This window comes from Streptococcus sp. NLN64, assembly GCF_015831295.1.
GTDB lineage: Bacteria > Bacillota > Bacilli > Lactobacillales > Streptococcaceae > Streptococcus.
Genome location: NZ_JADXDQ010000004.1, coordinates 1 through 57,671, shown reverse-complemented (window position 1 = coordinate 57,671; position 57,671 = coordinate 1). Strand labels below are relative to the sequence as shown.

The window sequence follows — 57,671 nt, the reverse complement described above, 5'->3', positions numbered from 1 at the left end:
TGGTATAGGAAACAAAGGGGGAGTAATCGCTTCCTCGACTTTTGTGTGATTGAAAGGAGTTGCTGGTGGAACGTTCTGCCTCTTTATATTTTCGTTATTTTTTGATGTACACTTTTTTTTACCTGTCCTGGGCTCTTTTTTCAGCTATCTTATCGATCTACATGTTGGACTTAGGTTATTCGGCTAGTCAGGTTTCTTTGGTCGTTTCGGTATCCTTCCTGACATCGGTCCTTTCTCAACCTGTCCTGGGCTATCTCAATGACCGTCTGGGGATCAAACCTGTGACGCTAGCTGGTTTAGGATTGGCTTTAGCCGGTGGTATTATTTTTCTCTTATCTAAGCATCTTTGGGGATTGGTTTTAGGGTATAGTCTGGCTATAATGATGATTAATGGAATTAATCCGGTAATGGATCTCCTAGCTGCCCGTTCACCTTATAAGTATGGATCTATTCGCGTCTGGGGAACCATTGGCTATGCGACAGGTACTCAGATGGCGGGGATTCTCTACCAAATGATTCATCCCCAGGCCATCTATGTGACTTTTCTAGGAACCTTAGTCTTGTCCATTATTGGAGTTTTGGGTCTGCCCTTTAGTGAGGAAACAGCCCCTGTTAAGGAAAAGCAAGAAGAATCTTTTATGAACGATATCCTTAAAAATCGCCCCTATCTTCTTGCCTTGATGATCATTGCTCTTTTTTCAGGAGTGGCCAATGTCGGACACACCTACATTCCCGCTATGTTAGAAGCGAGTGGACTTAGTGTCAGTCAAGCTTCAACAGTGGTCTCACTAGCGGTAATCTGCGAAGCCCCCCTTATTTTTTATTCTTATCTTTTCATGGATCGCTATCCTAGCAAGATTTTGATTCTATTTCCCATTTTTTTCATGACCTTGCAATTTGTTTTCTTTGGGCTCGCCGCTCCAATCCCTCTCAAAATCTTTGGAACACTGCTAGCTAAACATGCGGCCAATATGACCTTGATTATGCTGACTCTAAAATTGGTCAACAATCTGGTTGGCCCACGGTTTGTAATGACAGGAATGGCCTTGATACAAACCGCCAAAAGCTTGCTCTCGATTTTGGTTCAGACCTGGGCCGGTTGGTTGATTGATACCTCTGGTTATGAAAGTATGTCCTGGTTCATGGTTGGCCTCCTACTGATCGTCTTGCTCATGGTTCCCTTTCTTCATGTGGATGAATCTAAAAGTGAACATTTATTCTCCTAATTTCGAATAAGAATGTAAGGAGGAAAGAGCATGTTTCAAGCCATAGATAGCAAGGGAAACTTCCATCATTTACTGATTAATCCTCTCCCCAATGGAGAGGAATTTTTTTGTCCTGAATGCCAGCAAAAATTGGTCTTAAAGGGTGGCGGACGCCTGCGGCGGCATTTTGCCCACCCTGCTGGCCAATCCTGTTTTTACCAAGGATTGAACGAGGGGGCTGAACACCTCGAGCTCAAGGCCCTTTTATTTGAATGGGCTCAGAAGACGGAGTCCGTTCAAGTAGAAGTAGGGCATCCACAAGCAGGAATAGTGACTGACCTGCTTTTGTCAGGGAATCTAGGCTTGGAAATTCAGTGTAGCCCACTGAGTCAGGAAGAGTGTATTCGTCGGACGTTGACCTATCGGAAGCAGGGGATTTCTTTGGTCTGGCTTTTGGGGTCGCGACATTTTATAAGGGGGCGATTGACAGGTCTCCAAGCAGATTGTCTGCAGTTTAGTCCCGCTTGTGGCTATTTTTTCTGGAATGTGGACAAGGAGAAGCGAGAGTTGGTCCTGCATTACTTGCTCCACCAGGATTTGCATGGGAGCTGTCAGGGATTGGTGAGGGTTTTTCCATTTTTTCAGGGAAGTTTACGAGAGGTGCTGCGTTGGCCCTATCAGCAACGCTGTCTGTTCTCTTTTAAGGGACGTCTAGACATGTCCTTCCCTAGCTATTTGGCCAAGCAATTACGTTACCGCAATCCTTTTTGGATGAAGAAGCAAGTTGAGGCCTATCAAGTAGGACAGAATCTGCTTACTCTTCCTGTAGAAGCTTGGTATCCACAAGTGATTCCGGTAAAAAGGGGCTGGGAATTGCCAGGGATAACAGAATTGGAGAGGTCCTATGGGGATTTGTTTGCAGCTTTTTATGATCAGTGTCAGCAAAGGCAGAAGCAAGTTGTCTATTCTCCTTTTTATTACCGGCAAGATTGTGATAAAATAGGGACGTTGGAGGATTTTATATGAGTAACGAACGAAAAGATATAAATGAAAAATACACCTGGGATTTGACCAGCGTTTTTGCAGATGATATGGCTTGGCGGGAAGAGTTTGCTGCCTTGGATGCGGATATTTCGGCTGCAGCCAATTATGAAGGTCACCTCTTAGACTCTGCGCAGAGCTTATTGGAGATTACAGAGGTACAGTTGGGACTGATGCGTCGCTTGGAAAAACTTTATGTGTATGCATCCATGAAGCAGGATGAGGATACCCGCCAAGCAGCCTATCAGGAGTTATACTCTCAAATTAATGGCCTCTATGCACGGTATGGTCAGACCTTCGCCTTTTATGAGCCTGAATTTTTGGTTATTACTGAGGAGCAACTCGAACATTTTATGAAAGAAGAGCTGGGGCTCGAACTGTATCGTCATTACTTTGAGCGCTTATTGGTTCAAAAGGAGCATGTTCTTAGCCCTAAGGAAGAAGCGCTTTTGGCTGGGGCTTCTGAAATCTTTGGGGCTGCGAGCGAAACCTTCTCTATCTTGGACAATGCGGACTTAGAACTGCCGTTTATTGAAGGTGAAAATGGGGAAGCGGTGCAGTTAACCCACGGTAACTTTATTCATTTTATGGAATCTGATAATAGACGCGTACGAAAAGATGCCTATGAGGCGATGTACGCCGTCTACGAGCAGTTCCAACACACCTATGCTAAAACCTTGCAAACCACTGTCAAGGTTCATAATTACCAGGCACAAGTTCGGAAATTTGATTCTGCGCGTCAAGCTGCCTTGGCCGCAAACTTTATTCCAGAATCGGTTTATGATACCCTACTTGCGGCCGTGAATCGCCATCTACCATTGCTTCACCGCTATGTAGATTTGAAAGCGCGCATTCTCGGCATTCAAGATCTAAAGATGTATGATCTGTATACCCCGCTGAGCCGCAACACCTTGACTTTCACTTATGAAGAAGCTTTGGAAAAATCGAAAGAGGTATTAGCAGTGCTCGGTGACGACTATCTGGCTAAAGTAGAAGCAGCCTTTTCCGATCGTTGGATTGATGTCTACGAAAATAAGGGGAAACGGTCTGGAGCCTATTCTGGTGGATCCTATGATACCAAAGCTTATATGCTTTTGAACTGGCAAGATAATCTGGATAATCTCTTTACTTTGGTACACGAGACTGGACATTCCATGCATTCTAGTTACAGTCGCGAAAGTCAACCTTATGTTTATGGGGATTATTCAATTTTCTTGGCAGAGATTGCCTCCACCACCAATGAGAATATCTTGACTGAGAAATTACTGGCTTCCGTGGAAGACAAGCAAAGTCGTTTTGCCATTCTGAATCATTACTTGGATGGCTTCCGTGGTACGGTCTTCCGTCAAACGCAGTTTGCGGAGTTTGAACAAAAAATCCACCAAGCAGATCAAGAAGGGCAGGTTCTAACTAGCGACTTCCTTAATAATTTGTATGCGGAATTGAATGCCAAGTATTATGGTCTCGCTGCTGAAGAAAATCCACAGATTCAATATGAGTGGGGACGGATTCCACATTTTTACTACAACTATTATGTCTTCCAATATGCAACTGGTTTTGCGGCGGCGTCTGCATTGGCGGATAAGATTGTACATGGCACCGATGCGGACCGGGAAGCTTACATTCATTACTTGAAGGCCGGCAATTCGGACTATCCTTTGGCTGTTATCGCGAAAGCAGGTGTGGATATGGAAGCGGAAGATTACCTCAATGATGCTTTTGCGGTCTTTGAACGTCGCTTGGATGAGTTGGAAAGCTTGGCCAAAGAATTGGGGATGCTGTAATGGTTGAGACCTATTCCAAACATTCCAATTCCAATATGCGCCGACCGGTGGTTCAAGAGGGAATCGTGGACTTCATGCGGAGTCAGAATCAAGGCTTACCGGATTTCCTTCGGGAATTGCAGGATTTTGCTGAACGCGAGAACATTCCTATTATTCCCAAGGAAACTGTTGCCTTTTTCCGATTATTTTTACAGAGTATCGCTCCTCGTTCCATTCTAGAGGTTGGGACAGCCATTGGTTTTTCTGCTCTCATGATGGCTGAGACTCTGCCGAAAAGTCAAATTACCACCATTGACCGCAACCCTGAGATGATTGGCCTTGCAAAAGAAAATTTTGCCCGCTATGAGGAAGGGAAACGTATTCGCCTCCTAGAAGGAGAAGCTCAGGAGTGGCTACAAAACTTGACGGGTGAGCAGTTTGATTTGATTTTCGTCGATTCTGCTAAGTCCAAATACGTTGTCTTTCTACCTGATCTACTCAATTTGCTACCCAAAGGCGGTATCTTAATCTTTGACGATGTTTTCCAAGGGGGCGATATCACCAAGGATTTAGCAGATATTCGACGTGGCCAACGGGCGATTTATCGAGGTCTCCACAAACTATTTGATGCAGTAGACAGCCATCCTGATTTGACGGTTTCCTATTTGCCTCTTGGGGACGGTCTACTTCTAGTAAAAAAAGAAGCAGAACAGGTGGTTTTTCCACAAGAATCCACCTAATTTAGCTGTTTTTAAGCCAAGTTATGATATACTAAGAAAGTTATTGTATAAAGGAGTGATTCAAGCATGAAAAAAATCAAGATTGGAGTAGTGACGCTTCTATCTGTAGTGGCTCTAGCTGCCTGTGCGCGTGAGACCGATAACAACACAGATGTCATTACCATGAGAGGCAATACCATTACGGTTGCTGAATATTATGATAAGGTGAAGAATGACACCCAAGCTCAACAAGTCCTCTTGACCATGACTATCAATGAGATCCTTGACGAAAAATACGGGGATAAAGTGACAGACGAAGAGGTGACAGAAGAGTATAATAAGAGTCTTCAAGCCTATGGTGACCGTTTTCAACAAGTCTTGGCTCAGGAAGGGATGACGCCTGATACCTACCGTGAGCAGATTCGAACCAATAAATTGGTAGAGTACGCGGTTAATGAAGCGGCAAAAAGTGAGCTAACTGACGAAAACTATCAGGCTGCTTACGAAAAATACACCCCTGAGGTAACGGCCCAAGTGATTCGTATGACGGATGAAAACAAAGCCAAAGAAGTTGCGGAAAAGGCTAAAAATGGAGATGACTTTGCCCAGTTGGCTAAAGATAATTCCAATGACGAGGAAACCAAGGACAAAGGAGGCGAGATGAAATTTGACTCAGCCTCTACTGCCCTACCGAATGAAGTCAAAACGGCTGCCTTTGCTTTGGATAACAATGGTGTTTCAGACGTGATTAAGGTGACTAACAATAGCACCTTAACGACAAGCTACTACGTCATCAAAGTTACCAACAAGACCCAGAAGAAGGACAATTGGAAAGATTACCAGAAACAATTGGAGAGCATCATCTTAGCTGAAAAACGTTCGGATCGTGCCTTTATCCAAAGTGTAGTTGGTAAGGAGATGGAAGAAGCCAATATCAAGGTTAAAGACCCAGCCTTCCAAAATGCCTTCTCTCAATACATGAATGCGACTGGTGAGGCAGCTGCAAGTTCCAGTTCTGAAGATAAGTAGTTGACAAACAGGCTACTTGGAGTATAATGAATGTATCAAGAATAGATAAAACAGGCAACTTTGCAGAGAAGTAGCGGTTGGTGTAAGCTACTAGTTGGGTCTTATCTTGCTACTTGAGAGATTTTTGGAATAAAGCAATGAGGATGACAAGTTCATCGAAGGAAGGTGGTACCGCGTTGAGACGCCCTTCGTCGATTGAGCTTGTCTTTTTCATTGAAAATAGAAGGAGAATATTAATGAGATATATGACCAGTGCTGAAATTCGCAAGATGTGGTTGGATTTTTGGGCTTCAAAAGGTCACGCTATCGAGCCATCAGCGAATCTGGTTCCGGTAAATGACCCAACACTTTTATGGATTAACTCAGGTGTTGCAACCTTGAAAAAATATTTTGATGGATCTGTGATTCCTGATAATCCACGGATCACCAATGCTCAAAAATCGATTCGGACCAATGATATTGAAAATGTAGGGAAAACGGCTCGTCACCACACCATGTTTGAAATGTTAGGAAATTTCTCCATTGGAGACTATTTCCGTGATGAAGCCATTACATGGGCTTGGGAACTCTTGACCAGTCCAGAATGGTTTGCCTTTCCTAAGGACAAACTTTATATGACTTATTATCCAGATGACAAAGATTCCTACAACCGGTGGATTGAAGTAGGGGTTGAGCCAGATCATTTGGTCCCAATTGAGGATAATTTCTGGGAAATTGGTGCAGGGCCTTCTGGTCCAGATACAGAGATTTTCTTCGACCGTGGAGAAGATTTTGATCCAGATAAGGTCGGACTTCGTCTTTTGGCGGAAGATATTGAAAATGACCGTTATATTGAAATTTGGAATATTGTTCTCTCCCAATTTAATGCAGATCCAAGTGTCCCACGGAGTGAGTACAAGGAATTGCCTCACAAGAACATTGATACGGGAGCTGGTCTTGAACGCTTGGTTGCTGTGATGCAAGGAGCTAAAACCAACTTTGAGACAGATTTGTTTATGCCAATCATCAATGAAGTTGAAGCTTTGTCCGGTAAGACGTATGATCCAGATGGCGATAACATGAGTTTCAAGGTGATTGCAGACCATATCCGTTCTCTAGCCTTTGCGATTGGAGATGGAGCCTTGCCTGGAAATGAAGGGCGTGGATATGTCCTCCGTCGCTTACTTCGTCGAGCTGCTCGTCATGGACAAAAACTTGGAATCCATGAACCATTTATGTACCGCTTGGTGCCAACGGTTGGTCAAATCATGGAATCCTATTACCCTGAAGTGCTTGAAAAACAAGATTTTATCCAGAAGATTGTTAAAAATGAAGAGGAATCCTTTGCTCGTACGTTGACAGCGGGTCAAGCCTATGCGGATGAGATTGTCGCTGAGATGGAAAAAGCAGGGGAGACCGTTATTTCTGGGCAAGCTGCCTTTAAACTCTACGACACTTATGGTTTCCCAGTCGAATTAACCGAAGAAATCGCAGAGGAACGTGGTTGGACCGTTGATAAAGAAGGCTTTGATCAGGAGATGAAGGCTCAACAAGAACGGGCACGGGCCTCTGTGGTGAAAGGCACTTCAATGGGAAGTCAAAATGAGACTTTGCAGGCCCTAACAGTTCCAAGTAAATTCTTATACGATGCTCAAGAAGCGGATGCTCGCTTGGTAGCCTTGGTCCAAGAAGATGCTGAAGTGGACAGTGTTGTATCAGGTGAAGCCTATCTGATTTTTGAGCAGACCCCCTTCTATGCTGAGATGGGTGGTCAGGTTGCAGACCATGGTCAGATTTTAGATGAGAATGGACAAGTTCTTGCTCAAGTTGTGGATGTGCAGAAGGCTCCGAATGGTCAACCGCTTCACAAGGTTGAAGTTCTGGCACCGTTGAGCAAGGAGGTCACCTATCATTTGGTTCTGGATAAAGATCGTCGCCGTCGTGTGATGCAAAACCATACGGCAACCCACCTGCTTCATGCAGCTCTTCATGATGTCCTAGGTAAACACGCGACCCAAGCTGGTTCCTTAAATGAAAAAGATTTCCTCCGCTTTGACTTTACTCATTTTGAAGCAGTGAAGCCAGAGGAATTGGCGCAAATCGAAGCAGATGTCAATATTAAAATTAATGAGGCCTTGGCAGTTGAAACGGTTGAGACAGATATTGACACCGCTAAAGAGATGGGAGCTATGGCCCTCTTTGGTGAAAAATATGGCAAAGATGTGCGCGTGGTTTCTATCGGTGATTACTCAGTTGAGCTTTGTGGAGGTACTCACGTTGGCAATACCTCCGAAATTGGTCTTTTCCGAATTCTAAAAGAAGAAGGGATTGGTTCAGGAACTCGTCGTATTGTAGCTGTAACAGGTCGCGAGGCCTATAACTCTTATCGTGAAGAAGCGAAATTACTGCAAGCGTTGGCTCGTCAAGTGAAAGCGCCACAAGTTGGTGATGTCCCAGCTAAAGTTGAGGCCCTTCAAGAACAAGCCCGTCAATTGCAAAAAGAAAATCGGGAATTGAAAGAAAAAGCTGCTGCAGCAGCATCTGGCCAAATTTTCCAAGATGTGGCAGAAGCTCATGGTCTTCGTTATATTGCCAAGCAAGTTGAAGTTGATGATGCAGGAGCACTCCGCACCTTCGCCGATACTTGGAAACAAGGAGACTACTCTGATGTTCTTGTTCTAACTGCTGCAATTGGAGACAAGGTTAATGTCTTGGTTGCTAGCCGTTCAAAAGATGTTCATGCAGGTAACTTGATCAAAGAACTAGCTCCAATCGTAGCTGGTCGTGGTGGTGGTAAACCAGATATGGCCATGGCTGGAGGTAGTGATCAAGCAGCTATTCACAAGCTCTTAGAGGCTGTTTCAGATCATCTATAAGCTTGGGGATCGCTTTCGAGAGTAGATTGAAGCTGGGAGGAACTCCATAAGTATACTCTTTTAGTTTATCTTTTATTACTGTGTTAGCTCGTCTTGCCGTACTTTAGTACTGCCTGCGACTCGCTGCCTTGTACTAAAAGCAAACTAAAAGACTATAATACTTGAAATAGTTTGAAATCTGAAACGAATGAGAGTGGGACAGAACAATTTTCGAAAAAAATTGTTCGTAGTCCCACTTCCGCACAGTTGATTAGGTTATTTTCGGAGATCAAAGAGTCAGGAATTGACTCTTTGAGTATCTGGATAAGAGAACATGAAATGTTCTCTCAATAACAGCGAACAATTGTTATTTGCTTCGCAAATCCTATCTGCTACCTCAAACAACCTTTTAGCTGTTTGAGCAAATCAACCACTGCGTCAAAGTTATTCCACTAACTAAAATAGGAAGGTTGAGACTTTTGTCCCACCCTCCTTCAATCCGATGAAGATCGTTCAACAGGTCGGGGAGGCCTGTTGAATCTTATCGATAAGGCGTGCAAAGCACGCAATCAATAAGTTCGGCGAAGAGGATTCACGCATTCAGATTTTGAAATGGAATGAGTATAAGCCAGCTTGGGGGACTCCTCCCTTCCTTCTCCCTGTTATTTACAGACTTTTCTAGGTGAGGTCGTTATCGATGGTAAAAATTTTAAAATGGTTGGGTCGTATTCTGATCTGGTTCTTTATGATTCAAGTAGTCGGTGCTCTCAATGCATTGCCCATGCTCTTAGGTCTTGAGGGAGTGAATTATCCGACCAGTATGCAGTGGATTCAGGTCTTTGTCTATTTGATTCTCATATTTGCTGTGGTTTTTGGAATCACCCGTTGGGTATTTCGAGTGGATCCGACCGCTCCACAACAAGCAGACTTTGGAAGAGAAGAGTGGAAGTATCTCTTTAAGAATTGGGGCATCTTGCTGATTTCCAATCTTGCATTTCAATTCGTGCGCACTTTAATCGGACTGAATCAACCCGTGGAAAATCAGCAACTAATCGTTGATTCTGTCTCTGCCCTGCAGGATGTTGGGCGTCCTTATTTAACTGCTACAGTAATCTCCTTGGCCTTTATAGGTCCAGTCCTGGAAGAATTTGTGTTCCGAGGTCTTGGTACACGCTATGTCTTTAAGGGGTGGTCTCCAGGGATTAGTGCCATCCTTGTTTCAATGGCCTTTGGCGCGATGCACATTCCGGATTTTTCAAGCTGGGCCGTACTTCTTGACTGGATTTTCTATTCTTGGATGGGTTACCTTTTCCATCGAGCCATGGAGCGGCGTAACAATATTTGGGATGCGGTTTGGTTACACATGCTCAATAATGCTATTGCTTCACTAGCTATTTTGTTCCTTATGTAGTAGAGGAGAGGGACCGACTATCAAAAAACCTTCAAGTCAATCATTGACTTGAAGGTTTTTTAGGGTCTATAATCCATAAAGGTAGTCATTGTCTTCCATGGCTTCAACCTCTCCAAGAAGGTAACCGTTTCCGACTTGGCTGAAGAAGTCATGGTTGGAAGTTCCTGTAGAAATTCCATTCATAATGATAGGGTTGACATCATCCGCTGTATCTGGGAAGAGGGGATCCTGCCCTAAGTTCATAAGGGCTTTATTAGCGTTGTAACGGAGGAAGACTAAAACTTCCTCGGTCCAGCCTACTGTATCGTAAAGAGAGCGTGTATAAGCTTCCTCATTCTCATAGAGGGTGTAGAGGAGGTCATACATCCAGTTTTTGAAGTTCTCTTGCTCGCCATCTGTTAACTCTTTAAAACCTAACTGGAATTTGTAGCCGATATAGGTTCCGTGAACAGATTCATCTCGAATAATCAATTTAATGATTTCGGCTACATTGGCGAGTTTGTTGTTTCCCAAGTAGTAGAGGGGAGTGAAAAATCCTGAATAGAAGAGGAAAGTTTCCAAGAAAACACTGGCAACTTTTTTCTCAAGTGCTGTTCCGTTTTCATAGATTTTGTTAATGATTTCCGCCTTCTTTTGAAGGTAGGGATTGGTATTGGTCCATTCGAAGATTTCTTCAATTTCTGCTTTTGTATTTAAAGTTGAGAAGATAGATGAGTAAGATTTGGCGTGAACAGATTCCATAAATTGGATATTGTTATAGACTGCTTCCTCGTGAGGAGTCCGGACGTCCTGGCGGAGAGCTTCAATACCGGCTTCAGACTGCATGGTATCGAGGAGGGTTAGCCCGCCAAAAACTTTTCCAACTAGATCTTTTTCTTGAGTTGATAATTTCCGCCAATCATCTAAGTCGTTTGAGAGGGGAATCCGGGTATCAAGCCAGAATTGCTCGGTTAACTTTTCCCAAGTGGATTTGTCGATCACATCCTCGATGTTATTCCAGTTTATGGCTTCGTAATATGTTTCCATGGTGACTCCTGTTTGAGTTATTTTAATTTCTGTGTTAGGTTTAGTAATCGTTTTGAACCAATTTAGCACAAAAATTAACTCGTTCCATTATACAATTTTTAGCAATGAATCTCAAGGGGATGAGTTGGTTGTGAATTCGTGAAAAACCTTGATTTAGCAAGCTTTTAAATGATAGAAAAATGTAATGAAGGCAGCTTAAAATCCATCCATTTGGATGGATTTTAAGCTTGTAATACTTGGAACTAGATGACACAGCTTTCACACTGGTTAGCGCCAACTTCAGCGCCGTCATCGGTGAAGGTGCGGATGTAGTAGATGGATTTGATCCCCTTGTTAAAGGCATAGTTCCGTAGAATGGAGAGGTCACGCGTTGTTTGCTTAGTTTCCTTTTTCCATTCGTAAATCCCTTCAGGAATATCGCTGCGGAGGAAGAGGGTCAAGGAGAGGCCTTGGTCCACATGATCAGTAGCAGCAGCGTAAACGTCGATGACTTTGCGCATGTCCATGTCATAGGCGCTTGTATAGTATGGGATTGTGTCGGTTGAAAGACCCGCTGCTGGGTAGTAGATTTTACCAATTTTTTTCTCTTGGCGTTCTTCAACCCGTTGTGTGATAGGGTGTATGGAAGCGGAAACATCGTTGATATAAGAGATAGAGCCGTTCGGCGCAACTGCCAGACGGTTTTGATGGTAGAGACCATCTTTCATGACAGCATCTTTGAGGGCTTGCCAATCCGCTTTGCTTGGGATTAAGATATCTTTGAAGAGTTCTTTGACCTTGTCCAATTTTGGTTGGTAGTCTTTTTCCAAGTATTTGTCGAAATAGCTGCCATCCGCATATGTTGATTTTTCAAAATGATGGAATACTTGTCCCCGTTCGCGAGCGATATTATTGGATTCAACCAAGGTCCAATAGTTCATCAAGAGGAAGTAGATATTGGTGAATTCCAAGGATTCCTCTGATCCATAATGGATATGGTTTTGAGCTAGGTAGGAGTGAAGTCCCATCGCTCCAAGACCAAAGGTGTGTGCTTGGCGGTTTCCGTTGACCACTGAAGGAACAGCTTCGATGTTAGAAGAATCTGTTACAAAGGTCAGAGCACGTGTCATAGTTCGGATAGATTTTCCAAAATCAGGAGAAGCCATCATGTTGACAACGTTGGTGGAACCGAGGTTACAGGAGACGTCTGTTCCGAGACGGACATAGTTTTGGGCATCATCAATCAGACTTGGTTCTTGCACTTGGAGAATTTCAGAACAGAGGTTACTCATGACAATTTTTCCGTCAACAGGGTTTGCTTTGTTAGCGGTATCGATGTTGACCACATAAGGATAGCCGGATTCTTGTTGCAATTTTGAAATCTCAGTCTCTAGATCTCGCGCTTTAATTTTGGTTTTGCGGATGCGAGGGTTGGCAACCAATTCATCATATTTTTCAGTAATGTCTAGGTAACTGAAAGGAACCCCGTATTCAAGTTCAACCGAATAGGGACTGAAGAGGTACATGTCTTCATTTTGCCGTGCCAGTTCATAGAATTTATCGGGAACAGTAATTCCTAAGGAAAGGGTCTTAACCCGGATTTTCTCATCCGCATTCTCTTTTTTGGTAGACAGAAATTGAATAATGTCTGGATGGAAGATGCTGAGATAGACCGCTCCAGCTCCTTGACGCTGCCCTAATTGGTTGGAGTAAGAGAAACTATCTTCGAAAAGTTTCATAACTGGTACAACACCAGACGCAGCCCCTTCAAAGCCTTTGATTGGAGCACCAGCTTCCCGAAGGTTTGTGAGAGAGATGCCGACTCCGCCACCAATACGGGAGAGCTGAAGGGCTGAGTTGATGGAACGACCGATAGAGTTCATATCATCGGTTACTTGAATCAAGAAACAGGATACCAGTTCACCGCGGCGAGCACGACCGGCATTCAAGAAACTAGGGGTAGCTGGTTGGTAGCGTTGGTGGATGATTTCGTTGGCGATATTTTTAGCAATCTCTTCATGGCCATCCGCAAAGTAGAGTGCGTTAAAAAGTACCCGGTCTTCCATTCCTTCAAGGTATTCGTTCCCATCATTACTCTTAAGGGCATATTGATTGTAAAATTTGTAGGCTGCCATGAAGGATTTGAATTGAAATTGTTGATCCAAAATAAATTGGTAGAGCTCTTCGATAAATGCTGGTTGGTATTTTTTAATGAAGGGTTCTTCGAGGTAGTTCTCTTGAATGAGATAGTTAATTTTTTCAGTAATAGAAGAAAACTGACGGGTATTTGGCCGTACGTTTTCTTTAAAGAAGGCCTCTAGAGCCTCTTTATCCTTGTGGAGCAGAATCTGTCCATTCACTGGACGGTTAATTTCATTGTTTAAACGAAAATAAGATACATTTTCTAAATCTTTAAGACCCATGAGGGTTCTCCTTTCAGATGGACGGGTATTTTATTCAAAACGATGGGAGTGATAGAAAACAATCCGACTTTTGATCTCTATCACTCCCTCTAGGTTAGGCAAGCTCTTTTAATCGGTCAGGTTGAAAACCAGCGAAGCTCCCATTGGGGGATACAATAACTGGCGCAGCCGAAAAGCCCATCTCTTTAACAGTGTTGATGTATTCAGGCTCAAGGTCTAGATTGATTTCTTTATAAGATATATGATTGTCTTCTAGAAATTTCTTGGTCATACGGCATTGCATGCAGTTGTTTTTTGAATAAACAGTTACCACAAGGGTACCTCCTTCTCGTTTTTGAGTATGGGAATAGTATAGGGGAAAGTCAGATTTTTGTCAATATTTTGTGCTCAAGATTTTATTTCACACAACATGTTGTGGTCTCTTTTGGTGGACTTTGGTTAAAATCAAGGAATTATGAACCTAGCCCAACAAAATATTGTGTAGCTAGCTCTTTTGGTCTGAAAAAGCTCCTTTTTTCTGAAAGCGGAAATTTTTTCTTGAAAAAAAACAAGACAAGTGTTATAATTCTTAATTGTAAGGGTTATCAAAAACCTTAGAAAAAATATAAAGGAGAGTCATTATGGCTTCTAAAGATTTTCACATTGTAGCAGAAACAGGAATTCACGCACGTCCAGCAACCCTTTTGGTGCAAACTGCAAGTAAATTTGCTTCAGACATTACTTTGGATTATAAAGGTAAATCCGTTAACTTGAAATCCATCATGGGTGTTATGAGCCTTGGTGTTGGTCAAGGTGCTGACGTAACAATCTCTGCTGAAGGTGCAGATGCTGACGATGCAATCGCAGCAATCTCAGAAACAATGGAAAAAGAAGGTTTGGCATAAGGAGATGACAAATATGCTTAAAGGAATCGCAGCGTCTGATGGTGTTGCTGTTGCTAAGGCATATCTACTCGTCCAACCAGACTTGTCTTTCGAGACAGTTTCAGTTGAAGATACGAATGCAGAAGAGGCTCGTTTAGATGTGGCTTTAGAAGCTTCTCAAAACGAGCTTTCTTTTATTCGTGCAAATGCAGTAGATAGCCTTGGAGAAGAAGCAGCACAAGTTTTTGATGCCCACTTGATGGTGTTGGCTGATCCAGAAATGATCGGTCAAATTAAAGAAACCATTCGTGCTAAAAAAGTCAATGCGGAAGCAGGACTAAAGGAAGTGACGGATATGTTTATCACACTCTTTGAAAATATGGATGACAATCCGTATATGCAAGAGCGTGCTGCAGATATTCGTGATGTAACCAAGCGCGTGCTTTCCCATCTCCTAGGTGTACGTTTACCAAACCCAGCTGCCATTGATGAAGAAGCAATCGTGATTGCCCATGATTTGACTCCATCTGATACAGCACAGTTGAACAAAGAGTTTGTTAAAGCTTTCGTAACCAACATTGGTGGACGGACAAGTCACTCTGCGATCATGGCTCGGACCCTTGAAATTGCGGCTGTACTTGGAACCAACAACATTACTGAAATGGTAAAAGATGGGGATGTGTTGGCCGTTAATGGTATCACAGGTGAGGTTGTGATCAATCCATCTGAAGAAGTTATTGCTGAATTTGAAGCTGCGGGTCGTGCTTATGCAGAACAAAAAGCAGAATGGGCTCTCTTGAAAGATGCTCAAACTGTAACAGCTGATGGCAAACACTTTGAATTGGCAGCCAATATCGGTACTCCGAAAGACGTTGAAGGGGTTAATGATAACGGTGCGGAAGCAGTAGGTCTTTATCGGACTGAGTTCTTGTACATGGATTCTCAAGACTTCCCTACAGAAGATGAGCAATATGAAGCTTATAAAGCTGTTTTGGAAGGTATGAATGGCAAACCAGTTGTGGTTCGTACGATGGATATTGGTGGAGATAAAGAACTTCCTTACTTCGATCTTCCAAAAGAAATGAACCCATTCCTTGGATTCCGTGCCCTACGTATTTCTATTTCAGAAACTGGAAATCAAATGTTCCGTACACAATTGCGGGCCCTTCTTCGCTCATCTGTTCACGGTAAATTGCGGATTATGTTCCCAATGGTAGCCCTTCTTTCTGAATTCCGTGCTGCAAAAGCAATCTTGGATAAAGAAAAAGCTAACTTGTTGGCTGAAGGTGTCGCGGTTGCGGATGATATTCAAGTAGGTATTATGATTGAAATTCCTGCTGCAGCAATGATTGCCGATCAATTTGCGAAAGAAGTGGACTTCTTCTCAATCGGAACCAACGATTTGATTCAATACACAATGGCGGCAGACCGGATGAATGAACAAGTTTCTTACTTGTATCAACCATATAACCCATCGATTCTTCGCTTGATTAACAACGTTATCAAGGCTGCTCACGCCGAAGGCAAGTGGGCTGGTATGTGTGGGGAGATGGCTGGAGATCAGCAAGCTGTTCCACTTCTTGTAGGTATGGGCTTGGATGAGTTCTCTATGAGTGCCACATCTGTTCTTCGGACTCGTAGTTTGATGAAGAAATTGGATACTGCTAAAATGCAAGAAATGGCTAACCGTGCTTTGACTGAGTGCGCTACAGCAGAAGAAGTTTTGGAACTTCAAAAAGAATATGTGGATTTTGACTAATCGCATCCATTTTGCAACTGGATTCTGGGTTTTCCCAGGTCCAGTTTTTCTTTACTTTCCTTTTTTTGAAAAACAGGAAAATGACAGTTGATAATTTTCAGACAATTGATTTGTTTTTCCTAAAATTGTTGTATAATAGCTTGTGAAATTACTTGAAATATAGTAAAATATTCTTATAAAAAAGCGCTTACAAAACGGAAAGGGTGATCGTATGGATTATCGCGAAGCTATGTGGACTTTTGGGATTGGTGAGAACTACAATCTTCAGAATTACCTTGGCGTTCATCGTGAAAATGATGGCTATAGCTTTCGAGTTTGGGCGCCCAACGCCCAGATGGTACATGTCATTGGAGACTTTACAAATTGGCAAGAAAATCGAATTCCGATGGTTAAGAATGAGGCAGGAGTTTGGGAAGCTTGGACCAATCTTGCTCAGGAAGGGGATCTTTATAAATTTCAAGTAGAGAGACAAGGCGGGCAAGTGGTGGATAAAATTGATCCGATGGCCCGTATTTTTGAAAAGCGGCCTGGAACCAGTGCTGTGATCTACACACTTCCAGAAAAAGAGTGGAAAGACCAGGAATGGCTAGCTCAACGGAAGTCCATGGGTTTCAAGGGGCGTCCTATTTCGATCTATGAAGTTCATGCAGGATCCTGGCGCTCACATTCAGATGGGGAACCCTATACTTTTAAAGATTTGCAGCGGGAACTGATTCCTTATTTACAGGCTATGAACTACACTCATGTTGAGTTTATGCCACTCATGACTCACCCCCTCGCAGAGAGTTGGGGTTACCAGCTAATGGGCTACTTTGGTTTGGACCAGTCTTACGGGACTCCGGAAGAGTTTAGGGATTTTGTTGAAGCCTGTCATTTAGCTGATATTGGAGTGTTGGTGGATTGGGTTCCGGGCCATTTCACGATTAATGACGATGCCTTGGCCTATTATGATGGAACACCAACCTATGAATACCAGGACCACCACCGAGCTCACAACTATGGCTGGGGTGCACTGAACTTTGATTTAGGTAAACCCCATGTGCAATCCTTCTTGATTTCAAGCATTCATTATTGGGTACAAACCTTCCACTTGGACGGCGTTCGGGTTGATGCCGTCAGCAACATGCTTTACTTGGATTATGATCAAGGACCTTGGACGCCAAATGAGGATGGCGGTAACCTTAACTATCAAGGTTTCCACTTTCTTAAAAAGCTTAATAAGGTTATGAAGCAATACCACCCAGATGTCATGATGATAGCGGAGGAAGCAACTAGCTATACTCAGATTACTGGTGACGGCGAAAATTCCTTAGGATTTGATTACAAGTGGAACATGGGATGGATGAACGATATCCTGCGCTTTTATGAAATGGATCCTATTTATCGTAAGTACGACTTTAATTTGGTTACCTTCAGTTTTATGTATGTCTTTAAGGAAAATTACATTCTGCCCTTCTCCCATGACGAAGTCGTCCATGGGAAGAAGAGCCTCATGCATAAAATGTGGGGGGATCGCTACAACCAGTTTGCAGGCTTACGAAATCTCTATACCTATCAAATTTGCCATCCGGGTAAAAAACTTCTCTTCATGGGCAGTGAGTGGGGGCAATTCCTAGAGTGGAAATCGCATGAAGCTTTGGAGTGGCATGATTTGGACGATGATCTCAATGGCCGGATGCAACACTTCACATCCGAATTGAATCGTCTCTACAAGGATGAATTTGTTTTCTGGGATATTGATGATTCCTATGATGGTATTGAAATCATTGACGCAGATAACAAAGATGAAACAGTCTTGACCTTTAGTCGGAAAAATAATGAAGGGTCTGAATTGATTTGTGTTTTCAACATGGCACCGGTTGAACGTCGAGACTTTACGATCGGTGTTCCCAATCCAGGTCTTTATCAAGAAATTTGGAATACCGAACTCCAAGCTTGGGGAGGTTCCTGGTTAGATCATAATCCGGATACAGCTACTCAACCGGGTCAATGGAAAGACTATAAGCAGACCTTGAGCTTTACTCTGCCATCCATGGGTGCTGTTATCTGGCGAATGAAAGCCAAGTTTGAAGTAGAAAGTGAGGCTATTGTTGCAGTAAGTGAGTCAGAGCTTCTTTCGGAAGAGCTGTTTATCAATCTACCATCAGAAAGCGTGATTGAGTCTGAAGAGGTAGTGGAAACGTCTGAAGTAATCGAATAAGGAGGAAACCTAAATGAGAGATGAAATGTTGGCCTTAATCCTAGCCGGAGGGCAAGGAACACGTTTGGGGAAATTGACAAAAAATATCGCCAAACCAGCTGTCGAGTTTGGTGGTCGGTATCGGATTATTGACTTTGCTCTTTCCAACTGTGCCAATTCGGGGATTCAAAATGTGGGTGTCATTACCCAGTACCAACCCCTCGCCCTGAATACCCATATTGGAAATGGTTCAAGCTGGGGCTTGGATGGTATTAACACAGGTGTGACCATCCTCCAACCTTATTCAGCCAGTGAAGGAAATCGTTGGTTTGAAGGAACCAGCCATGCTATCTATCAGAATATCGATTATATCGATAGTATTGATCCAGAATATGTTCTTATTCTTTCAGGGGACCATATCTACAAGATGGACTATGACAAGATGCTTCAAGCTCACAAGGATAACAATGCTAGTTTGACAGTAGGTGTTTTAAATGTTCCGCTGAAAGAAGCTAGCCGCTTTGGGATTATGAATACCGATGCAAATGGTCGGATTGTTGAATTTGAGGAGAAACCTGAAAATCCAAAGAGTACCAAAGCTTCTATGGGAATTTACATTTTCAACTGGAAACGCCTTCGCAATATTTTAGTCGCTGCGGAAAAAGGTTCGGTCGAAATGTCCGACTTCGGGAGTAACGTGATTCCGGCCTACCTTGAGTCTGGTGAAAGTGTCTATGCCTATGAATTTGAAGGCTATTGGAAAGACGTGGGGACCATTGATTCTCTATGGGAGGCCAATATGGAGTACATTTCTCCACAAAATGCCTTGGATAGCCGAAATCGTCAATGGAAAATTTACTCTAAAAACCTCATTTCACCACCAAACTTTATTGGTGAACATGGTTCAGTAGAAGATTCCTTGATTGTGGACGGTTGTCATGTGGATGGTCAGGTTAAACATTCGATTCTCTCAACCAATGCTCAAGTCAAAACAGGAGCTGTGGTTGAAGACTCTGTTATTATGAGTGGAGCTGTCATCGGCGCTGGTGCTGTGATTAAAAAAGCCATTATTGGTGAAGGCGCAGTGATTAGTGAGGGTGTAGAAATCGATGGTAGTGAAGAGATTGCAGTTGTTGGTTATAACGAAGTAGTGGGGGTACCAAAGGATGAAGATTGATAAGTATTCAGCGATTCTAGTAAATACAGTAGGCCGTCATGATATGGATAAACTGACTGAAAACCGTCCTTTGGCTACTCTTCCTTTTGGAGGGAAGTACCGTTTGATCGACTTTCCGCTCTCAAGTCTAGCCAATGCGGGTGTTCGAAGTGTATACGGCATTTTCCAAGAGGAAAACATTTCGTCTGTGTTTGACCACATTCGCTCTGGACGAGAGTGGGGGTTGTCTACTCTTCTAAGTCACTATTACTTGGGACTTTATACAACGGATGCAGATTCCGATTATGTAAAATCCGAGTATTATGATCAATTGTTGACCTATCTTCGCCGATCTGGTAGTGATGTAACGGTTGTTTTGAACAGTGATGTTCTTCTTAGCATGGATCTCCGTCAGGTTTTCCATTTGCATCAAGCCACAAAACGGGACATGACGGTTATTTACAAAAAACTTCCTGCAAAGGATATTGCCAATACTAATGCAATCTTGAGAATTTCAAGTCAAGATGCAATCACGGATCATGAGTTGTTCGAAGACAGTCTCCCTCAAGAGTTTTACAACATGTCTACGGATATTTTCTTAGTCAATACAAAACTTTTGATTTCAGCTATTGAGAAGGAGATATTGGAAGCAAAACCTCGTAAAATTCGTTACCTTCTTCGTGATTTTGCCAAAGAGATTGGGGCTTTTGCCTACGAATATACCGGACACGTGTCCAATATCTATTCAGTAGAGTCTTATTACCGTGCAAATCTAGACATGATTGACCAACAAAAATTCAATTCTCTCTTCAGTCCAAATCAGAAAGTCTATACAAAAGTGAAGAACGAAGAGCCAACCTACTTTGCTCCAGGTTCTAAAGTCTCCCTTTCACAATTTGCATCAGGAAGTATTATTGAAGGAGCGGTTGAAGGCTCTATTCTGTCACGGAACAATCGTATTGAAGCTGGTTCTCTTGTTAAGGATAGTCTCCTCTTTCCACGAGTTGTTGTTGGAGAAGGAGCACGGGTAGAGTATGCCATTGTTGATAAAGAAGCTAAGATTGCACCTGGTGTAACGGTTAGAGGTCGTAAGGAACATCCAATCGTGATTGAAAAAGGTCGAGAGGTTACAGAGGATATTATTAGATGAGAATTTTAGTTGCAGCAGCTGAGGGGGCACCCTTTTCTAAAACCGGTGGTTTGGGAGATGTTATTGGCGCTCTTCCCAAATCCCTTGTGAAAAAAGGACATGATGTCCGTGTCGTTCTTCCTTACTATGATAGTGTTGAAGCCAAATTTGGTGGTCAAGTGGAGGACCTTGGTTTCTTTGAAATCTCGGTCGGTTGGCGCCGTCAATATGTAGGTGTTAAACATTTGGTTTGGGAGGGTGTGCCAACCTACTTTATTGATAATCAGTATTATTTTTTCCGTGGCCATGTTTATGGTGACTTCGATGACGGGGAGCGCTTCGCCTTTTTCCAAATGGCAAGCTTAGAGTTGATGGAGAAGATTGATTTTATTCCAGAGATTCTTCATGTCCATGACTACCATACTGCCATGATGCCTTTCCTTTTACGGACCAAATATGCTTGGATTGAAGCTTATCGGGGAATTAAGACTGTATTGACCATCCATAATTTGGAGTTTCAGGGTCAATTTAATCCAGCGATGTTAAGTGATCTATTTGGAATGGGCTTGGAAGATTTTTGGAATGGATCGGTGCGTTGGGGCCAAGATTTGAACTGGATGAAAGCGGGGATTACCTTTGCAGATCGGGTAACAACAGTATCTCCATCTTATGCTCAAGAAATCCAAACGCCTGAGTTTGGCTGTGGCCTTGATCCACTTCTACGAGCTGAAAATTGGAAGCTCTTTGGTTTTGTCAATGGGATAGACACAGATCTCTACAATCCAGCCACAGACCCCTATCTCCCTCATCATTTCCATGCTCATGATTTAGCGGGTAAGGCTGCCAATAAGGCCGCCCTCCAAGAAAAACTGGGATTGCCACAAAGACCCGAAGTTCCTTTGATCGGTATGGTCTCTCGTTTGACCTATCAAAAAGGCTTCGATGTAGTGGTTGAAGAATTGCATCAGATCCTTCAGCGCGATGTGCAGGTTGTTGTTTTGGGAACAGGCGACCCTAATTTTGAACAATCATTCTCCTGGTTTGGTCAACACTATCCAGAAAAAATGGTGGCGGCTTTGACTTTTGATCCTGGGCTAGCGCAAGAAATCTATGCAGCTAGTGATCTCTTTTTAATGCCTAGTCGCTTTGAGCCATGTGGCCTATCCCAAATGATGGCTATGAGGTATGGTAGTTTGCCGATTGTACATGAGGTTGGTGGATTGCGAGATACTGTTCAAGCCTACAATCCGGTCACTAGCTCTGGAACAGGATTCTCCTTTAACAATCTCAGTGGTTATTGGTTGACCTGGACCATCGATCAGGCCATCTACCTTTATTGGAATCAAAAAGAGGTCTGGTATAACCTTATGCAAGAAGCCATGCACCGTGATTTCTCATGGGATGCCGCAAGCTATCCTTATAGTGATTTATACCATTGGATGTAAGAATTTGAAAAGAGGTCAAGGAGACCTCTTTTTTTCTTGAAAAATATTGAAAAATCAAGTGTTTTCCTTCTTGAAAATTTGACAAATGACTTGAATAGGAGTAGAGTAATGGGGTAACAAAAAATAAAAGGAGAATTCGAAATGAATTTATCAATTTTGGCCCTAGGTTTGGCCGTTATGGGTGTAAGTATCGGTGAAGGTTTGTTGGTTTCTAGCTTCCTTCGTTCAGCTGCTCGTCAACCGGAGCTTTATAACAAGTTGCAAACAAGCATGTTGATGGGGATTGCCTTTATCGAGGGTACCTTCTTCGTCCTTCTTGCGATGGCTTTCATCTTGTAAGATTGCACTGATAGAATTGAGGTGAGAGACCCGTGGAATCACATTCACCATCAATTACAATCGGACCGATTGTTTTTGATTTAACCTTGTTGGCCATGTCTCTCTTGACGGTAGCGTTGGTATTTGGCTTTGTTTATTGGTTGAGTCGGGACTTAAATGTTCGTCCGAATCGTAAGCAAAGTGCCCTGGAAGCCCTGATTGATTTTGTTACTGGAGTGATTCAGAATAATCTTGGTGCTTCCAATGTAAAGGCCTACCTGCCCATTTTCTTTAGTCTTTTCCTATTCTTGTTTGTCGCTAACTCTATTGGTTTGGCTACAAAAATTGAAACGCTTCCACCTGAACACTTTAATTTGTGGACCTCACCAACAGCAAATCTAGTTTATGACTTGTGTTTGTCTTTCTTGGTAACCGTCTTTATTCAAGTGGAAGGAATTCGACGTCGTGGATTAAAGGGGTATTTGAAGGGGTTTGTAACACCTGTGGCAATGACTCCGATGAATATCCTAGAAGAAATCACAAATTTTCTTTCTTTAGGCCTTCGTTTGTATGGAAATATTTTTTCAGGTGAGGTAATTGTATCATTATTGACACAATTAATAGGAGCCTATTTGATTGCCTTTCCATTCGCATTTGGCCTCAATATGGCATGGACTGCCTTCTCTCTCTTTATTTCTGGGATGCAAGCCTTTGTCTTTACCATGTTGTCCTCAAGCTATCTAGGGAAGAAAATTGTAGATGAGGAAGAATAAGAAAGGAGATAGACTATGGAAATTACATTAGGACAGTTAATTGGTAACTTTATTCTAGTAACTGGCTCTTTTATAGCGGTCCTCCTACTTATTAAAAAATATGTTTGGAATCGTGTGGAAACAGTACTAGATGAACGCTCTGACAAGATTAGTTCGGATATTGATCAAGCGGAAGCGGCTAAACATCAGGCGGAAGCCTTGCTGCAAGAACGGCAGGAGCAGTTATCCGGTACAAAAGAAGAAGCAGCAGCTATCCTCGCTACTGCAAAAGAAAATGCTGAGCATCAAAAAAATCAACTGCTGGCTGAAACAAAGGACCAGGTACAGCGGTTGAAAGAAAATGCAGGTCAGGAGATTGCTCAGGAACGGGCAGAAGCACTTGCTGGAATCAAACAAGAAGTAGCAGATTTAACTGTGGATCTAACTTCTAAGATTTTAGGAAAAGAGTTGAATCAAGAAGCTCATTCAGAATTGATTGATCAGTACATTAAACAATTAGGAGAAAGCTAATGGACAAGAAAGAAATGATCTTGGTAGACAGCTATGCAAGTCCCTTTGTCCAATTAGTGATTGAAAAAAATCAAAGTCAAGAAGTTTTTCCTGTTATAGACCAACTTTTGGAACTCTTGCGAGAGACAGACCTTACAAATTTTTTAACAAATATCGCTGTTCCCAAAGTGCAGAAGGCTGAAATCTTCCATAAAATTTTGCCAACGGGTTCTGAATTACTGGATAACCTCCTCAGAGTTTTGATGCAAAATCAACGGGAGGAATTGCTTGAAGCTATTTTAAAAGAAAGTCTAAGCCGACTAGAAGTGGAGACCAATTCTTTTGAGGTTACCCTAGAGTCGGCCTATGCTTTATCAGAAGAACAAATCGGAAGATTGCTGCCGCTTGTTCAAGTAAAAATGGGACTTGGTGTACGAAAACTAAACCAAGTCATTAATCGTGATTTGATTGGTGGCTTTGTCATTACGGCTAATCATAAGCAAATGGATGTAAGTATTCGACGCCAATTGCAAACAATGAAAGAAAAAATGAAATAGAAAGTGGTGTGAGCGTTGGCGATTCAAGCACAAGAAATTAGCGCTTTAATTAAGCAACAAATCGACAATTTTCAACCAGATTTTGATGTGGCCGAAACAGGAGTTGTAACCTACATCGGTGACGGAATTGCACGCGCCCATGGTCTAAATCAGGCTATGAGCGGTGAGTTGCTCATCTTTGAAAATGGCTCCTATGGGATGGCTCAAAACCTGGAAACCAAGGATGTCGGAATCATCATTCTTGGTGAATTTACAGATATTCGTGAAGGGGACACCGTTCGTCGTACCGGAAAAATCATGGAAGTTCCAGTTGGAGAAGCCTTGATTGGACGTGTCGTAGATCCCTTGGGACGTCCAATTGATGGATTAGGCTCAATCGAAACGACCGGAACTCGTCCAGTAGAAGCACCGGCACCTGGAGTTATGGAACGTAAATCCGTGTCTGAGCCCCTTCAAACAGGCTTGAAGGCCATTGATGCTCTTGTTCCAATCGGGCGTGGTCAGCGGGAATTGGTCATTGGAGACCGTCAAACGGGTAAAACAACCATTGCCATCGATGCTATCTTGAACCAAAAGGGTCAAGATATGATCTGTATCTATGTAGCCATTGGACAAAAGGAATCAACGGTTCGTACACAAGTTGAAACCTTGCGGAAACATGGGGCACTGGATTATACAATTGTGGTATCTGCATCGGCTTCACAACCTTCCCCATTGCTTTTCTTGGCACCGTATGCCGGTGTTGCGATGGCTGAAGAGTTTATGTATCAAGGCAAACATGTGTTGATTGTTTATGATGACTTGTCAAAACAAGCTGTGGCTTACCGTGAACTCTCCCTCTTGCTTCGTCGTCCACCTGGACGTGAGGCCTTTCCTGGAGATGTCTTCTATCTCCATAGCCGTCTTTTGGAACGGTCTGCTAAGGTTTCAGATGAGCTTGGAGGTGGATCTATTACAGCCCTTCCATTTATCGAAACCCAAGCAGGAGATATCTCAGCCTATATTGCGACCAATGTGATTTCGATTACAGATGGTCAAATCTTCTTGGATGATTCCCTCTTTAACTCTGGGGTTCGTCCAGCTATCGATGCGGGTTCCTCAGTATCACGGGTCGGAGGTTCCGCGCAGATTAAGGCTATGAAAAAAGTTGCTGGTACGCTTCGGATTGACTTGGCAGCCTACCGTGAGCTGGAAGCCTTTACCAAATTTGGTAGTGACTTGGATGCAGCAACTCAGGCTCGATTGAATCGTGGTCGTCGGACGATCGAAGTCTTAAAACAACCGGTTCATAAGCCATTGCCTGTTGAAAAACAAGTCGTGATTCTCTATGCCTTGACGCATGGATTCTTGGATGATATCCCAGTGGATAAGATTATTCGATTCGAAGCCGAACTTTATGATTATTTCGATGCTAAACATCCTGAGATTTTTGAAGGTATCCGTATGACCAAGGACCTTCCAAAAGAAGAAGTGTTGGATGCAGCCATTCAAGAATTTAAGGATCACGCGAATTTCAAATAAGAAAGGGGTAAGAAATGGCCGTTTCTTTAAATGAAATTAAAACCAAAATCGCATCGACTAAAAATACGAGTCAAATTACCAATGCCATGCAAATGGTTTCGGCTGCAAAACTAGGAAAGTCCGAGCAAGCCGCTAAGGATTTCCAAGTTTATGCTAAGCGGGTTCGTCAGCTCCTCACGGATTTGTTGGATTCTGAATTAGTGTCGGGAAGTAGTAACCCAATGCTCCTCAGTCGTCCAGTTAAGAAGACCGGTTATATTGTGATTACTTCTGACCGTGGTTTGGTTGGAGGCTACAACTCAACTGTTCTTAAGGCAGTGATGGATTTAATTAAGGAATACCACGAAGATCCGGACTCTTATTCCATTATTTCCATTGGTGGAATGGGAACAGACTTCTTTAAAGCCCGTGGTATAGAACCGATCTATGAACTTCGTGGTTTGGCGGATCAGCCAAGTTTTGATGAGGTTCAAAAAATCATCAACAAGGCTGTGGGCATGTATCAAGCTGAATTGTTTGATGAATTGTACGTCTGCTACAATCATCACGTCAATTCCTTAACCAGTCAAATGCGGGTTGAGCAGATGTTGCCGATTGTTGATTTGGACCCAAATGAAGCTAAAACAGGTTATGCCAAGGAATTTGATTTAGAGCCTGGAAAAGAAGCACTTTTAAATCAACTGTTGCCACAATATGCAGAAAGTATGATTTATGGAGCTATTATTGATGCGAAAACGGCTGAAAATGCAGCGGGTATGACCGCCATGCAGACAGCAACAGATAATGCCAAAAAGGTTATTTCTGAATTAACCATTCAATACAATCGCGCGCGACAAGCAGCTATTACACAAGAAATTACAGAAATCGTTGCCGGGGCAAGTGCCTTAGAGTAACGATAGAAGAAAAGGAGAAAGACATGAGCACAGGTAAGATTGCTCAGGTAATTGGACCCGTTGTGGACGTAGTCTTTCCAACGGATGCACCATTACCAGAAATTAACAATGCCTTAGTAGTCTACAAGGATGGCGAACAGGCAGGGAAAATTGTCCTCGAAGTTGCTCTTGAGTTGGGCGATGGGGTTGTTCGCACTATCGCAATGGAATCAACAGATGGTTTAAAACGTGGTCAAGAAGTTCTGGATACAGGTCGACCAATTTCGGTTCCAGTCGGGAAAGAAACACTTGGACGGGTATTCAATGTGTTAGGAGAGACCATTGATTTGGACCAACCTATCGAGGATCAGATTGATCGTCAGCCTATCCATAAAAAAGCACCAAGCTTTGACGAATTGTCCACTTCTACTGAGATTTTGGAAACAGGAATCAAGGTTATTGATCTCTTGGCTCCCTATCTAAAAGGAGGGAAAGTTGGACTCTTTGGTGGTGCCGGTGTTGGTAAAACTGTTTTGATTCAAGAATTGATTCACAACATCGCTCAAGAACACGGAGGAATTTCCGTCTTTACAGGTGTTGGTGAGCGGACCCGTGAAGGAAATGACCTTTATTGGGAAATGAAGGAGTCTGGCGTTATTGAAAAAACAGCCATGGTATTTGGTCAGATGAATGAGCCACCTGGGGCACGGATGCGTGTTGCCCTAACAGGTTTGACAATTGCAGAATACTTCCGGGATGTAGAGGGGCAAGACGTATTGCTCTTCATTGATAATATCTTCCGCTTCACCCAAGCCGGTTCAGAGGTTTCTGCCCTTCTAGGACGGATGCCGTCTGCCGTAGGTTACCAACCAACCTTGGCGACTGAGATGGGACAATTGCAAGAACGGATTACGTCAACACAAAAAGGTTCTGTAACATCTATTCAAGCGATCTATGTTCCAGCAGATGACTACACCGATCCAGCCCCTGCAACGGCCTTCGCCCACTTGGACTCCACCACCAACTTGGAGCGTAAATTGGTGCAATTGGGAATTTACCCAGCGGTAGATCCATTGGCATCCAGTTCACGAGCCTTGGCACCAGAAATTGTCGGGCAAGAACACTACGAAGTAGCTTCTGAAGTGAAACGTGTACTTCAACGCTATAACGAGTTGCAAGATATCATTGCCATTCTTGGTATGGATGAGTTATCCGATGAAGAGAAGACTCTGGTTGCGCGGGCACGTCGTATTCAGTTCTTCCTTTCTCAAAACTTTAACGTTGCGGAACAATTTACAGGTCAACCAGGATCGTATGTGCCAGTTGCAGAAACTGTCCGTGGCTTTAAAGATATCCTAAATGGAAAATACGATCACCTTCCAGAAGATGCCTTCCGTGGTGTTGGTTCCATTGAAGATGTAATTGCTAAGGCAGAAAAAATGAACTTTTAGAGGTGACTTATGAGCCAGATGACTGTACAAATTGTAACTCCTCATGGAATGATCTATCAGCACCATGCTCAATTTGTCATGGCTCGAACCACCGAAGGGGAGCTTGGAATTCTTCCAGGTCATACCAATCTATTAGCCGTTTTGGCGGTGGATGAACTAAAGGTTCGCCGAGTTGATGATGAAGAACATGTTGATTGGGTAGCGGTTAATGGAGGAGTCATTGAAGTAGCTGACGATACGATTACGATTATTGCAGATTCTGCAGAACGTGAACGGGATATTGATGTCAGTCGAGCAGAAAGAGCTAAAAAACGGGCAGAAGCTGCTTTGGAACAAGCACTGTCTGAACATTCTATTGACCAAGAACAACGGGCACGAATTGCCTTGCAACGGGCCATTAACCGAATCAATGTGGGAAATAAATAATAGAGTCTTTTAGTTTACTTTTAGTACAAGGCAGCGAGTCGTAGACAGCTCAAAATCTCTGGGGGAGATTTTGAGCTTGCCGATACAACTTTCGAAGAAAGTTTCAAATAAGTATGGCAAGACAAGCTAACACAGTAATAAAAGATAAACTAAAAGAGGATAACAGAGAAACAAGGATCTTTTGAGTCCTTGTTTTTTCTTGTCCAGACTATGTTACAATGGAGTCATGAATATTCAAATTTTAGCTGTATGCAGTCATTTGCTTTTTATTTATGTGGTCCATCGTTTACTTGGAAATGTAGTGGCATGGGATAAATTTTTGAGAATTACGCCAGAAAATACACGCCAAGCCCAGTTGCTTCATCTTATTTTTAGTATTGCCCTCGGATTTTTAGTATCAACCTTTTTTCTCAGCCTCATACAATTTAGTCAAACTCTCCGTTCTTTAGTCGAGTAGACTTTTAGCATCTGCATCTAGAATGTGATAGAATAAAGTCAAAATGATTTTTTGGAGTAGAAATAATGGATCAAATTGTTATAAAAGGTGGAAATAATCGTTTAACCGGAACGGTAAAGATTGAGGGAGCCAAGAATGCTGTTTTACCACTACTGGCTGCAACAATTCTAGCGTCAGAAGGAAAAACAAAGCTAACCAATGTCCCAATCTTATCAGACGTCTTCACTATGAATCAAGTCATTTCAGGTTTGGATATTGATGTGGACTTTGATCAGGAACACAATCAAGTGACTGTGGATGCGGAGGGGACAATTTTAAGTGAGGCTCCCTACGAATATGTGAGCCAGATGCGGGCTTCCATTGTTGTTTTGGGGCCAATTTTGGCGCGCAATGGTTTTGCTAAGGTATCCATGCCTGGTGGTTGTACCATTGGTAGTCGGCCGATCGACTTGCATTTGAAGGGACTTGAAGCGATGGGAGCCCAAATCCATCAGGAAGCTGGATATATTGAGGCTACAGCAAGCAGACTTAAAGGTGCCAACATCTATCTGGACTTTCCAAGTGTAGGTGCGACACAAAATATTATGATGGCTGCTACCTTGGCTGAAGGGGTGACTACAATTGAAAATGCGGCTCGAGAGCCTGAGATTGTGGACCTAGCGTTGCTCCTAAATGCAATGGGGGCAGATGTACGCGGTGCTGGTACTGAGACCTTGGTCATTCACGGTGTGGAGGCCTTACACGGTGTGGATCATGCTGTGGTCCAAGACCGAATTGAAGCGGGAACCTTTATGGTGGCTGCAGCAATGACTGGTGGTGACGTCTTGATTGAAGATGCTATTTGGGAACACAATCGTCCTTTACTGGCTAAAATGCAAGAGATGGGGGTTGAAGTTACAGAGGAGGAAGGGGGCATTCGCATCCGTTCTTCTATCGAAAACTTAAAACCAGTGACTGTAAAAACCCAACCACACCCAGGTTTTCCAACGGATATGCAGGCGCAATTTACAGCCCTAATGGCGGTTGCAAAGGGAGAGTCCACCATGATTGAAACGGTCTTTGAAAATCGTTTCCAACACTTAGAAGAAATGCGTCGAATGAATCTGCATTCAGATATCCTTCGTGATACAGCCTTGATTACTGGAGGTCAAAAACTGCAAGGTGCAGAAGTGATGTCGACAGACTTACGGGCTAGTGCTGCTCTTATCCTAGCAGGTTTGGTGGCAGAAGGTGAGACCCGTGTTGGAAAACTAAGTCATTTAGATCGTGGTTATTACCAGTTTGATCGTAAGTTGGCCTCGCTAGGTGCCCAGGTCGAACGGATTGGAGGAGTTCATGGAGAGTAATTGGAGTCGTTTCCGTAAACAATGGTTGATGATTCTTGGTTTTCTCCTTCTAACTCTTCTTGTATTTGCAGTTGGATTAGTTTTTGGTTACTCTGTCTTGGGAGAAGGGAAGAACCCCCTCGAAATTTTATACCCAGCAACATGGTCGGAACTATTGGAGAAATTTAAGTAAGGATGAAAGATGGCTAAAAAGAAGCAAAAGCAGGCGGTCAGCACTCTAGGACTACTGGTTAGTTTGGTCCTAGCGGTGGCTAGTTATTATGTCACAGATCAATCCACAGGGCAAGCGCCTTCCAATCAAGAGACTCGCGTCAATAATAGTCAAGCTCCTAACCAAGAGTTAGCAGAATCTGTATTAACAGACTCTGTGCGTGCGCAAATTAAGGGAGACATGACCTGGACGGGGGCGGGATCTTTTGAAGTGAATAATAATCAGACCGATTTGAATGCAGACGTGGCTAGTCAACCCTATGCTACCAATCAGACGAAAGAAGTTGATGGCCAAGTCGTGCCAACACTTGCTAACGCTCTCTTAGCCAAGTCAACGCGACAATACAAGAGTCGCGAAGAAACTGGAAACGGTTCGACTTCTTGGACTCCTGCTGGCTGGCACCAACTACGCTTGAATGGAGAATACAACCATGCCGTAGATCGGGGGCATTTATTGGCCTACGCACTGGTAGGAGGTCTAAAAGGATTCGATGCGTCTACCAGTAATCCAGCAAATATTGCTGTCCAAACAGCCTGGGCCAATCAATCTAGCTCTGTTGACGGACGTGGTCAGAACTACTATGAAACCCAAGTTCGAAAAGCCCTGGATCAGAACAAACGCGTCCGCTATCGTGTAGAAGTGATATACAATAGTCAGTGGGACTTGGTTCCGTCGGGCTCACATCTAGAAGCAAAGTCTAGTGATGGAAGCCTAGAATTTAATGTCTTCATTCCTAATGTACAAGAGGGGATTCGTTTGGATTACCGGACAGGTCAGGTCTTTCTCGACCAGTAGAAATGGTCTTTAAAATTTGAGAATCTTTCTCTGACTGGCTTGTCAAAGGCGACGAATTTTGATAGACTTAGTTTAGAATTGAATACTTGTTCGTGGGACTAGTAGCTAAATGGAAGCTGAACAGGGAGGCAGATCGTGACTGAGAGTCTGCTCGGGGGAAGTTTGGTGAATTCACCCACTTGTGAACAACGCAAACGAGGTCCCCTTGGGGATAAAAGACGGATGGTACCGCGTGTCAACGCTCCGATTTTGAGAGCTTGCACGCGCTTTTTTTATGGAGGAAAAATGGAAGCAATTGAAGAAAAATTGTCCAAGCTAGTTTCAGAAACTCTGTCTAGTCTTGAAAGTATTAATACCGATTTGGACGAGGATTTGACACAACTGCGGGTCTCTGTATTGGGGAAAAAAGGTTCATTAACAGAGATCTTGAAAGGAATGAAAGATCTGTCAGCTGAGATGCGCCCCGTAATAGGAAAGCATGTCAACGAAGCGCGGGATGTCTTGAATCAGGCTTTTGATCAAGCAGCAAAAGATTTAGAAGCGGATCGTATCGCGAAGCAGTTAGAAGCTGAACGGATTGATGTTACCCTACCAGGACGTCAGGTCAAGCGAGGACACCGCCATGTCTTGACACAAGTCAGCCAAGAAATTGAAGATATCTTCCTAGGAATGGGTTACCAAATTGTAGATGGCTTCGAGGTAGAATCTGACCATTACAATTTTGAACGAATGAACCTTCCTAAGGATCACCCTGCACGAGATATGCAAGATACTTTCTACGTTACAGAGGAAGTTTTACTGCGAACTCATACTAGTCCTGTTCAAGCACGAACCATGGAAACCCATGATTTTAGTCAAGGTCCGTTAAAGATGATTTCTCCTGGACGTGTGTACCGTCGGGATACGGATGATGCTACCCACAGTCACCAGTTCCATCAGATCGAAGGTCTGGTTGTTGGTGAGGAGATTTCCATGGCTGACTTGAAGGGAACCTTGGAATTAATCCTACAAAAAATGTTTGGACAGGATCGAAAAATCCGCCTACGCCCTTCCTATTTCCCATTCACTGAACCATCAGTAGAAGTGGATGTATCTTGCTTCAAGTGTGGTGGACAAGGCTGCAATGTCTGCAAACAAACCGGTTGGATTGAAATTCTTGGAGCTGGTATGGTGCATCCGAGCGTCCTCGAAATGAGTGGCATTGACCCAAGTCGCTATTCTGGTTTTGCCTTTGGTTTGGGACAAGAGCGTATCGCTATGTTGCGATACGGAATCAATGATATTCGTGGTTTCTATCTAGGCGACCAGCGCTTCTCAGAGCAGTTCAAGTAAGGAGTATGAAGTGTTAGTAAGTTATAAGTGGTTAAAAGAATTAGTTGAGTTGGATGCTCCGGTAGCTGAGCTAGCCGAAAAAATGTCTACGACAGGTATCGAGGTTGAGGGAGTTGCTTCGCCAGCAGATGGCTTGTCCAAAATTGTTGTCGGTCATGTTCTAACGGAAGAGGCTGTACCAGATACGCATCTACATCTCTGTCAAGTGGACACGGGCGATGAAGCACCGCGTCAAATTGTTTGTGGTGCACCGAATATAGCTGCTGGTCAAAAGGTTATTGTAGCCTTACCAGGAGCTCGCATCGCTGACAACTATAAAATTAAAAAAGGTAAAATCCGTGGGATGGAATCCTTGGGGATGATTTGTTCCCTTGAAGAGCTAGGCTTACCAGAGTCCATTATTCCGAAGGAATATACGGATGGGATTCAGGTCCTTCCGGAGGATGCTGTGCCTGGGGATTCAGTCTTTCCATATTTGGATATGGATGATCACATCATTGAATTGTCCATTACCCCGAATCGAGCAGATGCACTTTCCATGCGAGGAGTAGCCTATGAAGTTGCGGCTATTTACGATAGCAACTTGACCTTAAAGCCGGTTGTCTTAGAAGAAAATTCTAAATCTGCCTCTGAATTGTTAGAAGTAGCGATTGAATCCGATAAAGCGTCAACTTACCAAGCGCGTGTGTTGGAGAAGGTTCAAGTGGGACCTAGTCCTCAATGGTTGCAAAACCGCTTAATGAACGCTGGCATCAGACCGATTAATAACGTTGTCGACGTGACCAACTTGGTCTTGTTAGAATATGGTCAACCGCTTCACGCTTTTGACTTGGATACCTTCAAGGATTCTAAAATTGTGGTGCGTGAGGCTCGTGCAGGAGAAAAATTCCGTACCTTGGATGGTGTGGATCGCAACCTAGAAGCGACTGATTTGGTGATCACAGTTGCGGACGAACCTGTTGCTCTAGCAGGCGTTATGGGGGGAGAAGCTACAGAGATTCGTGATCAATCTACTCGAGTTGTGTTGGAAGCCGCTGTTTTTGATGGAACTTCTATCCGTAAGACAAGTGGACGTTTGAACTTACGTAGTGAGGCATCTGCCCGTTTTGAAAAAGGGATTAACGTTGAGACGGTTTCGGAGGCTTTGGATTATGCAGCCAGTCTCTTGGTCGAACTTGCTGGAGCTGAAGTCTTAGCAGGACGTGTGGAAGCTGGGCAGGTTGATGCTGAGCCGGTAACGGTTGCGACTGATCTAACTTCTGTGAATCGTGTCCTGGGAACAGATTTGGATTTCGCAGCGATTGAGGATATTTTCCGTCGCTTAGATTTTGGTCTGAGTGGAGATGCGACAGCCTTTCAAGTTTCGGTGCCAAAACGTCGCTGGGATATTACCATTCCTGCCGATTTGAATGAAGAAATTGCTCGAATCTATGGCTATGACCGGCTTCCGTCATCCCTCCCTGGAGGTCAAGGAACTGCAGGTGAATTGACCAAAATGCAAGCTCTGCGCCGCAAGGTTCAAGATACCATGGAAGGTGTTGGTTTAACAGAAGTCATCACCTATACCTTAACGACACCAGAAAAAGCCCAATTATTTAGGAAAAATCAATCTTCACTGATTGAATTGATGTGGCCCATGAGTGTCGAGCGCAGTGTTCTTCGTCAAAGCATGGTTTCCAGTCTGTTAGAAACTCTTCACTATAATCAGGCGCGTCGTCAGTCAAACCTAGCGCTTTATGAGATTGGTAAGATTTTCAAACATGTTGAAGAAAAGCAACTGCCACAGGAAGATACTGTCTTAGCCTTGGCTTTAACTGGTTCGTTAACAGAAAAAGATTTTCAAACACAGGCCCAGGCAGTTGATTTCTTTACGGTTAAGGGTATGTTAGAAGTGCTCTTTGATCGTTTGGGCTTAGAGGTCACCTATCAGGCCATTGGTGATCTTCCAGGTAGTCATCCTGTACGAACTGCCCTGCTTGTGGTCGGGGATCAGACTATTGGTTTCCTTGGTCAAGTCCATCCTGCTCTAGCCAAGGACTACGATTTATCAGAAGTCTATGTTGCAGAAGTTAATTTGTCGTTGATTGAAGGATTATTGCCTGAACAAGCTGTCTTCCAGGATATCAGTAAATTCCCTTCCGTAACACGGGACATTGCCCTTTTGGTTCATGAAGATGTTCAGCATCAAGCGATTCTCGATGTCCTTTCATCTTTAAACTTGAAACGATTGAAAGGAATCCATCTCTTCGATGTCTATCAAGGACTTCCATTGAGTGAGGATCAGAAATCCATGGCCTATAGTTTAACCTTCCAAAATTCAGAAGCTACCTTGGAAGATGAGGAAGTTGTGCGCTATATGGATAAAATTCAAAAGGCCTTGGAGTCAGAACTTGGAGCTGAAATTCGTTAATCGAAAAAATATGTTTTATTTGGTGGTTTTTTGGGCAATTTTAATGGAACCTTTCGCGCTTTATGGTATAGTGAGAAAGGGGAACCAAAAGGTTGGAAAGCCACCCCCAAATTTAATTAAAGGAAAAAACTATGAGCTTTGGTAAAAAACTACTGAGCATCTCTATTTTAGGGATGACAGCTCTGTCCCTATCAGCCTGTGCAGCATGGATTGATAAGGGCGAATCCATTACAGCTGTGGGCTCTACAGCCTTGCAACCCTTGGTTGAAGCTGCATCCGATGAATTTTCTGCCCAACATTTAGGAAAAACCATCAATGTTCAAGGTGGTGGGTCTGGTACAGGTCTTTCTCAGGTGCAATCTGGTGCTGTTCAAATTGGGAATAGCGACGTGTTTGCAGAAGAGAAGGACGGAATTGAGGCGGATAAGTTAACCGATCACCAAGTTGCGGTTGCGGGTTTGGCTGTCATTGCCAACAAGGAAGTCAGCCTTGACAATCTAACGCTGGATCAGTTACGAGACGTCTTTGCCGGTAAGATTAAAAACTGGAAAGAAGTTGGTGGTCCAGACTTGGAAGTGACGATTATCAACCGAGCGGTTGGTTCTGGTTCTCGTTCTACCTTTGATAAGGTGGTTATGGATGGGATCACTGCTAAGAAGAGTCAGGAACAAGATTCCAATGGGATGGTGAAATCCATTGTTTCCCAAACACCAGGAGCGATTTCGTATCTTGCCTTTTCTTATGTGGATGACTCCGTGAAACAATTAAAACTGGACGGAGCTGCAGCAACTGCGGAGAATGTTGCTACCAATAAGTGGCCAATCTGGTCCTATGAACACATGTATACCAAGAAAGACAAGGATGAATTGACTCAGGAATTTTTGGACTATATGGTGTCAGAAGAAGTTCAAGAAGGTATCGTCAAGAGCATGGGTTACATCCCAATTGATGATATGGAAGTCGAGAAAGATGCTGACGGTAATGTCACTGCCAAGTCGACTAGCCAAAATAGCAAGGGAGAAGAGAAGTGAAATCATCTGAATTAGAAAAGAAACTACTATCCCCTTCCAAGAATTCCAAGTTAGAAAAATTTGGGAAGACCATTACCTTTATGTGTCTATCTCTAATCGTCTTGGTAGTGGCTATGATTTTGATTTTTGTTGCTCAGAAAGGGTTGTCAACCTTCTTTGTGGATGGAATTAATCCCATTTCCTTCTTAACGGGGACTGAATGGCAGCCAAGTGTCAAGGATGCCAATGGTCAGCCTTACATGGGAGCTCTTCCAATGATTACGGGTTCCTTTATTGTAACGATTTTATCCGCTTTGCTTGCAACTCCGTTTGCAATCGGAGCAGCCATCTTTATGACGGAGATTTCTCCAAAGTACGGAGCTAAAATCCTTCAGCCAGCAATTGAATTGTTGGTCGGAATCCCATCTGTTGTGTATGGTTTCATTGGTTTGCAGGTGGTTGTACCATTTGTTCGAAGCATTGCTGGTGGTACAGGATTCGGGATTTTATCTGGGGTCTTTGTCCTATTCGTTATGATTCTGCCAACTGTGACCTTCATGACTGTCGATAGTTTGAAGGCTGTTCCACGCCACTATAAAGAGGCTAGCTTGGCGATGGGGGCGACTCGTTGGCAAACAATCTGGCGGGTGGTTTTGAATGCAGCTCGTCCAGGGATTTTTACAGCGGTTGTCTTTGGAATGGCGCGGGCCTTTGGTGAGGCTTTGGCGATTCAGATGGTTGTCGGAAACTCTGCTGTCATGCCCACCTCACTCACAACACCAGCTTCAACCTTGACTTCGGTCTTGACCATGGGAATCGGAAATACCATTATGGGTACAGTTCAAAATAATGTTCTTTGGTCCTTGGCTTTGGTGCTCCTCATGATGAGTTTGGCCTTTAACTCGGTCATCAAATTAATTACTAGGGAAGGAAAGAGAAACTATGAACGCTAAGAAAATGAATAAATTGGCGACAGCTATTCTCTATACCATTGCAGGAATAATCGTTGCCATTCTCACCTCCCTTCTTCTATTTATTTTAGTTCGGGGCTTACCACACGTTAACTGGCACTTCCTAACTGGTCGCTCGTCTTCTTATGAAGCGGGTGGTGGGATTGGGATCCAACTTTTTAACTCGTTTTTCTTGTTAGTCATTACTCTGCTCATTTCTCTTCCTCTATCTACGGGAGCAGGCATTTACTTGTCAGAGTATGCTAAGAAGGGACCTGTTACCAACTTTATTCGGACCTGTATTGAGATCCTTTCCTCCCTACCATCTGTGGTTGTCGGTCTCTTTGGTTATTTGATTTTTGTTATCCAATTCCAATACGGGTTTTCCATCATTTCTGGTGCTCTGGCCTTGACGGTTTTCAACTTGCCTATGATGACACGAAACGTAGAAGACAGTCTTCGGACGGTTCACCACACCCAACGGGAAGCAGGTTTGGCTCTTGGTTTATCCCGATGGGAAACGGTGGTTCACGTGGTTATTCCAGAAGCTCTTCCAGGTATTGTTACGGGTATTGTCTTGGCTTCAGGTCGTATCTTTGGTGAAGCGGCAGCTCTAATTTATACTGCCGGGCAATCAGCTCCAGCGCTTGATTGGTCAAATTGGAACATCTTAGATGTTACCAGCCCGATTTCCATTTTCCGTCAAGCAGAAACCTTGGCCGTTCACATCTGGAAGGTAAACAGCGAGGGAACTATTCCTGATGCCATGCAAGTTTCTGCTGGTAGTGCTGCCGTCCTTTTAATCTTTATCTTGATTTTCAACCTTGGTGCGCGTTACCTCGGTAAAAAACTTCATCAGAAGATGACATCCGCTTCCTAAGGAGGTTTAAGGAAAAATGACAACGTATAATTGGGATGAAAAACACATTATTCGCTTCCCAGAAGAAAAAGTTGCCCTAGAGACCAAGGACCTTCATGTCTATTATGGGCAAAATGAATCCATCAAGGGCATTGATATGCAGTTTGAGAAAAACAAAATCACGGCTCTCATTGGACCGTCTGGCTCAGGAAAATCAACCTACTTGCGAAGTTTGAATCGGATGAACGATACTATTGATATTGCTCGGGTGACTGGGGAAATTCTCTATGAGGGAGTCGACGTCAATCGACCAGATATCAATGTTTATGAAATGCGCAAGCATATCGGGATGGTTTTTCAACGGCCTAATCCATTTGCCAAATCAATTTATCGAAACATTACCTTTGCCCACGAGCGGGCAGGGGTAAAAGACAAGAGAGTCTTAGATGAAATTGTAGAGACTTCACTCAGACAAGCCGCTCTGTGGGATCAAGTGAAGGACGATCTTCATAAATCTGCCTTCACCTTGTCTGGTGGACAACAACAACGGCTTTGTATTGCTCGAGCTATCTCCGTTAAGCCGGATATTCTTTTGATGGATGAGCCAGCGTCTGCCTTGGATCCAATTGCGACCATGCAGCTGGAAGAGACGATGTTGGAGTTGAAGAAGAACTACACTATTATCATTGTCACTCACAATATGCAACAAGCTGCACGGGCTAGTGATTATACCGCCTTCTTCTATTTGGGCGATTTAATCGAGTACGATGAGACTGGGAAAATCTTCCAAAATGCCCAGCTACAATCTACAAGTGATTATGTATCAGGACGTTTTGGTTAGGAGGAAGTCATGACAGAACCTATTTTAAGTGTGAAAGACTTATCCGTTTACTATGGTAAAAAGAAAGCCCTCAACAGTGTTTCATTAGACTTTTACCCTAATGAAATTACTGCTCTCATTGGACCATCGGGATCTGGAAAATCGACTCTTTTACGGTCTATCAACCGGATGAATGACCTAAATCCTGAAGCCAGTTTGACAGGTTCTATCGTTTACGATGGACATGAGGTCTACAGTCCTCGGCGGGATACAGTAGAGTTGCGTAAGGAAATCGGAATGGTCTTCCAACAACCGAATCCCTTCCCGATGACCATTTATGAGAATGTCGTTTATGGTCTTCGGATTAAAGGGATTAAGGACAAAGAAGTCTTGGATGAAGCTGTGGAATCATCTCTGAAAGGGGCTTCTATCTGGGACGAGGTCAAAGATCGTTTGCACGATTCTGCGCTTGGTTTATCTGGTGGACAACAACAGCGGGTCTGTGTGGCTCGGGTCTTGGCAACCAGTCCAAAAATTATTTTGTTGGATGAACCTACATCTGCCCTGGATCCAATTTCTTCCGGAAAAATTGAAGAGACTCTCTTTGGTTTGAAGGATCAGTATACTTTGCTTTTGGTTACTCGGTCTATGCAACAGGCATCTCGGATTTCTGATCGAACTGCCTTCTTCCTTGATGGCAATTGTCTGGAATATAGTTCAACTAAAGACATGTTCCTCAACCCGCAACACAAGGAGACGGAAGATTACATTACAGGTAAATTTGGATAGGAGTTCATATGTTACGTACACAATTTGAAAATGAATTAGAAAAACTACACAATCAGTTTTATGCGATGGGAACCGAAGTTCTATCTCAGATTAACCGGACTGTGCGTGCCTTCGTCACTCACGACCGTGAATTGGCTCGTGCCGTCATTGAAGATGACGCAGACGTCAATAAGTATGAAATTAAGTTAGAAGAAAAATCACTGGAGATTATCGCTCTCCAACAACCTGTTTCACAAGATTTGCGGACAGTTATTACGATTCTAAAAGCATCCAGTGATATTGAGCGTATGGGAGATCACGCGGTATCCATCGCTCAAGCAACGATTCGTGTAAAAGGCGAAGTTCGGATTGAAGCTGTTGAGCAAGAAATCAACAAAATGGGGAAAAAAGTCAAGGAATTTGTAGAAGCGACTTTAGACCTTTATCTCAAAGGAGATGTTGACTCCGCTTATAAGGTTGCGGCGATGGATGAAGAAGTAAATGATTATTTCAAAAAAATCCAAGAATTGGCAACAGAAGAAATCAAACACAATCCAGAAGCCATTGTGGCAGGTCGGGATTATTTCCAAGTGATTAGCTACCTTGAACGAATTGGTGACTATGCTAAAAACGTTTGTGAGTGGGTTGTTTACTTGGAAACAGGTGAAATTGTTGAATTATAATCTTCACTGAAAATCAAAACGAACCTGATAAGGTAGTGTTTGACTTTTGAGGAGTATAAGACGAAAGCTAGGAAGGTGATGATTCCTAGCTTTTTCGTTTGCAAAAAGCAAGAGCAATGGTACAATTTTAGTATGAGTACAGAATTAATTGAGAATAAATTGGCGCTGCTACCGACAAGTCCTGGTTGTTACCTTCATAAGAATCAACAGGGAACCATTATCTATGTCGGTAAAGCCAAGAATTTACGAAATCGTGTTCGTTCTTATTTTCGAGGGAGTCATGACACGAAGACGGAGGCCCTCATTTCTGAAATTGCTGATTTTGAATTTATTGTTACGGAATCCAATATCGAAGCCCTCCTTCTTGAAATCAATCTGATCAAAGAAAATCGTCCTAAGTACAATATCATGCTCAAGGATGATAAGTCCTATCCGTTTATAAAAATTACAAATGACTATTATCCTCGCCTGATTACCACTCGGCAGGTTAAAAAAGATGGAGCCATGTATTTTGGGCCCTATCCAGATGTGGGAGCGGCTAATGAAATAAAGAAACTCCTGGATCGCATTTTTCCCTTTAAAAAATGTAGTAATCCAGCTGATAAGGTTTGCTTTTATTACCATCTCCACCAGTGTGATGCCCATACTGTAACAGGTTATGACCATCAGCATTTTATGGACATGGCCCAAGAAGTGTCAGACTTTTTAAAGGGGCAGGATGATAAAATTTTGAATGAGCTAAAAGACAAAATGGAGCTTGCGGCTCAAGATTTGGAATTTGAGCGGGCTGCTGAGTATCGAGATCTCTTACAAGCGATTGCTACCTTGCGGACTAAACAACGGGTGATGGCCAAAGATTTGCAAAATAGGGATGTCTTTGGTTATGCTGTTCACCAAGGCTGGATGTGTGTACAAGTCTTTTTTGTTCGCCAAGGCAAGCTTATTGAAAGGGATGTCAGCCTTTTTCCTTATTACAATGATGCTGAAGAGGATTTCTTGACGTATTTAGGACAGTTTTATCAGGAGGCGAATCATCTGATTCCGAATGAAATCCTGCTGCCCATCGATGTGGATTTGGAATCTGCTCAAGCCTTGGTCGACACCAAAATTCGCCAACCTCAAAGGGGAGAAAAGAAACAGCTGGTCAGTCTCGCAAGCAAAAATGCGCGAGTCTCGCTCCAGCAAAAATTTGATCTACTGGAAAAGAATTTTGAGAAAACCCAAGGGGCTGTCGAAAATCTGGGGCGCGAATTGGGGATTTCAACCCCTTACCGCATTGAAGCCTTTGATAACTCCAATATTATGGGGACAAGTCCGGTCTCTGCCATGGTGGTTTTTGTCAATGGAGTGGCCAGTAAAAAGGATTACCGTAAATACAAGATTAAAACGGTTAAGGGCCCGGACGATTATGCTAGTATGCGAGAAGTGCTCAGGAGACGGTATAGTCGGGTGATTCGTGAAAACCTTCCACAACCGGATTTGATCATCATGGATGGAGGGCAAGGTCAGGTATCGGTGGCAAAAGAAGTGGTCCACGGTGAGTTGGGGCTCTCTATCCCGATTGCGGGATTAAAGAAAAATGACCGCCATCAAACTCATGAACTACTTTTTGGGGACCCGCTAGAAATTGTGGAGCTTGGACGGCAGTCACAAGAATTTTTCCTCTTACACCGCATTCAGGATGAGGTTCATCGTTTTGCCATCACCTTTCATCGCCAAGTTCGGAGTAAAAATTCTTTCTCATCTAGACTGGATGGTATAGAAGGTCTGGGGCCAAAACGGAAGCAAGCTCTTTTGAAACATTTTAAAAGTATTCCCAAAATTCAGGCAGCTAGTCTGGAGGAAATTCAGTCTCTTGGAATCCCTCAAGCCGTTGCCCAACGCGTTAAGGAGAGATTAGCGGATAAGGAAGAGGGAAAAGAAGGCTAAACTTTCAAAAGTCCATCATTCATCCTGGAAGGATCCCCATAGTTTTGAAAGAAGTGGTAGAATAGAAAGCAAAGGAGAAGTATATGGTTACAGTAGATTTTCAAAAAGAAGTTGAATTGCGTAAAGAAGATTTACTCAAGGACTTGGTTAGTCTCTTGGAAATTAACTCTGAGCGCAGAGATGATCTAGCGGATGCGGAGCATCCATTTGGACCAGGTCCAGTGGCAGCACTTAAGCATTTCCTTGCTTTAGCAGAACGAGATGGTTATCCAACCTTAAACGTTGATAACTATGCTGGTCATTTTGAGTATGGTGAAGGTGAAGAAGTTCTTGGGATTTTTGCCCATATGGACGTTGTTCCAGCTGGAAGTGGTTGGGAAACGGATCCTTATAAACCCGTTGTCAAAGATGGTCGTCTTTATGCACGTGGATCTAGTGATGATAAGGGACCTACCATGGCTTGTTATTATGGTTTGAAAATTATTAAGGAACTTGGGCTTCCAACTTCTAAAAAAGTGCGTTTTGTAGTTGGGACAGATGAGGAATCTGGATGGGCAGACATGGACTATTATTTTGAACATGTCGGACTTCCAGAACCAGACTTTGGATTTTCTCCGGATGCTGAATTCCCCATTATTAATGGTGAAAAAGGAAATATCACAGCCTATCTCCATTATGATGGCCAACAGGAAGAAGGGCTCCAACTGCTTTCCTTTACTGGGGGACTCCGTGAGAACATGGTGCCAGAAGCTGCCAAGGCGGTGATTAAAGCTGCACCGGAGTCTATGGTTCAAGAATTCAACAATTATTTACACGAAGTCGGCTTGAAGGGGCAAACTCGGGAGCTTGAGGCCGGCCTAGAATTGGAACTAATTGGAAAATCTGCTCACGGTGCCTCACCACATCTGGGGATTAATGGAGCTACCTATTTGGCAGCCTTCTTGTCCGACTATCCATTCACAGGAGCTGCTCAATCTTATCTAGATTTAGCAGGTCGAATTCTGAAAGATGATCATGATGCGCGTGCTCTTGGTTTGGACTTCGTGGATGATCGTATGGGAGCTCTTTCCATGAATGCGGGGGTTTTCCGGTTTGAAAAAGAATCAGACCAGAGTCAAATTGCTCTAAACTTCCGTTACCCACAAGGAATGACACCAGAAAAGATCCAAGTAAAATTGGCAGGGGTATCTGGAGTAGAGGTGACGCTTTCCCAGCATGGCCACACCCCTCACTATGTGCCTGCTGAAGACCCACTCGTTCAGACCCTTCTTGCAGTTTATGAAAAACACACAGGTCTGAAAGGACATGAAAAAGTAATTGGTGGTGGAACTTTTGGACGTCTCTTGAAGCGCGGTGTAGCCTATGGAGCAATGTTCCCTGGCTATATCGACACCATGCACCAAGCCAATGAATTTATTGAAGTGGAAGATCTCTTCCGTGCCGCAGCCATTTATGCTGAGGCTATCTATGAATTGATTCGTTAATTTTTTAGGAGATATAGTCTTTTAGTTAATACTTAACCAACTTCAAAATCGGAATACTCGAAAAATTTCAAAGAGATAACTCGAAAAGCCGATGATGGTAGAACTAAAGTTCACCGAAGAGGCTTGACAACGTCAGAATTTGAAATTTATACTCGAAACAGTTCGAAATCTGAAACGAATTTTAATCCAGAAATTGGATTAAAATTTATAGGTAATGAAGCAAGCATCGCTTGCCATCAATCCGATGAAGACAGTACTTAGTGTTCGGCGAAGAAGAGTATAGTTTTTTAGATTATAAACTGTATGTGACATACTATTTTTATGGCATACGGAATTGATTTTAGAAAACGTGTCCTTGAATATGTTAAAGAGGGACATACACGTAAAGAGACAGCAGCTTTATTTAATATAGTCTTTTAGTTTGCTTTTAGTACAAGGCAGCGAGTCGCAGACAGTACTGAAGTACGGCAAGACGAGCTAACACAGTAACAAAAGATAAACTAAAAGAGTGTAACACATTCAGATTTTGAAATGTAATGAGTATGAATGAGTATAGGTATAAAAGAGTATACAATAACAGCCAGCCCAAACGGACTGGCTGTTATTGCTGTTTATAGAGATGGTAGGCGAATTCGTCTACCTTTTTTTTGTTTTTCTTGGAGAGTTTAAGGTAGATGTTAAAAATATCTTTGGGATCAATCAGATAGGTATCTTCAACTGATAAAATCTTTGACAACTGTAAAACTTGTTGGTAGGTTGGGATTTGTGCTCCCGATTCCCATTGGGCATACAAAGAACGAGGAATTGCCAGGATTTGATAGATATCTTCTTGGCGAAGGTTCAATTCTAAGCGACGTTTTTTTAATTTTTTACTATCAAACATTGACCGGCTCCTTCATATGTAATTGCCCTTACTATATCAAAATTTAAAAGTAAAAACAATGAAAACTAGGATAATTTAGAAAAAAGGATTGTAGTTTTTTTCGTGACCGATGGTAGTATTATCCCCATGACCTGGAAAGACCTGGTAGTGGTCGGGAAGTGAAAAGAGTCGCTCCCGAATGGAGCTCAGCAGGATCTGCTGATTCCCAGTAGGGAGATCCCAACGTCCCACGGTCTCCTTAAAGAGACAGTCTCCAGTCAAAACAGCATTTTCCGCTTCCCATACCAGGGAAACTCCACCAACTGAATGTCCAGGAGTTGCTAGGATTTTAAAAGAAAAGTCTTCCAAGTTGAGTAGCTGTCCGGTTTCGAAGTAGCATTCAGCCGGTCGGCAAACAATATCTGGAAGGTCTTGGTGACGGGCTAAACCGGACAAATTTTTGATAGGGTCCATTAACCAGTCAGCTTCGAGAGGGGAAACATAAACTGGCGGTCGGTCATAAGCCTCCCGAATTGTCTCTAATGAAAAAATGTGATCATAATGAGTGTGGGTGAGAAAGATGGCGATGAGAGATTTGTCGATGGCCTTTAATTTGGCGTGAATGGTTTCCAAGTCATTTCCAGGGTCTACCAAAATAAGCGCAGTTTCCGATTCTAGATAATAGGTATTTTCTCCAGCAAGTGGATTAAAGGATTGATGAATTGGCATAGGAACTCCTTTCACTATAAGTATATCATGCTTAGTAAAATTCTAACTGAAGAAAGAATAGAAAACCGAACAACTTAGAAAATTTTGACCAATTTAGTGTCTACTGCTATAATGTTTTAAGTAGAAAAATGAAAGATGGAGGAAGAGAATGAACACTCTACCAAATTGTCCAAAATGTAACTCCGAATATGTCTACGAAGATGGCATTCTGTTGGTCTGTCCTGAATGTGCTTACGAATGGGATCCAAACGCTGAAGTAGAGGAAGGAATTGTTGCTCTTGATGCTAACGGAGTGAAGTTGGCTGATGGTGATACCGTAACGCTAATCAAAGACTTAAAAGTTAAAGGGGCTCCGAAAGATTTAAAACAAGGAACCAAGGTTAAGAATATTCGCTTGGTTGAGGGCGACCACAATATTGACTGTAAAATTGATGGTTTTGGCGCTATGAAGTTGAAATCTGAGTTTGTGAAAAAAGTTTAATGGCTGCTCGAACAAAATTCATCCTTGGTTATCGATTGCTCTTATTAATTCTTTCATCAATTGGAATTAGTCTGGAACTCTTTGAAGATGGCTGGGGCATGTTGCTTTACTATACAGTTCTGTCCAATATCCTAGTTTGGGTCTTTCTGTATTATACACTTTGGACCTGGCGTAATAGTCGGACACAAGAATTTTACCGGGTTAAAGCTGGTGTGACCATGGCTATTTTAATCACTTTTGTGGTTTACCATGTACTTTTATCACCATCGGTTGACCCAGAGGATTTCTATACTCTTAAAAATCTCTTGGTTCACTATCTGGTTCCCCTAGCATTTGTTGTGGATACCTTGGTTTGGGATCGAGGTCGCCAATATCGCTTGGTGGATCCTTGGATTTGGACCTCGTTTCCAATTTTCTATCTAGCTTTTGCCTTACTGAATGGTTTGATCTTGAAATGGCCGATTCCTGGCGCTGATCATAGTCCGTTTGCTTATTTCTTTTTGGATGTTACGGAGTATGGCTGGACCTATGTGCTTCAGTATGCAGCGATTATTTTTGTAGCCTACCTCCTCGTAGGTTATCTCTTATTTGCTGTTAAAAATAAAATTTGGCAAAAATCCGGCAAGATTGGCTAACTTCTTGCAAAAAGGATTAAAAGATGCTACTCTAGTTTAAGAAAAATTTCCTTTAATTCTGTCCTGTGAGGCAGGCAAGGAGAGTCGAATGGAAGAAACTGGGTGCAGTTTATTTTGTAGAACCTCCTTGAATAAGGAGGTTTTTAGTTTTAGAAAAAAAGGAGAATGGAGATATGCGGGTCAAGGAAGTGGTCGATGATGTGACGCTAAAACGTGCGATCACACGAATCATCTATGAAATTATGGAACGCAATAAGGATTTAGACCAAGTTGCCTTGGTAGGCATCAAACGCAGGGGCGTTTATTTGGCTAAGCGGATTCAAGAACGCTTGGAACAGTTGGAAGGGATTCAAATTCCTCTAGGTGAACTGGATACCAATCCTTTTCGAGATGATCAAAAGGGAGGAGAAGACACCTCTCATATTCCATTTGATGTTGATAAACGGAATATTATTTTAGTGGATGATGTTCTGTACACAGGGCGAACCATTCGAGCGGCTATCGATGCCCTCATTAGTCGTGGTCGGCCAAACAAAGTCTCATTAGCTGTTTTAGTGGACCGCGGACATCGTGAACTTCCGATTCGACCGGACTATGTTGGCAAAAATATTCCAACCAGTTCCAAAGAAAAGATTTCTGTTCAATTAACAGAGCTAGATGGACAAGACTGTGTCTTGTTGAGCGAAGGTGAGTAAGAGTGTCCCAGCTTTCAAAAACAGTTGTCTTGATTACAGGTGCTTCGAGTGGAATTGGGGAGGCTACTGCTAGAAAATTAGCCCAGCAATCCAATTTTTCCTTGGTCCTAGTAGCAAGGAACCAGCAAAAATTAGAAACGCTTGCTGAAGAATTAAGAACTCACAGTTCTGTGGATGTTATGGTTTATCCTTTAGATTTGACCAAACTGGAATTGATCCCAGCAATGGTTGAAGCGGTATTGAATCGATTGGGGCGCTTGGATGTGGTTTTACAGGTTGCGGGCGCAGGAGATTTCAAACCAGCTATAGACATAAATCTGGAAGAAGTAGTGAATCAGTTTCAACTGAATACCCTATCAGGGATTATCTTGTCCAAAGCTGCTGGTCAACAGATGGTAAAGCAGGGCAATGGTAAGCTTCTCATTGTGGCCTCCATGTCCGGTAAATTACCAACTCCTCAGTCCTCAGTCTATGCTGCTAGTAAGAGTGCAATAAATACCTATGCTGCAGCCTTGGGGATGGAGTTAGAGTCTTCTGGAGTCGCAGTAACGGTTGTGAATCCCGGACCTGTTCGGACACCCTTTTTTGATCATAGTTCAACGATGCAGGACTACATTCAACATGTAGATCGCTTTGCAATGGATGTCAATCAGGTGGCTCAGAAGTTAGCGAATTTGGTTTTAAAAACTGGTTCCATGCCAAGAGAGGTAAATATGCCGTTTACCATGCGATTGGCATATTGGGGACATCGCTTTTTTCCAAACTTAGCTCGCTGGTTGACCATGCGTTTTGCTAATTTTAAATAAAAACTACGAATGAATTAAATGGGAGGAGGTAAGTGATGACAAAAAGATTGTTGATTTTAGAAAATGGTCAAGTCTTTGAAGGGCAGCCTTTAGGGGCTGAACAGGATGTCACCGGCAGAATTGTTCTGTCTAACCATACAAGTGGCCATCAGGAAATTATTTCGAATCAAACCTATAGTGGTCAGCTTTTAGCTTTCACTTATCCACGAGTGGGTAATTCAGGCTTTTATCGGGAGTTAGATGAATCCCTCCAACCTTCCTGCCGGGCTGTTATTGTATCGGATTATCGACACAAGAGCTCTTTTTGGAAACAAAAACAAGATTTAGATGCCTATCTTAAAGGAAAGGGAATTACCGGAATTCAGGGAATTGATACCCGGGCTTTGGCTCGAATTTTGCAGAAGGAAGGTCCTTTAAAAGCTACCATTGCAGATGAAGGTGATAGCCTGCATCATCTATTGGACCAGCTGGTTGCGACTGTTCTTCCCAAAGATGATGCTAGACAAGCTTCAACTCGGGCCCCCTTTCCCGTACCAGGAGTAGGGAAAAACATTATTCTCTTAGATTTTGGGGTTAAACATGCCCTACTTCGGGAGTTTTCCAAACGTGATAGTAACATCATTGTCCTACCATTTGATACCCCATTGGATAGAATTCACAACTACCAACCAGATGCGATTGTTCTTTCCAGTGGACCAGGTGACCCCCGTTATTTGGCTACGAATGAATTATTGGCTACATTGAGAACCCTTCAGGACCAATATCCGATTCTAGCTGTAGGTTTAGGTCACCTGCTCCTCTCATTAGCCAACCAAGCAGAGCTTGAAGAATTGGCTCATGGAATTACGGGCAGGCATGCTCTGTATGAATCTCTTACAAATCAAGTGTTGATTACGGACTACCATCATCAGTATCCTATTAAAAGAGAGAATTTTCCCGAGCAGCTCTTCGCGACACATGTAACCTTAGATCAAAAATATGTGATCGGATATCGCCATCGTCGAAGACCAGTCTTATCGGTTCAGTTTTCACCAGAAGGTTCTCCGGGTCCTCATGATTTTATCTATTTGCTGGATGAATTCTTCACACTACTGGATCAAGGAGGTCGTTCAGAATGAAACTTGTTTTGACACCTAGTGAATTAAATCAGAATCAGGAGCGGACCCTCAATCGTCTCCTACAAAAAAATAAAAACTGGATTCACCATGCTTTTAGGGATTTAGAATCCCTTTTGGCTACATTGGTGGAAAATCCTGAGTACACTATTTTCCCGCTGTTTTTGGATCGTGAACTTATCGATCTCCTAATTGAAGTTCAAAAACAAGAAGCTTGGATGCAAATGAGATCAAGATGGCATAGTTATCCTGCTGCTTCCTTAGAATATCTTTTGCATGCAGAGCTCTTCCAGTCTCAATTGAAACAATTAGGACTGAATATGACCAATAGTCAATTGGTTTATGGCTGGGAAGATATACAGGATCGGATGCAGGAATTGACTTTTCCCGTCTTGCTTCGGGATTCCTTACAAATGCATGGCCAGGAACCGATAACGGTTGGAAATATAGAAGAGCTTCAAACTGCTTACGAATATTTCCAGGATTTGGTATTACCCCTCCCCTATTATCTGGAGAGTCCAATGAAAGGTTTGAGAGAAGTCGAGTTAGTACTGGTTCGTGATTCTTATGATTCCAGCTTTATCTTGGGGACCGCGGAGCATATTGAACCTGTTGGTCTGCACAGGGAAGATGCGACCATTGTATTTCCAGCTCAAACCTTGTCAGATTCAGATATTCAGTTTTTACGGAATTATTCGATTCGTTTGGCCCGAGGCTTGCGTTTACAAGGGCTGATCTCTTTACGCTTTGCTTGGAATCCACAGAAGCAGCAGGCTTTTCTTCTACAAGTTGGACTGGGATTAAATGATAGTGCTTTGATGATGAGCCAAATTTTACGCTTACCCATGGCAGAATTGATGCTGCACATTTTGGAAGGGAATCCTGTTCAAAGTATGCCAGGTTGGAAGGCTGGAGAACCGGTCATGGACTATTTGGTGGCTCGGTTCCCCTTGGATTTTAGCCAAGACCATTTAGCTGATGGAGCACTCCGACGACAATCAACTGGACAGTTTTATGCCTATGCTCGAAATTTGGAAGCCAGCTTGCTCAAAGGATTGGCTGTTTTAGAAGCACGGCTGGATTTTCCACTGGAGCGATTGAGTGAAGAGGATTTAATTGATCATTTGGTTCGACAGCAGTCAGACCGCTTGCTGTATCTTCTTGAGGGGCTTAGACGTGGCCTTTCGGTTTCCTATATCCAAGGCTTGACGCATATAGATCCTCTTTTTTTAGAGGCCTTACAATCTGTCGTTGAGTTGGAAAAAGAACTGGTTCAAAAGTCAAGAGATTTAGAATTGCTTCGACAAGCAAAGGCAGCAGGTCTATCGGATCTCCGCATTGCTAAATTATGGAATGAATCAGAAGAGGCTATTTGGCAGTTGCGGGTTTCAGAGGGCATTCTTCCTACCTATAAGGAAATTGAAGGTTGGATTGGGTTTGCTGTAGCCTATTATTCGAGCTATGAAATGGAGAACGAAGCCCAACAAAATGTGCATCCAAGCACAGTCTTCCTGTATTCCGATCAGAACCCTTGGTTGGGACAGGAATTATGGAAGGAATCCATCTTAGTCGGTAGCAATAGTCCTTTGGAAGCGGGAATGAAACAGTATCTAGAACCACTGATTCCTGAGCTCATTGACCAGGTTCTATTACTGGAGGATCCAGACAAACTCTATGGAAGTCCTGAAATTCGCAGCCTGAATCTACGTCATTTCTACACCCGTACTGGATTCGATTAAAAAATTAAAAGCTGTCAAGAAAAAAATTAAAAGCTGTCAAGAAAAAAACTTGACAGCTTTTTGAGAAGGTGTTAGAATAGCTATTGTTGAGTTTCCTTAACACAAAGAAAAAGTTTAGAAAAGAGAATTTATAAAATGGCAGTTAAAATTCGTTTGACTCGTATGGGTTCTAAAAAGAAACCTTTTTACCGTATCAATGTTGCAGATTCACGTGCTCCACGTGATGGACGGTTCATCGAAACAGTTGGAACTTACAACCCACTTGTTGAAGAAAACCAAGTGACTCTTAAAGAAGAGCGCGTTTTGGCATGGTTGGCTGATGGAGCACAACCATCTGATACAGTGCGTAACATTCTTTCAAAAGCTGGAATCATGAAGAAATTCCACGAGTCAAAACTCTCTAAATAATAAAGGTTAGCTTATGGACACGATTGAAAATCTCATTATTGCGATTGTGAAGCCACTGATTTCACATCCAGACCACTTAACCATTCGTATCGAGGATACGCCTGAATTTCTGGAGTACCATTTGGATTTACATCCGTCGGATGTTGGTCGGGTAATCGGTCGGAAAGGGCGGACGATTTCAGCGATAAGGACGATTGTTTATTCGGTCCCAATCGATTCAAAAAAAGTTCGGATTGTGATTGATGAACAAGAGTGATCTTGTTACTTGGAGTCGTTCGAACTTTTGAAGAAGCTAAGACTACTGGGGCCCTGGTCCCAGTTTTTTATTTTAATTGGAGAGTTAGATGGAGTATTTAAACGTAGGTACCATTGTCAATACCCAAGGTTTACAAGGGGAGATGCGGGTGCTATCTGTTACGGATTTTGCAGAAGAGCGGTTTAAAAAGGGAAGCCAATTGGCCTTGTTTGATCCTCAGGATCAGTTCGTTCAAATGGTAGAGATTCACAGTCACCGTAAGGCTAAGCAGTTTGATATTATCAAATTTAAAGGCATGTATCATATTAATGATATTGAAAAGTACAAGACTTATCAGTTGAAAATTGCGATAGAAGACCTGAGTGATTTGGAAGAAGGTGCCTTCTACTACCATGAAATTATTGGTCTCCCTGTCTATGAAGGAAATCAACTGCTTGGAACCATCAAGGAAATCCTTCAGCCGGGTGCCAATGATGTTTGGGTCGTAAAAAGAAAAGGGAAGAATGATTTGCTATTACCTTACATTCCACCAGTAGTCCTAGAAGTGGATTTAGAAGCTGGAAAAATAGTCGTTGAAGTTCCGGAAGGATTGGACGATGAGAATTGATATTTTAACCCTTTTTCCAGAAATGTTTTCGCCTTTGGAGCACTCTATAGTCGGTAAGGCACGAGAAAAAGGCTTGCTAGACATGAATTATCATAATTTCCGGGAAGCGGCAGAAAAAGCTCGTCATGTAGATGACGAACCTTATGGGGGAGGACAAGGAATGTTACTCCGAGCCCAACCAATTTATGATGCCATTGAAGGTATCCAAGGTCGTGAACAAGCACGAGTCATCCTTTTAGATCCTGCAGGTCGTTCTTTTGATCAAGTTTATGCGGAAGAGTTATCCAAAGAAAAACAACTGATTTTTATTTGTGGTCACTATGAAGGTTATGATGAGCGGATTAAACCGTTAGTGACAGATGAAATCTCTTTGGGGGATTATGTCTTAACAGGGGGAGAACTAGCGGCCATGACGATTATTGACGCGACAGTTCGTCTGGTTCCACAAGTTATTGGGAAGGAATGTAGTCATACAGATGATAGTTTTTCTTCAGGTCTTTTGGAATATCCCCAGTACACACGTCCTTACGATTTCCGAGGGATGACAGTTCCAGACGTTTTAATGAGTGGTCACCATGAGCGTATACGGCAATGGCGTCTTTTTCAAAGTTTGAAAAAAACAAAAGAAAGGCGGCCGGATTTACTTCAAGACTATACGCTAACCAAAGAGGAGGAGCGATTTTTACAGTTAATTGAAGAAAATCGTGATATTGATGAATTCTTTAAGTAAAAAAGCTTGACAGCAGTAGCAGACTCCTGTATAATATAATAGATTTTAACTTGAAGGGAGTGAGATGGAATGTCAAAAACAGTGGTACGTAAGAATGAATCATTAGATGATGCACTTCGTCGATTCAAGCGTGCGGTTACTAAAGCTGGTACTCTTCAAGAAACACGTAAACGTGAATTCTATGAAAAACCTTCTGTAAAACGTAAACGTAAATCAGAAGCAGCTCGTAAACGTAAGAAATTCTAATAGTGAAAGCAGTCCAGTCGGATTGCTTTTTTCTACTATTTTAGATATCCTTGAAGGAAGACCTATTCGTTCAAAAGAGATTATTCAACATAGTTGGATGTCTAAAGGACGTTTACACCAAAATTATTACTCGAAACAGCTCGAAATCTGAAAAGGCAATCCGATGAGGACAGAACTGAGGGTTCGGCGAACAGGATTAACATAGTCAGATTTTGAAATGTAATGAGTATAAAATACATTTCAAAACCTACTTTGCATGCTGATAAATTCCCTGGATTCACTGAAATCAAACATGGAGATTTAGATTTTGTGCTTTATAAAATCTGAGTAGAAAAAGGCTGAGACGTCTGTCTCAGCCCTCTATGATGATTATTTTTTCTCAAGTAGCGCTTTGATATCTTGAAGCAATTCAACTTCTGTTGGACCAGCAACTTCAGCTTCCTCTTCTTTAGCTCCGATAGATTGAGCTTTCTCAACAGCTTTAACAACGAAGAAGAGAACAGTACCGATAATTAAGAAGTTAATGATAGCACTTAGGAAGCTACCATATGCAACGCCGTTCCAAGTAAGTTCAGCGATTTTCTCAACTTGAGCAGCTTTCAAAGCAGGGTTCAAGAAGATTGGTGTCAAGACATCTTCTACCAAAGAAGTAATGATCTGTCCGAAAGCAGCCCCGATAATCACAGCCACAGCAAGGTCAACAATATTTCCACGTAGGAGGAAATCTTTCAATTCTTTTAACATAAGAATCTCCATTCTTTTATTTGATACGAATACATTATAGCTAAGTAAGATTAAAAAGACAATGGATTTGCTTGATTTTTTTTAGGGGAAACTAGAAACGGCTTGTTTTACAAAAGTGGTTATTTAGGATAAAATGAAGGAATAATAACCGGAAGGAGGGGACATGGTTTCAACGCAAGATATTCAAGATTTAAAGAGTCGTGTGAACATTGTGGATGTCATCGGAGACTACCTTCCTTTGACCAAGGCTGGTCGTAATTATCTAGGACTTTGTCCTTTTCATGGAGAAAAAACACCTTCCTTTAACGTGAACCAGGAAAAACAATTTTACCATTGTTTTGGTTGCGGCAAGTCAGGAGATGTCTATCGGTTTATTGAAGAGATTGATGGAATTCCCTTTATGGAGGCAGTGGCCAAAGTAGCTCAGTTTAATGGCGAAACCATGGACATTGCTCCCTCTAGACAGGTTCCAGCTAAGAAACCTTCAGTTGAAGGAGACTTGATAGCCTTACACCAAGAAGCTGCGACTTTTTATCAAGCCATTTTACTGACATCTACGATGGGGAAAGAAGCTCTAGCTTATTTGGAATCGCGGGGATTAAGCCGCAAGGATATTGAATATTTTGGAATTGGATTAGCGCCTGCTAGAGGAGGGTTTCTTTATGACCGGGTGGTTCAAAAGTTTGATTTTCCGGAAGACCGCTACTTAGATTCTGGTCTCTTTCATATTGAGCAGAACCGCTTAGTTGATTCCTTCCATGACCGAATTATGTTTCCCTTGACCAATATTAAGGGACAAGTTATTGGTTTTTCAGGCCGCATTTTTGGAAACCAATCTGATCAACAGGCAAAGTACAAAAATAGCAGACGGACCAAGATTTTTAATAAGAGTTTTGAATTCTACCACTTGGATCAGGCTCTCCCTCATATTAAAAAAAGCAAAGAAGTTTACCTGATGGAAGGCTTTATGGATGTCATCGCTGCCTACCGTTCCGGTGTTCGAAATGTCATCGCAACCATGGGGACAGCCCTGACATCTGAACATGTCCAACGCTTACGGGCCTATAATCCTTCTGTGATTCTGGCCTACGATGGAGATAATGCTGGACAGGCAGCTATTGAGAAAGCAATTCAGGAATTAAAAGGCTTTCCAGTTGAAGTTGTACGCTTTTCTCAAGGTATGGATCCAGATGAATTTCTCCAAGCCCATTCTTCAGAAGAGTTACGAACCTGTCTTGAGGAAACGCGTATGGATGCCCTTGAGTTTCTGATGGACTATTACCGTCCGTCCAATCTTCAGGGAGTTCAGGCTCAATTGGCCTATGTAGAGCGATTGGTTCCTTATATTGCAGCTTTAACCTCGGATTTATTGAGGGAAGTTTATATCAGGAAACTGACCCAAGAGGCTTCTGCTTTTGACCAAGTGCAGGTGGAGCAGATGGTTGCCCAGGCTCGTGTGCAAGTAGCAGCCGGATCCGCAAATCAGGTTCGTATCGCTCCTGTAGAGGTGCAGGTCCGTCTCCCTCAGAGCAGGTTGGCCCAAACCGAGAGGCAACTGCTTCATCGCTTAATCCACCATAGCTCCTTGTTAAATGAATTTCGCTTTTTAGAAAATTTTCACTTTGTTGAAAAGAATCATGAACAGCTCTATCAGCTATTGTTAGAGAAAGGGCAACTAACCAGCCAAGATTTGGGGGAAGCAACAGAAGAGATTAATCGCCTGTGGTACCAAATTCTAGAAATGAATTTACCTCCTCAAATTGGGGATGAGGAAATTGAACAATTAATGCAAACCCAAGAATGGGAAAAGCATAAACAAAAAAATAAAGAAATTGCCAAAAATATTCAAGCATCTGTGCAAATAGGTCAACATGACCAAGCTGCGATGGATTTAAATGAACTGATTGCCCAAAAAAGAAAAATGGAGTAAGGAATGGCTAAAAAACAAAAAGAAGTAACAACATTAGATGTTCAAATTGCAGAGTTTATTCGGAATCATAAGCTTTCCGGAACCGCAACCGATGAGGAAATTAATAGCTCCCTAATTATTCCGTTTAGTTTAGATGCAGACGGGATTGATAATCTTTTACAACGTATTCAGGATGCGGGTATCGCCGTAACTGACAAAGATGGAAATCCAAGTCAACGCGTATTGGCAGCTGAGGAAGAGGAGAAGGATTTGTCAGATGAGGAATTGCTGGGAAGTAATTCTGCCAAAGTCAATGATCCTGTCCGTATGTATTTGAAAGAAATTGGGGTAGTACCTCTTCTGACCAATGAAGAAGAACAAGAACTGGCTATCTTAGTTGAGCAAGGAGACCTAGAAGCTAAACAACGCTTGGCTGAAGCCAATCTACGTCTGGTTGTCTCTATTGCCAAACGCTATGTCGGTCGTGGCATGCAGTTCCTGGATCTGATTCAGGAAGGAAATATGGGCTTGATGAAGGCCGTTGATAAGTTTGACCATACCAAAGGTTTCAAATTCTCAACGTATGCGACTTGGTGGATCCGTCAAGCTATCACACGGGCGATTGCTGACCAAGCACGGACCATTCGTATCCCAGTCCACATGGTTGAAACCATCAACAAATTGGTTCGGGAGCAACGGACCTTGCTTCAAGAATTGGGACAGGACCCAACTCCAGAACAAATTGCTGAACGGATGGATATGACCCCTGATAAGGTCCGTGAAATCTTGAAAATTGCTCAAGAACCTGTATCTCTTGAAACCCCAATTGGTGAAGAAGATGATAGTCACTTGGGAGATTTCATTGAGGATGAGGTCATTGAGAACCCAGTTGATTATACAACTCGAGTTGTTCTTCGTGAACAATTGGATGAAGTCTTAGACACACTGACTGACCGCGAAGAAAACGTGCTTCGCCTTCGTTTCGGTTTAGATGATGGAAAAATGCGGACGCTCGAAGATGTTGGAAAAGTTTTCAATGTGACGCGTGAACGGATTCGTCAGATTGAAGCAAAAGCCTTGCGTAAACTTCGTCAACCTAGTCGTTCGAAGCCTTTACGTGATTTCATTGAGGATTAGGGAGTAACTATGTCTTATACAGAAGTAGAAGTAGAAGCAATTAAAACCAAGATCCTCCATGCCTTGGAAGACGTCATGGATCCGGAATTAGGAATTGATATTGTTAATCTTGGTTTGGTTTATGAAATCCGTTTTGATGGGGAATCTGGCCATACAGAAATTGATATGACCCTCACGACCATGGGCTGCCCCTTAGCTGACTTGTTAACTTCACAAATTTATGATGCCCTCAAACCAGTGGAGGAAGTTAAGAAGGTGGATGTTAAACTTGTTTGGTATCCAGCCTGGACCGTCGAAAAAATGAGTCGCTACGCGCGAATTGCTTTGGGAATTAAATAAAAAAATAAGAAAGTCGGAGTTTTCCGGCTTTTTTTGTCGCTAGATGTTGGGGGGTGTGATGCTAGCTTGCAATTGGAACCTTGCTTTCTATGACTTAAAACACAATATATAGTACGTTGTTCAGATGTTTCACTAGATATTGATTTTTGTTTTATGGAGTGATACACTAGTTCCAGTCATAAAAAGTCTAGTGGTGAAAAGTCAAGTTCAAAGTTCTGAGCAGTTACTCTTTTTTTCAGAAAAAAGGGCGCACTGAAAAGAGCTAGCGAAAAATGATGTTTTTCAACCAATTTTCACTAGATTTTCAAGGAGTGTGCAGATCCTAATAGGTATCTTCCATAAGCCTCCTTGGTGGCGTATAGAGTTGGCGGTTGCGTAGTAGCACATCCACCAGACGCACAAATTTTCTAGCAGTTAAGACGAGAGCTCGTTTATGTTTGTTTTTTGGTACTTCTTGACACTTCTTCTGGTAATAGGCTTTGTATTCTTCGTCATAACGTCTGACAGAGTTGGCGGCTTCAACTAAGTAATAACGTAGATAACGATTGCCTCTTTTCACAAGAGATGTGTTTTGAGATTTTGTGTTTCCAGATTGCGATTCTTTCCAGTTAAGACCTGCATATTTAGCGACTTGAGGGTGATCGTTGAATCGTTCAATTTGCCCAATTTCTGCAATAATACCAGCAGCGTAGACTTTCCCAACACCGGGAATAGAGGTTAGACACTGGTATTCAGGAATTGTTTCGACCATATCCTCGATAGCTTTATCGATATCTTTGATGATTTTTTCAAGATTTCTGATTTCTCGAAC

General features: G+C 42.7%; 55 protein-coding genes and 1 pseudogene. 49 read left to right on the top strand and 7 right to left on the bottom strand.

Annotation, left to right across the window (positions count from 1 at the left end; genetic code table 11):
• Window positions 1-59: 59 nt before the first annotated feature.
• From I2503_RS01455 to I2503_RS01425, 7 genes are all read left to right on the top strand, one after another.
• Complete coding sequence (locus tag I2503_RS01455; RefSeq protein ID WP_196090781.1) at window positions 60-1,226, top strand: MFS transporter; 1,167 nt, start codon at window positions 60-62, stop codon at window positions 1,224-1,226.
• A 30-nt stretch (window positions 1,227-1,256) separates the two neighbouring features.
• Entirely contained in the window at window positions 1,257-2,231 is a 975-nt protein-coding gene (locus I2503_RS01450) for a competence protein CoiA family protein (protein WP_196090782.1), read from the top strand.
• A complete protein-coding gene (gene pepF, locus I2503_RS01445) occupies window positions 2,228-4,030 on the top strand; it encodes an oligoendopeptidase F (protein WP_196090783.1) in 1,803 nt (600 codons plus the stop codon). The genes I2503_RS01450 and pepF overlap by 4 nt, the downstream gene beginning before the upstream one ends.
• Window positions 4,030-4,749 (top strand): O-methyltransferase, encoded by a 720-nt coding sequence (locus tag I2503_RS01440; protein WP_196966788.1) that lies wholly within the window; start codon window positions 4,030-4,032, stop codon window positions 4,747-4,749. The genes pepF and I2503_RS01440 overlap by 1 nt, the downstream gene beginning before the upstream one ends.
• 66 nt (window positions 4,750-4,815) lie before the next feature.
• Window positions 4,816-5,757: a peptidylprolyl isomerase gene (locus I2503_RS01435; RefSeq protein WP_196090785.1), complete on the top strand. Its 942-nt coding sequence runs from the start codon at window positions 4,816-4,818 to the stop codon at window positions 5,755-5,757.
• 236 nt (window positions 5,758-5,993) lie between these two features.
• The gene (gene alaS / locus I2503_RS01430; RefSeq protein ID WP_196090786.1) at window positions 5,994-8,612 is read left to right on the top strand and encodes an alanine--tRNA ligase; all 2,619 of its coding nucleotides are present in this window, start codon (window positions 5,994-5,996) and stop codon (window positions 8,610-8,612) included.
• A gap of 676 nt (window positions 8,613-9,288) precedes the next feature.
• Window positions 9,289-10,002, top strand: coding sequence for a type II CAAX endopeptidase family protein (locus tag I2503_RS01425; protein ID WP_196090787.1), 714 nt, complete (start codon window positions 9,289-9,291; stop codon window positions 10,000-10,002).
• 66 nt (window positions 10,003-10,068) lie between these two features.
• Here I2503_RS01425 and nrdF read toward each other — a convergent pair whose 3' ends face one another.
• From nrdF to nrdH, 3 genes are all read right to left on the bottom strand, one after another.
• Entirely contained in the window at window positions 10,069-11,028 is a 960-nt protein-coding gene (nrdF, locus tag I2503_RS01420) for a class 1b ribonucleoside-diphosphate reductase subunit beta (RefSeq protein WP_196090788.1), read from the bottom strand.
• Between the two features lie 242 nt (window positions 11,029-11,270).
• Window positions 11,271-13,430 (bottom strand): class 1b ribonucleoside-diphosphate reductase subunit alpha, encoded by a 2,160-nt coding sequence (nrdE, locus tag I2503_RS01415; RefSeq protein WP_196090789.1) that lies wholly within the window; start codon window positions 13,428-13,430, stop codon window positions 11,271-11,273.
• Window positions 13,431-13,524: 94 nt separating this feature from the next.
• Entirely contained in the window at window positions 13,525-13,743 is a 219-nt protein-coding gene (nrdH, locus tag I2503_RS01410; RefSeq protein WP_196090790.1) for a glutaredoxin-like protein NrdH, read from the bottom strand.
• Window positions 13,744-14,050: 307 nt separating this feature from the next.
• On the opposite strand from nrdH, the gene I2503_RS01405 reads away from it, so the two are divergent.
• From I2503_RS01405 to pepV, 28 genes and pseudogenes are all read left to right on the top strand, one after another.
• Entirely contained in the window at window positions 14,051-14,314 is a 264-nt protein-coding gene (locus I2503_RS01405; protein ID WP_135035680.1) for a phosphocarrier protein HPr, read from the top strand.
• Window positions 14,315-14,318: 4 nt separating this feature from the next.
• The gene (gene ptsP, locus I2503_RS01400; protein ID WP_196966787.1) at window positions 14,319-16,052 is read left to right on the top strand and encodes a phosphoenolpyruvate--protein phosphotransferase; all 1,734 of its coding nucleotides are present in this window, start codon (window positions 14,319-14,321) and stop codon (window positions 16,050-16,052) included.
• 211 nt (window positions 16,053-16,263) lie between these two features.
• Window positions 16,264-18,123 (top strand): annotated as a pseudogene (gene glgB, locus I2503_RS01395) (1,4-alpha-glucan branching protein GlgB); the annotation flags it as partial.
• Window positions 18,124-18,265: 142 nt separating this feature from the next.
• Window positions 18,266-19,408 (top strand): glucose-1-phosphate adenylyltransferase, encoded by a 1,143-nt coding sequence (locus I2503_RS01390; RefSeq protein ID WP_196090793.1) that lies wholly within the window; start codon window positions 18,266-18,268, stop codon window positions 19,406-19,408.
• Window positions 19,398-20,537, top strand: a complete 1,140-nt coding sequence (gene glgD / locus I2503_RS01385; RefSeq protein ID WP_196090794.1) for a glucose-1-phosphate adenylyltransferase subunit GlgD — start codon at window positions 19,398-19,400, stop codon at window positions 20,535-20,537. The genes I2503_RS01390 and glgD overlap by 11 nt, the downstream gene beginning before the upstream one ends.
• A complete protein-coding gene (gene glgA, locus I2503_RS01380) occupies window positions 20,534-21,961 on the top strand; it encodes a glycogen synthase GlgA (RefSeq protein WP_196090795.1) in 1,428 nt (475 codons plus the stop codon). Before glgD ends, glgA begins: the two co-directional genes overlap by 4 nt.
• Window positions 21,962-22,102: 141 nt before the next feature.
• The gene (locus I2503_RS01375; protein WP_160332693.1) at window positions 22,103-22,300 is read left to right on the top strand and encodes a F0F1 ATP synthase subunit C; all 198 of its coding nucleotides are present in this window, start codon (window positions 22,103-22,105) and stop codon (window positions 22,298-22,300) included.
• 32 nt (window positions 22,301-22,332) lie between these two features.
• Entirely contained in the window at window positions 22,333-23,052 is a 720-nt protein-coding gene (atpB, locus tag I2503_RS01370) for a F0F1 ATP synthase subunit A (RefSeq protein WP_196090796.1), read from the top strand.
• Between the two features lie 15 nt (window positions 23,053-23,067).
• Complete coding sequence (gene atpF / locus I2503_RS01365; RefSeq protein ID WP_196090797.1) at window positions 23,068-23,562, top strand: F0F1 ATP synthase subunit B; 495 nt, start codon at window positions 23,068-23,070, stop codon at window positions 23,560-23,562.
• Window positions 23,562-24,098: a F0F1 ATP synthase subunit delta gene (locus I2503_RS01360; RefSeq protein ID WP_196090798.1), complete on the top strand. Its 537-nt coding sequence runs from the start codon at window positions 23,562-23,564 to the stop codon at window positions 24,096-24,098. The genes atpF and I2503_RS01360 overlap by 1 nt, the downstream gene beginning before the upstream one ends.
• Before the next feature lie 15 nt (window positions 24,099-24,113).
• On the top strand, window positions 24,114-25,619 hold the full coding sequence (gene atpA / locus I2503_RS01355; protein ID WP_196090799.1) for a F0F1 ATP synthase subunit alpha: 1,506 nt from the start codon (window positions 24,114-24,116) through the stop codon (window positions 25,617-25,619).
• A gap of 14 nt (window positions 25,620-25,633) precedes the next feature.
• On the top strand, window positions 25,634-26,512 hold the full coding sequence (locus I2503_RS01350; protein ID WP_196966786.1) for a F0F1 ATP synthase subunit gamma: 879 nt from the start codon (window positions 25,634-25,636) through the stop codon (window positions 26,510-26,512).
• A 23-nt stretch (window positions 26,513-26,535) separates the two neighbouring features.
• Entirely contained in the window at window positions 26,536-27,942 is a 1,407-nt protein-coding gene (gene atpD, locus I2503_RS01345; RefSeq protein WP_196090801.1) for a F0F1 ATP synthase subunit beta, read from the top strand.
• 9 nt (window positions 27,943-27,951) lie between these two features.
• Window positions 27,952-28,368, top strand: a complete 417-nt coding sequence (locus tag I2503_RS01340) for a F0F1 ATP synthase subunit epsilon (protein ID WP_196090802.1) — start codon at window positions 27,952-27,954, stop codon at window positions 28,366-28,368.
• A 226-nt stretch (window positions 28,369-28,594) separates the two neighbouring features.
• Complete coding sequence (locus I2503_RS01335; RefSeq protein WP_196090803.1) at window positions 28,595-28,825, top strand: DUF1146 family protein; 231 nt, start codon at window positions 28,595-28,597, stop codon at window positions 28,823-28,825.
• Window positions 28,826-28,890: 65 nt separating this feature from the next.
• Complete coding sequence (murA, locus tag I2503_RS01330; protein ID WP_196090804.1) at window positions 28,891-30,171, top strand: UDP-N-acetylglucosamine 1-carboxyvinyltransferase; 1,281 nt, start codon at window positions 28,891-28,893, stop codon at window positions 30,169-30,171.
• Window positions 30,161-30,343, top strand: coding sequence for a DNA-directed RNA polymerase subunit beta (locus tag I2503_RS01325; protein WP_196090805.1), 183 nt, complete (start codon window positions 30,161-30,163; stop codon window positions 30,341-30,343). The genes murA and I2503_RS01325 overlap by 11 nt, the downstream gene beginning before the upstream one ends.
• A gap of 9 nt (window positions 30,344-30,352) precedes the next feature.
• A complete protein-coding gene (locus tag I2503_RS01320) occupies window positions 30,353-31,177 on the top strand; it encodes a DNA/RNA non-specific endonuclease (protein ID WP_196090806.1) in 825 nt (274 codons plus the stop codon).
• 285 nt (window positions 31,178-31,462) lie between these two features.
• A complete protein-coding gene (gene pheS, locus I2503_RS01315; protein ID WP_196090807.1) occupies window positions 31,463-32,509 on the top strand; it encodes a phenylalanine--tRNA ligase subunit alpha in 1,047 nt (348 codons plus the stop codon).
• Between the two features lie 10 nt (window positions 32,510-32,519).
• On the top strand, window positions 32,520-34,919 hold the full coding sequence (gene pheT, locus I2503_RS01310) for a phenylalanine--tRNA ligase subunit beta (RefSeq protein WP_196090808.1): 2,400 nt from the start codon (window positions 32,520-32,522) through the stop codon (window positions 34,917-34,919).
• A 131-nt stretch (window positions 34,920-35,050) separates the two neighbouring features.
• Window positions 35,051-35,950: a phosphate ABC transporter substrate-binding protein PstS family protein gene (locus I2503_RS01305; RefSeq protein ID WP_196966785.1), complete on the top strand. Its 900-nt coding sequence runs from the start codon at window positions 35,051-35,053 to the stop codon at window positions 35,948-35,950.
• Window positions 35,947-36,882 (top strand): phosphate ABC transporter permease subunit PstC, encoded by a 936-nt coding sequence (gene pstC, locus I2503_RS01300; protein ID WP_196090810.1) that lies wholly within the window; start codon window positions 35,947-35,949, stop codon window positions 36,880-36,882. Before I2503_RS01305 ends, pstC begins: the two co-directional genes overlap by 4 nt.
• On the top strand, window positions 36,872-37,759 hold the full coding sequence (gene pstA, locus I2503_RS01295; RefSeq protein ID WP_196090811.1) for a phosphate ABC transporter permease PstA: 888 nt from the start codon (window positions 36,872-36,874) through the stop codon (window positions 37,757-37,759). The genes pstC and pstA overlap by 11 nt, the downstream gene beginning before the upstream one ends.
• A 16-nt stretch (window positions 37,760-37,775) precedes the next feature.
• Window positions 37,776-38,579, top strand: a complete 804-nt coding sequence (gene pstB, locus I2503_RS01290; protein ID WP_196090812.1) for a phosphate ABC transporter ATP-binding protein PstB — start codon at window positions 37,776-37,778, stop codon at window positions 38,577-38,579.
• A gap of 9 nt (window positions 38,580-38,588) precedes the next feature.
• Window positions 38,589-39,347 (top strand): phosphate ABC transporter ATP-binding protein PstB, encoded by a 759-nt coding sequence (gene pstB, locus I2503_RS01285; RefSeq protein WP_196090813.1) that lies wholly within the window; start codon window positions 38,589-38,591, stop codon window positions 39,345-39,347.
• Between the two features lie 8 nt (window positions 39,348-39,355).
• Window positions 39,356-40,009 (top strand): phosphate signaling complex protein PhoU, encoded by a 654-nt coding sequence (gene phoU / locus I2503_RS01280; protein ID WP_196090814.1) that lies wholly within the window; start codon window positions 39,356-39,358, stop codon window positions 40,007-40,009.
• Window positions 40,010-40,141: 132 nt separating this feature from the next.
• On the top strand, window positions 40,142-41,938 hold the full coding sequence (uvrC, locus tag I2503_RS01275) for an excinuclease ABC subunit UvrC (protein WP_196090815.1): 1,797 nt from the start codon (window positions 40,142-40,144) through the stop codon (window positions 41,936-41,938).
• Between the two features lie 83 nt (window positions 41,939-42,021).
• Window positions 42,022-43,422 (top strand): dipeptidase PepV, encoded by a 1,401-nt coding sequence (gene pepV, locus I2503_RS01270; protein WP_196966784.1) that lies wholly within the window; start codon window positions 42,022-42,024, stop codon window positions 43,420-43,422.
• A 601-nt stretch (window positions 43,423-44,023) separates the two neighbouring features.
• Here pepV and I2503_RS01265 read toward each other — a convergent pair.
• On the bottom strand, window positions 44,024-44,305 hold the full coding sequence (locus I2503_RS01265) for a helix-turn-helix transcriptional regulator (protein WP_196090817.1): 282 nt from the start codon (window positions 44,303-44,305) through the stop codon (window positions 44,024-44,026).
• Window positions 44,306-44,380: 75 nt separating this feature from the next.
• Window positions 44,381-45,013, bottom strand: coding sequence for an MBL fold metallo-hydrolase (locus I2503_RS01260; RefSeq protein WP_196090818.1), 633 nt, complete (start codon window positions 45,011-45,013; stop codon window positions 44,381-44,383).
• Window positions 45,014-45,161: 148 nt separating this feature from the next.
• Between I2503_RS01260 and I2503_RS01255 the strand changes: the two genes are divergently transcribed.
• The 11 genes from I2503_RS01255 to rpsU all read left to right on the top strand — a co-directional run bounded on the left by I2503_RS01255 (window position 45,162) and on the right by rpsU (window position 52,731).
• On the top strand, window positions 45,162-45,494 hold the full coding sequence (locus I2503_RS01255) for a zinc ribbon domain-containing protein YjdM (protein ID WP_196090819.1): 333 nt from the start codon (window positions 45,162-45,164) through the stop codon (window positions 45,492-45,494).
• A complete protein-coding gene (locus I2503_RS01250; RefSeq protein ID WP_196090820.1) occupies window positions 45,494-46,129 on the top strand; it encodes a Pr6Pr family membrane protein in 636 nt (211 codons plus the stop codon). The genes I2503_RS01255 and I2503_RS01250 overlap by 1 nt, the downstream gene beginning before the upstream one ends.
• A 173-nt stretch (window positions 46,130-46,302) precedes the next feature.
• On the top strand, window positions 46,303-46,824 hold the full coding sequence (pyrR, locus tag I2503_RS01245; RefSeq protein ID WP_196090821.1) for a bifunctional pyr operon transcriptional regulator/uracil phosphoribosyltransferase PyrR: 522 nt from the start codon (window positions 46,303-46,305) through the stop codon (window positions 46,822-46,824).
• Between the two features lie 2 nt (window positions 46,825-46,826).
• Window positions 46,827-47,630, top strand: coding sequence for an SDR family NAD(P)-dependent oxidoreductase (locus I2503_RS01240; RefSeq protein ID WP_196090822.1), 804 nt, complete (start codon window positions 46,827-46,829; stop codon window positions 47,628-47,630).
• A gap of 35 nt (window positions 47,631-47,665) precedes the next feature.
• Window positions 47,666-48,748, top strand: a complete 1,083-nt coding sequence (locus I2503_RS01235) for a carbamoyl phosphate synthase small subunit (protein WP_196966783.1) — start codon at window positions 47,666-47,668, stop codon at window positions 48,746-48,748.
• Window positions 48,745-50,484: a hypothetical protein gene (locus I2503_RS01230; RefSeq protein WP_196966782.1), complete on the top strand. Its 1,740-nt coding sequence runs from the start codon at window positions 48,745-48,747 to the stop codon at window positions 50,482-50,484. The genes I2503_RS01235 and I2503_RS01230 overlap by 4 nt, the downstream gene beginning before the upstream one ends.
• Before the next feature lie 135 nt (window positions 50,485-50,619).
• Window positions 50,620-50,892, top strand: a complete 273-nt coding sequence (gene rpsP / locus I2503_RS01225; RefSeq protein ID WP_196090825.1) for a 30S ribosomal protein S16 — start codon at window positions 50,620-50,622, stop codon at window positions 50,890-50,892.
• A 13-nt stretch (window positions 50,893-50,905) separates the two neighbouring features.
• A complete protein-coding gene (locus I2503_RS01220; protein ID WP_196090826.1) occupies window positions 50,906-51,148 on the top strand; it encodes a KH domain-containing protein in 243 nt (80 codons plus the stop codon).
• An 88-nt stretch (window positions 51,149-51,236) separates the two neighbouring features.
• A complete protein-coding gene (gene rimM, locus I2503_RS01215; protein ID WP_196966781.1) occupies window positions 51,237-51,755 on the top strand; it encodes a ribosome maturation factor RimM in 519 nt (172 codons plus the stop codon).
• The gene (gene trmD, locus I2503_RS01210) at window positions 51,745-52,485 is read left to right on the top strand and encodes a tRNA (guanosine(37)-N1)-methyltransferase TrmD (protein WP_196090828.1); all 741 of its coding nucleotides are present in this window, start codon (window positions 51,745-51,747) and stop codon (window positions 52,483-52,485) included. The genes rimM and trmD overlap by 11 nt, the downstream gene beginning before the upstream one ends.
• Before the next feature lie 69 nt (window positions 52,486-52,554).
• Window positions 52,555-52,731: a 30S ribosomal protein S21 gene (rpsU, locus tag I2503_RS01205; protein WP_000048054.1), complete on the top strand. Its 177-nt coding sequence runs from the start codon at window positions 52,555-52,557 to the stop codon at window positions 52,729-52,731.
• A 369-nt stretch (window positions 52,732-53,100) separates the two neighbouring features.
• Here rpsU and mscL read toward each other — a convergent pair whose 3' ends face one another.
• A complete protein-coding gene (mscL, locus tag I2503_RS01200) occupies window positions 53,101-53,475 on the bottom strand; it encodes a large conductance mechanosensitive channel protein MscL (RefSeq protein WP_196090829.1) in 375 nt (124 codons plus the stop codon).
• Between the two features lie 163 nt (window positions 53,476-53,638).
• Between mscL and dnaG the strand changes: the two genes are divergently transcribed.
• Genes dnaG through I2503_RS01185 form a run of 3 tightly spaced genes read left to right on the top strand, consistent with a single transcriptional unit; the run spans window position 53,639 to window position 56,860 of the window.
• The gene (gene dnaG, locus I2503_RS01195; protein WP_196966780.1) at window positions 53,639-55,405 is read left to right on the top strand and encodes a DNA primase; all 1,767 of its coding nucleotides are present in this window, start codon (window positions 53,639-53,641) and stop codon (window positions 55,403-55,405) included.
• A gap of 3 nt (window positions 55,406-55,408) precedes the next feature.
• Window positions 55,409-56,521 (top strand): RNA polymerase sigma factor RpoD, encoded by a 1,113-nt coding sequence (rpoD, locus tag I2503_RS01190; RefSeq protein WP_196090831.1) that lies wholly within the window; start codon window positions 55,409-55,411, stop codon window positions 56,519-56,521.
• A 9-nt stretch (window positions 56,522-56,530) separates the two neighbouring features.
• Window positions 56,531-56,860 (top strand): metal-sulfur cluster assembly factor, encoded by a 330-nt coding sequence (locus I2503_RS01185; RefSeq protein WP_196090832.1) that lies wholly within the window; start codon window positions 56,531-56,533, stop codon window positions 56,858-56,860.
• Between the two features lie 322 nt (window positions 56,861-57,182).
• Here I2503_RS01185 and I2503_RS01180 read toward each other — a convergent pair.
• Window positions 57,183-57,671: IS110 family transposase (locus tag I2503_RS01180; RefSeq protein ID WP_196966779.1), on the bottom strand; the 489-nt coding region annotated here is incomplete at its 5' end.

Excerpts from the sequence above, each read along its gene's own strand:
- I2503_RS01450 (WP_196090782.1), top strand. The coding sequence starts at position 1,257 with ATGTTTCAAGCCATAGATAGCAAGGGAAACTTCCATCATTTACTGATT.
- pepF (WP_196090783.1), top strand. The coding sequence starts at position 2,228 with ATGAGTAACGAACGAAAAGATATAAATGAAAAATACACCTGGGATTTG.
- I2503_RS01440 (WP_196966788.1), top strand. The coding sequence starts at position 4,030 with ATGGTTGAGACCTATTCCAAACATTCCAATTCCAATATGCGCCGACCG.
- I2503_RS01435 (WP_196090785.1), top strand. The coding sequence starts at position 4,816 with ATGAAAAAAATCAAGATTGGAGTAGTGACGCTTCTATCTGTAGTGGCT.
- alaS (WP_196090786.1), top strand. The coding sequence starts at position 5,994 with ATGAGATATATGACCAGTGCTGAAATTCGCAAGATGTGGTTGGATTTT.
- I2503_RS01425 (WP_196090787.1), top strand. The coding sequence starts at position 9,289 with ATGGTAAAAATTTTAAAATGGTTGGGTCGTATTCTGATCTGGTTCTTT.
- nrdF (WP_196090788.1), bottom strand. The coding sequence starts at position 11,028 with ATGGAAACATATTACGAAGCCATAAACTGGAATAACATCGAGGATGTG.
- nrdE (WP_196090789.1), bottom strand. The coding sequence starts at position 13,430 with ATGGGTCTTAAAGATTTAGAAAATGTATCTTATTTTCGTTTAAACAAT.
- I2503_RS01405 (WP_135035680.1), top strand. The coding sequence starts at position 14,051 with ATGGCTTCTAAAGATTTTCACATTGTAGCAGAAACAGGAATTCACGCA.
- ptsP (WP_196966787.1), top strand. The coding sequence starts at position 14,319 with ATGACAAATATGCTTAAAGGAATCGCAGCGTCTGATGGTGTTGCTGTT.
- I2503_RS01390 (WP_196090793.1), top strand. The coding sequence starts at position 18,266 with ATGAGAGATGAAATGTTGGCCTTAATCCTAGCCGGAGGGCAAGGAACA.
- glgD (WP_196090794.1), top strand. The coding sequence starts at position 19,398 with ATGAAGATTGATAAGTATTCAGCGATTCTAGTAAATACAGTAGGCCGT.
- glgA (WP_196090795.1), top strand. The coding sequence starts at position 20,534 with ATGAGAATTTTAGTTGCAGCAGCTGAGGGGGCACCCTTTTCTAAAACC.
- I2503_RS01375 (WP_160332693.1), top strand. The coding sequence starts at position 22,103 with ATGAATTTATCAATTTTGGCCCTAGGTTTGGCCGTTATGGGTGTAAGT.
- atpF (WP_196090797.1), top strand. The coding sequence starts at position 23,068 with ATGGAAATTACATTAGGACAGTTAATTGGTAACTTTATTCTAGTAACT.
- I2503_RS01360 (WP_196090798.1), top strand. The coding sequence starts at position 23,562 with ATGGACAAGAAAGAAATGATCTTGGTAGACAGCTATGCAAGTCCCTTT.
- I2503_RS01350 (WP_196966786.1), top strand. The coding sequence starts at position 25,634 with ATGGCCGTTTCTTTAAATGAAATTAAAACCAAAATCGCATCGACTAAA.
- atpD (WP_196090801.1), top strand. The coding sequence starts at position 26,536 with ATGAGCACAGGTAAGATTGCTCAGGTAATTGGACCCGTTGTGGACGTA.
- I2503_RS01340 (WP_196090802.1), top strand. The coding sequence starts at position 27,952 with ATGAGCCAGATGACTGTACAAATTGTAACTCCTCATGGAATGATCTAT.
- I2503_RS01335 (WP_196090803.1), top strand. The coding sequence starts at position 28,595 with ATGAATATTCAAATTTTAGCTGTATGCAGTCATTTGCTTTTTATTTAT.
- murA (WP_196090804.1), top strand. The coding sequence starts at position 28,891 with ATGGATCAAATTGTTATAAAAGGTGGAAATAATCGTTTAACCGGAACG.
- I2503_RS01325 (WP_196090805.1), top strand. The coding sequence starts at position 30,161 with ATGGAGAGTAATTGGAGTCGTTTCCGTAAACAATGGTTGATGATTCTT.
- I2503_RS01320 (WP_196090806.1), top strand. The coding sequence starts at position 30,353 with ATGGCTAAAAAGAAGCAAAAGCAGGCGGTCAGCACTCTAGGACTACTG.
- pheS (WP_196090807.1), top strand. The coding sequence starts at position 31,463 with ATGGAAGCAATTGAAGAAAAATTGTCCAAGCTAGTTTCAGAAACTCTG.
- I2503_RS01305 (WP_196966785.1), top strand. The coding sequence starts at position 35,051 with ATGAGCTTTGGTAAAAAACTACTGAGCATCTCTATTTTAGGGATGACA.
- pstA (WP_196090811.1), top strand. The coding sequence starts at position 36,872 with ATGAACGCTAAGAAAATGAATAAATTGGCGACAGCTATTCTCTATACC.
- pstB (WP_196090812.1), top strand. The coding sequence starts at position 37,776 with ATGACAACGTATAATTGGGATGAAAAACACATTATTCGCTTCCCAGAA.
- pstB (WP_196090813.1), top strand. The coding sequence starts at position 38,589 with ATGACAGAACCTATTTTAAGTGTGAAAGACTTATCCGTTTACTATGGT.
- phoU (WP_196090814.1), top strand. The coding sequence starts at position 39,356 with ATGTTACGTACACAATTTGAAAATGAATTAGAAAAACTACACAATCAG.
- uvrC (WP_196090815.1), top strand. The coding sequence starts at position 40,142 with ATGAGTACAGAATTAATTGAGAATAAATTGGCGCTGCTACCGACAAGT.
- pepV (WP_196966784.1), top strand. The coding sequence starts at position 42,022 with ATGGTTACAGTAGATTTTCAAAAAGAAGTTGAATTGCGTAAAGAAGAT.
- I2503_RS01265 (WP_196090817.1), bottom strand. The coding sequence starts at position 44,305 with ATGTTTGATAGTAAAAAATTAAAAAAACGTCGCTTAGAATTGAACCTT.
- I2503_RS01260 (WP_196090818.1), bottom strand. The coding sequence starts at position 45,013 with ATGCCAATTCATCAATCCTTTAATCCACTTGCTGGAGAAAATACCTAT.
- I2503_RS01255 (WP_196090819.1), top strand. The coding sequence starts at position 45,162 with ATGAACACTCTACCAAATTGTCCAAAATGTAACTCCGAATATGTCTAC.
- I2503_RS01250 (WP_196090820.1), top strand. The coding sequence starts at position 45,494 with ATGGCTGCTCGAACAAAATTCATCCTTGGTTATCGATTGCTCTTATTA.
- pyrR (WP_196090821.1), top strand. The coding sequence starts at position 46,303 with ATGCGGGTCAAGGAAGTGGTCGATGATGTGACGCTAAAACGTGCGATC.
- I2503_RS01235 (WP_196966783.1), top strand. The coding sequence starts at position 47,666 with ATGACAAAAAGATTGTTGATTTTAGAAAATGGTCAAGTCTTTGAAGGG.
- I2503_RS01230 (WP_196966782.1), top strand. The coding sequence starts at position 48,745 with ATGAAACTTGTTTTGACACCTAGTGAATTAAATCAGAATCAGGAGCGG.
- rpsP (WP_196090825.1), top strand. The coding sequence starts at position 50,620 with ATGGCAGTTAAAATTCGTTTGACTCGTATGGGTTCTAAAAAGAAACCT.
- I2503_RS01220 (WP_196090826.1), top strand. The coding sequence starts at position 50,906 with ATGGACACGATTGAAAATCTCATTATTGCGATTGTGAAGCCACTGATT.
- rimM (WP_196966781.1), top strand. The coding sequence starts at position 51,237 with ATGGAGTATTTAAACGTAGGTACCATTGTCAATACCCAAGGTTTACAA.
- trmD (WP_196090828.1), top strand. The coding sequence starts at position 51,745 with ATGAGAATTGATATTTTAACCCTTTTTCCAGAAATGTTTTCGCCTTTG.
- rpsU (WP_000048054.1), top strand. The coding sequence starts at position 52,555 with ATGTCAAAAACAGTGGTACGTAAGAATGAATCATTAGATGATGCACTT.
- mscL (WP_196090829.1), bottom strand. The coding sequence starts at position 53,475 with ATGTTAAAAGAATTGAAAGATTTCCTCCTACGTGGAAATATTGTTGAC.
- dnaG (WP_196966780.1), top strand. The coding sequence starts at position 53,639 with ATGGTTTCAACGCAAGATATTCAAGATTTAAAGAGTCGTGTGAACATT.
- rpoD (WP_196090831.1), top strand. The coding sequence starts at position 55,409 with ATGGCTAAAAAACAAAAAGAAGTAACAACATTAGATGTTCAAATTGCA.
- I2503_RS01185 (WP_196090832.1), top strand. The coding sequence starts at position 56,531 with ATGTCTTATACAGAAGTAGAAGTAGAAGCAATTAAAACCAAGATCCTC.